The following is a 53,664-nucleotide window of genomic DNA, read 5'->3' as shown; positions in this document are numbered from 1 at the left end:
GGGGGCGACGGCACGGTCATGGCCACCGCCGGCGCCATGGTCGGGCGCGACGTGCCCATGGCCGTCCTGCCTCTGGGCACCTTCAACTTCTTCGCGCGCGGCCTGGGCTTCAGCGAGGATCCCGAGACCGCCGCGCGCCAGATCGTCGACGGCCAGCCCCACGACATCCGCGTCGGCCGGGTGAACGGGCAGACCTTCCTGAACAACGCGTCGCTGGGGATCTATCCCAAGATCCTGCGCGAACGCGAAACCGTCTACCGCCGCTGGGGCCGCCGCCGGATCGCCGCGCACTGGTCGGTCCTGAAGACGATGCTGCGGTTCCGCAAACCGCTGCGGCTGACACTCGACCTCGACGGGCAGCGCAGCGAAGAACGCACGGCCATGATATTCGTCGCGCGCTCGGCCTACCAGCTGGACTTCTTCGGGCTGAACGGGGCCGACCTGATCTCGGACGACCGTTTCGCCGTGCTGGTCGCGCGGGCCCGCAGCCGCCGGCGGTTGATGGCGCTGGCCTGGCGGCTGGCGCGCGGCAAGGCGGTCGAGGGACAGGATTACGAGCTTCTGAGCGCCCGCAGCCTGACGGTGAAGACGGCCCGCAAAAAGGCCACGCTGGCCTTCGACGGCGAGAAGCGCCGCGAGACCAGCCCGTTCGAATTCCGCATGTCGGACGACCCGCTGCGCATCATCCTGCCCGTCGACCGGGAGCCGTCGTCATGACCCGTATCGTGCACCTGTCGGACCTGCATTTCGGCCGCGACCGCGCCGAGGCCGAGCCGCAGCTGGTCGAGATCGTCAACGACCTGGCCCCCGACCTGGTGGCGGTGTCGGGCGATTTCACCCAGCGCGCCCGGCGCGGTCAGTTCGAACGCGCCAGCGCCTTCCTGGAGAAACTGACGCCGCCGATACTGTCGGTGCCGGGCAACCACGACACGCCGCTGGACAATCTCTGGGTCCGCCTGTTGCGGCCCTGGAGCCGTTATCGCCACGCCATCGACCGCAAGCTCGAGCCGATGCAGCGGTTGCCCGGTGCGGTGATCCAGGGCGTGAACACGGTGAACCGGTTCTCGTGGCAGCGGGGCCGGATCTCCGAGCGCACGGTGGCCAAGGTCTGCGACGCGTTCGAGGACGCGGGCGACCGGTTGCGGATCGTGGTGCTGCATCACCCGCTGGAACACGGGCCCGAGGTGGAGAAGCGGCTGATGCGCGGGGCGCGCGCGGCGCTGGGGCGGTTGCAGGAATGCGGGGCGGACGTGGTGCTGTCGGGCCACCTGCATCACACGATCACGGCGCCGTTCCAGACGGCGCAGGGCCTGCTGTTCGTGCAGGCGGGCACGGGGCTGTCGACCCGGCTGCGGGGCGAGCCGAACACGTTCAACCTGGTGCAGGGCGACCGCGACGGGCTGCAGGTCCAGACCTTCGCCGCCACGCCCGGCACCGGCTTCGCGCTGTCGCGCGAGGCCTCGTTCTTCCGGGTGTCAGGCAAGTGGACGGCGCCCGAGGGCGACTAGCCCGCCGGGCCCAGCGTCGCGCAATCCATGTCGCGGGCGGCCAGCCGGCGGCAGGCCAGCGCCGCGCGCTCCTGCGTCATGCCGACGAAGTTCGCCTGGTAGCCAGTTGGTCCCTGCACCACCTTGCGCAGCGCATCATCCAGCGTGCCGATCTCGACCAGCGCGGTCTTCAGCAGGATCCGCTCGGCGTCGTAGCGCGAGCCGAAATTGCCCAGGTTGATGCCCCAGTGACGCCCGCCCGAAGACGACATGCGGGTCACGACCTCGAGCTCGCCCTCGGGGCGCGGCTCGGGGATGGGGGTGGCGGCGATGGTGATGGCCTCGGTGACGGCGCGGGTGACCTCTTCGGCGGCGGGGCCCGCGTCGGCGACCAGCGTCGCGGCGGGCACGGGACGGGGGACCGGGCGCAGCGACCGGGCGACCACGACCGAGGCGGCGCTGGTCGAGCCCAGGTCCGGCTTCACCGGCTTGCGGACCGCCACGCGGCTGGGGGCGCGGGCGAAGCCCAGGTCCAGCAGCTCGGCCACCTTGGCGTTGCGCGTGGCCGAGGACCGGCCGCCGAAGACAGTGGCGATGATGCGCTCGCCCCCACGCTCGGCCGAGGCCACGAGGTTGAAGCCGGCGGCGCGGGTATAGCCCGTCTTGATACCGTCGGCGCCCTTGTAGGCGCCCAGCAGGCGGCGGTTGGTGTTGTTGACGGTCCGCAGCCCGGCATCCGTCGAGGTGCGCGAGAACAGGTTGTAGTACTCGGGGAAGTCGTAGAACAGGTGCCGCCCCAGCAGCGTCATGTCGCGCGCGGTGCTGAGATGGCCCGATTCGGTCAGGCCGTGGGCGTTCTTGAAGGTGGTCCGCGTCATGCCCAGCGCCTTGGCGGTGGCGGTCATGCGGCGTGCGAACGCGGCCTCGGAGCCCGAGATCGCCTCACCCAGCGCGGTTGCGGCATCGTTGGCCGACTTCACCGCCGCCGCGCGCACGAGATACCGCATGGCGATCTTCTGGCCGGAGCGCAGGCCCAGCTTGGACGGCGGTTCGCTGGCCGCGAAGCGCGAGATCCGCACCTCGGTATCCATGCTGATCTCGCCCCGCTTCACCGCGTCGAAGACCACGTAGAGGGTCATCATCTTGGTGAGCGACGCGGGATGCAGCCGCGTATCCGCGTTGCGCGCATGGAGAACCTCGCCCGAGCGGGCGTCGATCACCATCGCGGCATAGGGCGCCGCCTGTGCCGGGTTTGTCCAGGTTGAAATGCCAAGAAGAACGAGCGTCGCAAGGACGCACTGCCACCGTCTAATGTCCACGGGTCACTGCCTTTATCTGCCTCGAAGCCCCGCTCTTTGCGGCGGGATCTGTGGATAGAAGTTAGCACGGAATCTCGGCACGCAAAACCGTTTGTTTTCATGGTTTTTTGGCGCAGCTTTAATGTCCTGCGACCGGCTCGCCGCCGCGCGACAAGATCTAGTGGGGCGCGGCAATACAACCTCTAGATGATCCTAGCCGCCAAGTTGTCGCACCAGGTCGGGCAGCGCGGACAGATTTTCCAGGGCATGGAATCGTGCCTCATCTTTCGGCGGTTCGGCGGCTTCGAGCGCCCATTCCTGACCGTGCGGAACGTGCACACCGATTCCGCCCGCCGCGATCATCGGCAGCACGTCGGACTTCATGGAATTGCCCACCATCAGCCCCGCCCGCGCCCCGCCGTGGGGGGCGAAGGCGCGGGTATAGATGTCGGGCGTCTTGTCCGACACGATCTCGATCCCGTCGAACCAGTCGCCCAGCCCGGACTGCGCCAGCTTGCGTTCCTGGTCCAGCAGGTCGCCCTTGGTGATGAGGATGAGCGTATAGCTTCCGTGCAGGGCCGAGACGGTGTCCTGCACGCCGGGCAGCAGTTCGATCGGATGCTCCAGCATGTCGTGCCCCGCCTCGACGATCCGGCGCAACACGGTCGCGGGCACGCGGTCGTCGGTGACGTCCATGGCCGTTTCGATCATCGACAGCACGAATCCCTTGATCCCGAACCCGTAGCGGCCGAGGTTGCGCCGCTCGGCCGCCAGAAGGCGTTCGGCCAGGTGATCGGGGGCGGCGTAGTCGCGCAGGAGCTCGGCGAACCGGGCCTCGGTCAGCTTGAAGAAACGCTCGTTATGCCAGAGCGTGTCGTCGGCATCGAAGCCGATCGCGCGGATTGGTGCCATTTCGCCCCCTTTTCACGCCGCGTTGCGCCCTTATATGGTGCGGGCATGAATTCCCACCCTTTGGCGAAAGGCGAGACATGATCGCGCAGGCACCGATCCTGTCCAGCGACCCCACGCCCGGCGACGGCGACACGGATGTGGTGCTGGAGACCAAGCCCAAGACCAAGCGGCCGCCGCTCTACAAGGTGATGCTGCTGAACGACGATTATACGCCCATGGAGTTCGTGGTGCATATCCTCGAACGATTCTTCGGGCTGAACCATTCGCAGGCGTTCGAGATCATGCTGACCGTCCACAAGAAGGGTCTGGCCGTCGTCGGCGTGTTCTCCTTCGAGGTGGCCGAGACCAAGGTGACGCAGGTTATGGATTTCGCGCGGCGCCACCAGCACCCGCTCCAATGCACCATGGAAAAGGAATAGGGCCCGCGCCCGTCCCCGCATGGCTGATCCCAGATTGTCGATCGCGTTGGACGATGGCCTGATCGAGGCGCCCCTGGCGATTCTCGGCGCCACCGACGACGCGGATTATTCCGACCTGCCCGCGCCCCTGACACTGGTCTGTGACCGGCAACCGGATTTCGACCGGCTGGGCGCGCGGGGCTTCGACGTGTCGCGCAGCCTGACCGGCACGCCCGCGACGGTCGTCGTGGCCCTGCCGCGGGAACGCGACCTGGCGCGGGACCGCGTCGCGCGGGCCGCCGCGACTGGCGCGCGGGTGCTGGTGGACGGCGCCAAGACTGACGGCGTCGATGCCATGCTGAAGGCCTGCCGCGCGCGCGGCAGCGTGGGGGCAGTGATCTCGAAGTCCCACGGCAAGATCTTCGCCATCGAGGACGGCGATTTCGCCGACTGGCGGGCCGAGCCATCGCGGAACGCCGACGGCTTCTGGACCGCGCCGGGCAGCTTTTCCGCCGACGCGTCGGATCCGGCCTCGGTCGCGCTGGCCGACGCGCTGTGGGGTCTGAAAGGCCGGGTCGTCGACCTGGGCGCGGGCTGGGGATACCTGTCAGCCCGCGCGCTGGAGGCGGACGAGATAAAGGCCATCGACCTGGTCGAGGCGGATCACGCGACGCTGGATTGCGCCCGGCGCAACGTCACGTCGGACCGCGCAGCCTTTCACTGGGCCGACGCGACCACCTTCACCCCGGCCGAGCGGGCCGATCACGTCATCAGCAACCCGCCCTTCCACAAGGGCCGCAAGGGCGCGCCGGACCTGGGACAGGCCTTCATCGTCAACGCGGCGCGCATCCTCGCCCCGCGCGGCAGCTTGTGGCTGGTGGCCAACCGCCATCTGCCCTATGAACGGACCCTCGCCCAACATTTCGCCGACGTGACCGAGCTTCCGGGGACGTCCGCGTTCAAGCTCTATCGCGCGACGCGCCCGCGCCGCGCCCGCTGAAAGGTCGCCCCCCATGTCCTTCTCGATCGCAGGCAAGACCGCCATCGTCACCGGCGCCGCCCATGGCGTTGGCCTGGCCGTGGCCCGCCATTTCCTGGAACGCGGCGCCAACGTGATGATGTGCGACATAGACGAGGACCGGCTGCGCCAGGAGATGGGCGCGCTCGACGACGAGGACACGGGCACCGCCCGCTGCTTCGGCGGCGACCTGCGGGAAAAGCTGACCGTGGCGAACCTGCTGTCGGCGACCATCGACGCCTTCGACCGGATCGACATCCTGGTGAACGCTTCGCGGCAGATGGTGACCTCGGACCCGCTGGACCCAACCGACCGCACCGTGAACGACCTGATCGAGCAGAACCTGATGACGCCCCTGCGCCTGACCCAGCAGGTGGCCAAGCGGATGCGCCAGCAGGCCGAGGACGACGGCAACAGCGACGGCCCCGCCGGATCGATCATCAACCTCAGCTCGATCGCCGCGCGGCGCACGCAGCCGGACCTGCTGGCCTATTCCGTGAGCTCGGCCGCGCTGGACCAGGCGACGCGGTCGCTGGCCGTGGCGCTGGCGCCGCATCGCATCCGGGTGAACGCCGTGGCCTTCGGCAGCGTGATGAGCGCGTCGCTGAAGGGCGCCATCAAGGCCGACCGCGACCTGCGGGACGAGATCATCGACGCCACCCCCCTGAACCGCATCGCGGGCGCCAGCGAGGTGGCCGAGGCGGTGCAGTTCCTGGCCGCCGACGGGTCCGGCTTCATGACCGGGCAGATCCTGACCATCGACGGCGGCCGCACCCTGGTCGACGTGGTGGACACGCCGGCGCACTAGCCGCGCCGTCGCGATGGACCCGGGCTGCCGCGGGTGCTAGTCCGGCGGGCATGGACAACCGGACCGACAGCATGACCACCACCGCCCCGTTCGACGCGGAGAAGGCCGAGGCCGCCGCCTGGTTCCGCACCCTGCGCGACCGCATCGTCGAGGCCTTCGAGGCGCTTGAGGACAGCCACGACCAAGGCCCCTTCGCCGACATGGCCCCCGGCCGGTTCGAGGTGTCCGAAACGCGCCGCGCGTCCGATGACGGAAGCGACGCGGGCGGCGGGCTGATGAGCGTCATGCGCGGCGGCCGCGTGTTCGAGAAGGTGGGCGTCAACGTCTCCGAGGTGTTCGGCACCCTCGCCCCCCGCGCCCAGGCCGCCATGGCCGCGCGCAAGGGCATCCCCGGCATGGCCGAGGATCCGCGTTTCTGGGCCAGCGGCATCAGCCTGGTCGCCCACATGCAGAACCCCCATGTGCCCGCCGTGCACATGAACACGCGGATGTTCTGGACGCCCCATGCCTGGTGGTTCGGTGGCGGCTCGGACCTGAACCCCTGCATCGAATACGACGAGGACACCGCCCATTTCCACGCGACCCAGCAGGCGCATCTGGATCCCCACGGGGCCGGGCACTATCCCCGGCTGAAGGCCTGGGCGGACGAGTATTTCTTCATCCCGCACCGGGGCCGCGCCCGCGGTGTCGGGGGGATCTTCATGGACGACCACTGCACCGGCGACTGGGCCGCCGATTTCGCGCTGACCCGCGATATCGGCCAGGCCTTCCTGCCCGCCTACCTGCCGCTGGTGGAACGGCGCCGCGCCCAGCCCTTCGACGACGCCGACAAGGACGCGCAGCTGGTGCATCGCGGGCTCTATGCCGAGTACAACCTGGTCTACGACCGCGGCACGAAATTCGGGCTGGAAACCGGACACGACGCCAACGCGGTGTTGATGTCTTTGCCACCATTGGCGAAGTGGATCTGACCTTCACGCTACTGTGAGGTGAACCGCGTCAAGTGCGAAGGCTAAAATGGGGTATCGAAAACATTACCCGAAAGGCAATTGTCATGCGTATACTTCTTGCTTCCTCGATGGTGGCGACGCTGGGGCTGGCGGCGGCGCCCGCCTTGGCCGGCGGCACCGTCGCCGCTCCGCCAGCCGAGCCGGTTGTCTTCGCTCCGGCGACGCCGCTCTATGACTGGACCGGCTTTTCCACCGGTGTTCAGCTCGGATATGGCGATGTCGACACGAATGTCGGTGTCGACGGAGACGGCCTGCTCTACGGCCTGCGCGCCTACTACGATTACGATTTCGGCAACTTCATCCTGGGCGGCGGCGTTCAGTATGACTGGGCCGATATCGACCTCGAGACCGGCGCGGGCGTCACGGCCGCCACGACCGAAAACGTCCTGCGCGTGGGCCTGCGCGCCGGTTTCGACAGCGGCCGCAATTTCTTCTACGCCACCGGTGGCTACGCCGAGGTCGATGTCGATCTTGCCGGCGGCGGATCGGATGACAGCGACGGCTATTTCGTGGGCCTGGGCTACGAGGTCTTCCTGACCGACACCGTCACCGCCGGCGCCGAACTCCTCTATCACGAGTTCGATGATTTCAACGGCGCGCTGGCCGGCACCGAGGCAGATGCCACCACCGCCAGCCTGTCCATCAACTACCGCTTCTGACGCTGGAAATCCGTCGCGCGCCTCTGTTCACGGGGCGCGCGACGTGACATCACGGCGGGCATGAGTGACGACCCGTATCTGGGCGATCTCGTCTTCGTCTACGGCACGCTGCGCAGCGGGTTCATCAACAACGAAGCGACGATCGCGTTTCGCAACGGCGCCGAGCTGGTGTCGCCCGGCTGGCTGCCCGGGTTGCTGTATTCCACCGGCTGGTATCCCGCGCTGATCGAGGAAGGCCCGGGAAGCGTCCGGGGCGAGCTGTGGCGCCTGACCCAACCCGGCGTGATGGCCGTGCTGGACGATTACGAGGGCCTGAACGAGTATCCGGCCGAGTACAAGCGCGCGCGCCGGGACGTGCAGACCGACGACGGCGCGCACGAGGCCTGGGTCTATATCTACCTCGAACGCGTGGACCCGGCGCAGCTGATCCCGTCGGGCGACTGGGCCGACGGCTTCTTCGACATGAACGACATGGGTCCCGGCCAGGCCTGAGCGGCCCGCCCTACTCCACTTTCAGGAACTTGGCCCCGCCCGGGCCGCGACGCTGCTGAACGGTGTTGGGCCGGACCTCGGGCGCGGGCGTGATCTCTTTCGCGAGGTCCTCGGGTGATACGCCCATCGCGGCCCGGTCCAGCACGCGGCTGACCTCGGTCCGGGTCAGCGACGGGGCCGCCCGCGACAGCAGGTCCGTCGCGAGCCCCGGCGCCACGTGCAGCACGACGCGCATGAGCCGCATTTCGCGCAGGGGCTGTCGTTCGGACCATGTCAGCGACCGGGGCGGCAGGTCGAGCGCGCGCTGCTCCCACGGCTCGGGCGGGGCCAGCGCCGCCCAGCCCGATACCGTCAGCGACGCGGTGATGCCCGCGATACGGGCCAGCGCCCACAGCGTCTTGAGGATCAGGCGCATCAAAGGCCCCGGCAATCACGTTCGGCGGCATCTTCGCCGCCAAAGTTGCCCAGAATATGACCTAGCCGCGCGTCTCGCGCAGGGTTTCCAGCATCAGCGCCACGTTGTCGGGATCCGCGTCCGGCGTGATCCCGTGGCCCAGGTTGAAGATATGCGGCCCGCCTGAGAACGCGTCGCGGATGCGCCGCACCTCGTCCACCAGGGCCTGCCCGCCCGTCACCATGTGCTCGGGGGCAAGGTTGCCCTGGGTGCACACCTCGGGCTGCACGTTCGCCGCCGCCCACTCGGCGCTGACCGACTGGTCCAGCGCCACGCAATCGGCGCCCGTCGCAGGACCGAAGCCCTTGTAGGCCTGGCCCGCCTCGCGCGGGAAGACGATGACCGGCACGCCGGGGTGCCGCGCCTTCAGCGCCGCGACGATGGCCTTGGCGGGTGTCAGCGCGAAATCGTCGAAATCGGCGCCCTTCAGCGACCCGGCCCAGCTGTCGAAGACCTTCACCACCTCGGCGCCCGCGTCGATCTGGGCCGACAGGTACTCGATCGTGGCGGCGGTGATCCGGTCGATCAGCGCCGTGAACGCTGCCCGGTCGCCATCCTTGAAAGCATGGGCCGGCCCCTGGTCGGGCGTGCCGCGCCCGGCGACCATGTAGGTGGCCACGGTCCAGGGCGCGCCCGCGAAGCCGATCAGTGCGGTCTCGGCGGGCAGTTCGCGCGACAGGATGCGCACTGTCTCGTAGATCGGGTTCAGCGTTTCGTGGATCGCGTCCACGGGCTTCAGCGCGTCGACCTCGGCGCGCGTGGTGATGGTCGACAGGCGCGGCCCCTCGCCGGTGACGAACCACAGGTCGGCGCCCAGCGCCTGCGGCACCAGCAGGATGTCGGCGAACAGGATCGCGGCGTCGAAGCCGAAGCGACGGATCGGCTGGAGCGTGACCTCGGCCGCCAGCTCGGGATTGTAGCACAGCGACAGGAAATCGCCCGCCTGCGCGCGGGTGGCGCGGTATTCGGGCAGGTAGCGGCCCGCCTGCCGCATCATCCACGCGGGCGGCACGTCCAGCGTCTCGCCCCCGAGCGCGCGCATCAGCAATTTTTCGGCCATGCCATCCCCCGTCATCTGCCCCGCTTGGGTCAGGGCGGAGTGTCAGAATGTCAAGACAGTTTCGGTTGTCAGCCCCGCCTGCCACGGCTACGCATGCCCCATGGATTTGCCCACACCCGACACCCCGATGAAGATCGGCACGCGCGGATCGCCCCTGGCGCTGGCCCAGGCGACCGAGACCCGCGCGCGCCTTGCCGACGCCTTCCGCCTGCCGTCGGAGGCGTTCACCATCGTGGTCATCAAGACCACCGGCGACCGCATCATCGACCGGCCCCTGAAGGAAATCGGCGGCAAGGGCCTGTTCACGCGCGAGATCGAGGACGACCTGCTGTCGGGCGCCATCGACATCGCGGTGCATTCCATGAAGGACATGCCGACGGTGCAGCCCGAGGGCCTGACGCTGGACACCTACCTGCCGCGCGAGGATCCGCGAGACGCCTTCATCTCGCTCTCGGGCGGGGCGCTTTCGGACCTGCCCCAGGGCGCGACCGTGGGCAGCTCGTCCCTGCGCCGCCGCGCGCAGCTTCTGAACCGCCGCCCCGACCTCAAGGTGGTCGAGTTCCGCGGCAACGTGCAGACCCGCCTGCGCAAGCTCGAGGACAAGGTCGCCGACGCCACCTTCCTGGCCATGGCCGGCCTGAACCGCCTGGGCATGGAGGACGTGCCCCGCGCGCCCGTCCCCGAGGCCGAGATGCTGCCCGCCGTGGCCCAGGGCGCCATCGGGATCGAGCGGCGCGTCGACGACACCCGCGCGGCCGAGATGCTGGCCGCGATCCACCATATCGAGACCGGCCAGCGTCTGGCGGCCGAGCGCGCCTTCCTCGCCACGCTGGACGGGTCCTGCGAGACGCCCATCGCCGGGCTGGCCGAGCTCGACGGCGACCGCCTGACGCTCAGAGGCGAGATCCTGCGCACCGACGGGTCCGAGGCGCTGTCGGACAGCATCGAGGGCCCCATCGCCGAAGGCCCCGCCCTGGGCGACACGCTGGCCCGCCGCCTGCTGGAGCGCGCCGGCGACGGTTTCTTCGACTGGAAAACCGCCTGACCGCGCGCCAGCGCCCATCACTGGTCTTCAAATACCTCCGGGGGAGTCCGCGCCAGCGGACGGGGGTGGAACCCCCGCGCGCCCGACCGCTAGTGCAGCCGTGATCCGCATGGGATAGAAGCGGGCCGCGAAAGGACCGCCATGCCCGACACGCCGCTCATCGATATCGCCGACCTGGGCTACCGCATCGACGGTCGCGCCATCCTCGACGGCGTGTCGCTGACCGGGTCCGAGCGGCGGATCGGTATCGTGGGGCGCAACGGGTCGGGCAAGTCGACCCTGGGCCGCGCCATCTGCGGGCTGATCCCGGTGACGGGACGGGTCCGCATCGCGGGGGTCGACGTGGCGCGCGACCGGCGCGGCGCGCTGGGGGCCGTGGGCCTTCTGTTCCAGAACCCCGAGCACCAGATCATCTTTCCCACCGTGGCGGAAGAACTCGATTTCGGCCTGGGCCAGATGGGGCAGCGCAAGCCCGATCGCGCGCGTGCCGTGGCCGACATGCTGGCCCGCTTCGGCCGCGAAGACTGGGCCGACCGTGCCACGCAGGACCTGTCGCACGGGCAGAAGCAGCTGGTGTGCCTCATGGCGATTCTGCTCATGGCGCCCCGGTTGATCGTGCTGGACGAGCCCTTCGCGGGCCTCGACATTCCCACCGCGATGCAGCTGTCGCGGGTGCTGGACGGGCTGGATTGCGCGCTGGTCCAGATCAGTCACGCGCCAGCGGACCTGCAAGCCTACGACCGGGTCGTGTGGCTTGAACAGGGGCGCGTGGCCGAGGACGGCGCGCCCGACCGCGTGCTGGCCGCCTACGAGGCGCGGATGCGCGCGCTCGGCGCAGGGGACGCCGCCTGATGCTGAGCCTGACGGCCCCGCACCGCACCCGCGCCCATGGCTGGCCCGCCGGGGCCAAGCTGGGGGCGCTGGCCTGCGCGACGATCCTTCTCTTCGCGCTGGACAGCCCGGCCGCGATGGCGGGGGCCTTCGCCGCCACGCTGGCGCTTTATCTCGCCGGGGGAGGCACTTTCGCACGGGCCGGGCTGCGACGGCTCTGGCCGCTCTGGCCCTTCGTGGCGATCCTGCTGGCCTGGCACGGGATCGAGGACAACCTCGCCCTGGGCACATTGCTGGCGTTGCGGCTGGTAACGGCGGTGGCGCTGGCGACGCTGGTCACCATGACCACGCCCCTGTCGGACATGATTGCGCTGGTGCAGTGGCTAGCGACGCCGCTGCGCCGGCTGGGGCTGAACACCCGCCCGGCGGCGCTGGCGCTTGCGCTGGTCTTGCGTTTCGTGCCGTCATTGACCATGGCTGCGGGGCGGCTGCGCCAAAGCTGGCGCGCCCGCTCCGCGCGCAAGGGCCCGTCCTGGCGCATCCTCGGCCCGCTGGCCGTGCACGCGCTGGACGATGCGGAGCAGGTGGCCCTGGCGCTGCGCGCGCGGGGCGGATTGATCGAAGGAACGACGAGCGATGGAACGTAACCTGACCATGGTGGCGATGTTCGCGGCGCTGATCGCCGTGCTGGGGCTGATCCCGCCGATCACGCTGGCCTTCGGCGTGCCGATCACCGCGCAGTCGCTGGGCGTGATGCTGGCCGGCACCGTGCTGGGCGCAAAGCGCGGCGGGCTGGCGGCACTGCTGTTTCTTGGCCTGACGCTGCTGGGCCTGCCGCTTCTGTCGGGCGGGCGCGGCGGGCTGGGCGTGCTGGCCTCGCCCACCGTGGGCTTCGCGCTGGGCTTCCCCGCGGCGGCCTTCGCCACCGGGTTCATCACCGAGCGCCTGTCGCGCCTGCCCGTGGGCCTGGCCGCCGGTGCGGGCGCCATCGTGGGCGGCATCGGCGTGCTCTACCTGTGCGGGATCACTGGCATGTCGCTGGTGCTGGGACGCAGCTGGGGCGAAGCCGCGCTGCTGGTCACGGCCTTCATCCCGGGCGACCTGATCAAGGCGGTGCTGGCCGGAATGCTGACGCTGATGCTGTATCGCGCGCGGCCCCGGTCGGTGCTGTCGCGGGCCTGAGCCGCCCGTGACGCGCGTGGCCGAGCTTCTGGCGCGGCGCCGGTCGGTCCGCGCCTTCCGCGACACCCCCGTGCCGCGCGCCGAGATCGAGGCCATCCTCACCGCGGCGCGGCAAGCGCCCTCGGGCGCCAACCTGCAGCCGGGGCGCTTCATCGCGCTGACCGGCGCCCCGCTGGCCGCCCTGACCGACGCGCTGACCGGCGCCGCCGCCGAGGGCCGGCCGCACGTGTCGCAATACAGCTATTTCCCAGATGACATGACGCCCGACCTGAAGGAACGCCAGCGCGCGGCGGGCTACGCCCTTTACCAGGCGCTGGGCATCGCCCGGCGGGACGTGGCGGGCCGCCGGGCGCAGTTCGCCCGCAACTACCGCTTCTTCGACGCGCCGGTGGGCATCGTCGTCACCATCCGCGCCGACATGGGCAAGGGATGCTTCATGGACCTGGGCCTGTCGATGATGGCGCTGATGCTGGCGGCCGAGGACAGGGGGCTGGGCACGTCGGGCATCGGCGCGCTGGCCAATCACGGGGACGTGGCGGCGGAACAGCTGGGCCTGCCCGGGGGCGAGATCGTGGTCTGCGGTATCGCGCTGGGCCATGCCGACCCGGACGCCCCGGTCAACGCGGTCCGGACCGAGCGCCTGCCGCTGGCGGAATACGCCGACCTGCGCGGCTTCGACGAAAGCTAGTAGAACGCCAGTCGCGCCACGGCGAGGTCCACCTGCATGCGCCGACCGATGGCCACGATGCCGATGCGCCGGAGCGTGGCCGCATCGAAAGGCGCGTCGATCCGGTGGGCGGTGACATCGGCGAATGGCAGCCTGTGGGTGGCCCAGTCGGGGCCCGCGTGGAAGGTCAGGCGATAGCTTTGCCACGGCCGCGCGACCGCCTCGGTGCGCAGGTGGATGTTGTAATCGCTGCCGGTGCCGCGTGCGGTCACCTCGATCCCTTCGAGCCCCGAGGCGTCAATCGCGCCGCCATCGGGCGACAGGTCCAGTGCCATCTGCAGGAAGCCGCCGTCATTCTCGAGGCTGACCTGTCCGGTCATGTGCCGCGCGCGGCGGCCCGCGACCTCGTGCGTGGTCAGCGCGCCCTCGGACACCCCGCCCATGACCCGGTCCGAGATCAGCTCCCACTCGGTATCGGTCTCGGCGGCGGGGCCGCTTGCGTCGTCGATCAGCTTGCCGTGCAGCGCCATGGTCACTCCTTTCGCCCTGCCCCTCAGATGGCCGCGCGGCGGGGATGGTCAAGCGCCGGGGCTTGCGCCAGAAAGGGCGCGGATCAGGGAGGACGAACCATGGATGTGATCGCCGAGCTGCGCGACATCGTTGGCGACGCGCACGTGCTGACCGGCGCCGACGCGGCGCCCTTCGCCCGCGACTGGACCGGTGCCTACGAGGGCGAGCCGCTGGCCGCCGTGCGCCCGGGCTCGACCGACGAGGTCGCGGCGGTGGTGAAGCTCGCGGGTCGGGCGGGCGTGCCGGTGGTGCCCGTTGCGGGCAATACCGGCCTGATGGGGGGCACCCACGCGCCGGGCCGCATCGCGCTGAGCCTGGAACGGATGAACCGCATCCGCGAGGTGCGCGCCCCGTCGCGGCTGGCCGTGGTCGAGGCGGGCGTGGTTCTGAGCCAGCTGCACGAGGCGGTCGAAGCCGAGGACCTTGTGTTCCCGCTGACCTTCGGCGCGCGCGGATCGGCGCGGATCGGCGGCGTGCTGGGCACCAACGCAGGCGGGTCGAACGTGCTGCGATACGGCAACACCCGCGCGCTGTGCCTGGGGCTGGAGGTCGTCCTGCCCTCGGGCGAGGTGATGGACCTGATGACCGAGCTGGTAAAGGACAACTCGGGCTACGACCTGCGCGACCTGTTCATCGGCGCCGAGGGCACGCTGGGCATCATCACAGCCGCCGTGGTGCGGCTGTTTCCGAAGCCCGCCGCCTATGCCACCGCCATGGTCTCGGTGCCCGATCTCGACGCGGGGCTTCAGCTGCTGAACGAACTGCAGACCGCCACCGGCGGCGCGGTCGAGGCGTTCGAGTACATGCCGAAGACCTACATCGACGCCCATATCGCGCATGATCCGAAGGCCAAGCGGCCCTTCGACGACGACTACGAGCACAACATCATGGTCGAGATCGGCGCCACCGCCCCGCGCGACGCCGAGGTCGCGGCGGACGGCACGGTGCCGGTACAGTCCTACCTGGAGGAGGTCCTGGCCGAGCGCATCGAGAGCGGCCAGGTGCTGGACGCCATGGTGGCGCGGTCCGAGGCGCAGCGGCGCGAGATCTGGGCCCGGCGCGAGATCGCGGGCGAGCTGACCGTCGCGGGCGGCCCGGGCGTCATCACCGACGTGTCGGTGCCGCTGGACGCCGTGGCGCGGTTCCTCGAGCGCGCGGACGACGCCATCGCCAAGGCCGACCCGGGCGCCCGCAGCATGGTCGTATCGCACCTGGGCGACGGCAACATCCACCTGACGATCTGGCCGTCGGACCATTCCGAGGCGGCCCACGACGCGATGATGGAGCTGGTCGAGGATATCGTCGCCGAGCTGGGCGGCTCGTTCTCGGCCGAGCACGGCATCGGCCTGGGCAAGCAGGGCTCCATGCGGCGGCGCAAGGACCCCGCCGCGCTGGCCGTGATGCGACAGATCAAGGCGGTGCTGGACCCCGGCGGGATCATGAACCCGGGCAAGGTGCTTCCGGCCTGAGGGGCGCTGCCCCCGTCCGCTGCGCGGACTCTCCCGGAGGTATTTGACGACCAGTGATGGGGTGCGAGGTCGAGAGTGGGGCGGGATCCAGTGGGTCCAACACGCCGATGGTCTAGGATGAAGCCGCATTGGACCAGGCGGCGCGCAGATCGGGTGTCCGGTCACCATCGCCCTGAGGTCGGGACGGTCGGATCGGAAGGCCGGACCTTGCCGATCAAACCCGCGGATCCACTTTGCGAAATCGACGAGCGCACGGATCGGACAAAGAACCATGGTCAATCGCAGGGAGTTGCTGATCGCCGGCCTGCTGCATGCCGGGACGTTCGTCGCGGCCAAGCGTGCCGCGGCGTCCGAGTCCGCCTGGCATTCCTGGAAAGCGCGATATCTCGACCCATCCGGCCGCGTCATGGACCGGGACCAGCAGATCAGCCATTCCGAGGGGCAAGCCTATGGTCTGCTGCTGGCCCAGGCCTTCGGTGACCGCGATGCGTTCTCGAAGATCGAGGCTTGGACCGTGGCGACCCTGGTCAGGCCGGATGCCCCTTTCATGGGATGGCGCTTCGACCCGGGTTCCGGATCGGTCGACAACGTCACGGCAACCGATGGTGACCTGCTGCGGGCGTGGGCGCTTTTGCGGGCGATGCGCGATTCAGGCTGGCAGGAATTCGCCGGGCGGGCCGACGCCGTTGCGCACGCGATCGCGGCACGATGCCTCGCGCCGGATCCGCGGGCGCCGGCTGAGCGCTTGCTGCTGCCACAGGCGGACGCGGCCGCAGGGGGCCGGGGCAGGATCACGATCAACCCGTCATACTTCGTGAGCGTCGCGCTGCGCGAGCTTGGCGCCGCCTTCGATCTGCCGGACCTCGTCCGCGCCGCCGATCATGGTGAAACGGTCCTGGCCGAACTCGCCGCGCGCGGCGCGATACCGGACTGGATCGACGTGGCCCCCGAAGGCTTCCGGGCGCCGGCCAACCACGCCGCGCGCTCTGGCTATGACGCCTTGCGCATCCCGCTTTACCTGTGCTGGTCGGGGCGCCGGGACCATCCGGCCGTGGGCGTGATGGCAGCAGCGCTGGCACGGGCCCCGACAGCAGGACATGTCGCGGTCGTGACCGATCCCGGCGGCACCGTGGTCAGCGAAAGCGATGCGGCGGGGTATCGCGCGATCCAGGCGCTGTCGGTCTGCGACCCGCTGCCTGCGGCCGGTGCCCAACGGTTTTACTACCCGGCGACGCTATGGCTGCTTGCATTGGTGGCGCAGCGAGAAGGCGACGATTGCGGATAATCGTGATCGACCAACCGCAGGAAGGTTTATTGCCCAGGGCAATTTGCACAGTATGTGCTGGATTCGCCCCAGAGGAGAGTTAAGGATATGAAATTCACCCGTTTGATCGTCGGCCTTGTCGTGATCCTGTTCGCGCTCTGGGTGATCGTCGGCGAACAGATGGCGCGGACCAGCGCCAACGCGTTCGTGAACGCCCCCGTCGTGACCGTCCGTTCGGATGTCGCGGGCACGCTGACGCTGGTCGACCGGCCGCCGGGAGCGCGGGTCAACGAAGGCGAGGTCGTCGCCTCGATCACTGATCCGCTCGTCGACAGGATACGGCTGAACGACCTTCTGATGGAGCGCGCGTTCGAGGGCGCCGCGCGGGCCCGTATCGCCGCGCAGCGCGAGGCACAGCGCGGCATCCAGGGCGACCTGGACGCGCGCGGCGAGTCCTTCCGCGAAAACCGACTGGACGAGCTGCGCACGCGGCTCGAACACGCCCGCGCGCGGCTGGCGCTGCTTGAAGACGGGACCGATCCCGAGACGCGCCGGCTGGGCGACGCGCTGGACAGCGACGGCGGGCGCCTGCCGACCGAACCGAACCTCGAGTCGCTGGCGCTCGACTACGCTCGGGAACGGGTCGAGGTGCTGGAGATCGAGCTCAGGGCTGCCGAGGCGGGCGTCTTCCTTGGTGACGGCTACAACGATTCGCCCAATGCCACGCAAAGGGCCACCGAGCTCGACTCCGTCATCGCCGCGCTCGACGCGGAACACGCCGAGGCCGAGGCGCGCGTCGCCGCCGTGGCCGAACGGATCGACCGCGAGCGGGTGCGCGTGAACGCGCTGACCGGCGGCGACCTGGCGTCCCCCGTGGACGGGCTGCTGTGGGAGGTTCTGGAGGCCGACGGGGTCGTGGTGCAACGGGGCGACCCGCTGCTGCGTCTCGTCGACTGCGCGTCGCTGGTCGTTTCGCTGTCGGTGCCCGAGGGCACCTATAACGGCTTGCGCCTGGGGGATGCGGCGCGCTTCCGCTTCGAGAACGAGACACGGCTGTTCGATGCGACCGTTACGCGGCTGGCAGGCTCCGGTGCCGCGACCGTCTACGAGCATCTTGCCGTGGCCCCCAGCCAGCGGCACCTGGAACGCTATGACGTGACCCTCCTGGTGCCGGAACTGTCGCAGGATCCCGAGCTGGGCTGCCCCGTCGGGCGCACCGGACGCGTCTTCTTCGAGGACCGTCCGCTCGACGGGCTGCGCGGTCTTTTCGGCGGATGATGCCGTTCTTTCCGCATTTCGGCGAACTGGGATCGGCCGGCATCCACCTGTTGCTGGTCATAGGGCTGGCCTGCCTTCTGCCGTCGGTCGTCGATCCGACGCGGGTCTGGCACCGCGCCGTGCTGATGGCGATCTCGGCCGTGCTGGCCCTGCGCTATGCCTGGTGGCGGGCGACCGAGACGCTGGCCCCCGCCGGGCTGACGGTCGACATGGCCGCCAGCTGGTCGCTGTTCGCGCTGGAAATGCTGGTGCTCGCGGGTTCGCTGAGCTCGTTCCTCATCATGGCGCGGTTCAGGGACCGGCGCGCCGAGGCCGATGCCCATTGGGGCTGGTGGGGCGATGCGACGCCGCCGCGGCTGGCCATCCTCATCGCGACCTACAACGAAGAGCTTGCCGTGCTGGAACGCACGATCGTGGGCGCGCGGTCGCTGCGCCACCCGAACAAGGTGGTGATGGTGCTGGACGACGGGCGACGCGACTGGCTGCGCGATTTCTGCGCGAAGCAGGGCGTCGAATACCTGAGGCGCCCCGACAACAAGGGATCGAAGGCGGGCAACATCAACCACGCGCTGGAGCGGTTGGCGGAAAGCGACATGCCGCCCGACTTCGTGGCGGTGCTGGACGCCGACTTCGTTCCGCACCTGGGGTTCGCCTCGCGCTGCCTGGCGCTGTTCCATGACCCGGAGGTGGGCCTGGTCCAGACGCCACAACATTTCTTCAATGCCGATCCGATCCAGCACAACCTGGGGCTGACGCGGTCCTATCCGGACGAGCAGCGCTTCTTCTTCGACCACATGCAACCCGCCCGCGACGGCTGGGGCATCGCCTTTTGCTGCGGCACGTCGTCGGTCGTGCGGTGGAAGGCCCTGCAGGAGATCGGCGGCTTGCCCACGGAGAGCGTCACCGAGGATTTCATGCTGACGCTCGCGCTGCAGGAGAAGGGCTGGAAGACGGCCTACCTCGCCGAGCCGCTGACCGAGGGTCTCGCGCCCGAGGGCCTGAAGGAATACGTGACCCAGCGCGCCCGCTGGTGCCTTGGACTGATGCAGATCGCACGTTCCTCGCTGGGGCCCTTCGCCCGTAGTGGCCTGCGGCTGCGAGACCGATGGAGCGTGGCGGACTCGGTCTTCTACTGGACAACCACGTTTCCCTTCCGGCTGGCGGCCATCGTCTACCCGCTGCTTTACTGGTTCTTCAACGTGACCGTTGTCGACGCCGCCCTGCCCGACGTCATCAGCTATTTCGGCACGTATTTCCTGTGGATCATCGTGGCGCTGAACGTGCTGAGCCGGGGCATGATCGTGCCGGTCCTGTCGGATGTCAGCCAACTTTTGGGGGCCGCCGCGATCAGCCGGGCGGCCTTCACCGGGTTGCTGCGGCCGAAAGGGCACCCGTTCTCGGTCACCGCGAAGGGCGGCGACCGATCGCGCATCGTCATCCAGTGGCGGCTTATGGCGCCCTTCATCTTCCTGCTGGCGCTGACCCTGGCCGGGCTGCTGGTCGGCATCTTCAGCGACCGCTTCGCCTTTTCCGATGCGGGTGACGGCAAGTGGGTGATCCTGTTCTGGACCCTCTACAATCTGATCGTGCTGTCGATCACGATCCTGGCCTGTATCGAGCTGCCCCGGCGCGAGCGCCACGTGGCGGACGCGCCTGAACGCGCGACCTTCCGCACGGGCGGATCCGAGAGCCGCCCATGGATCACCTCCTTGACCGCGGACACGGTGCGCCTGCGCGGGCGGGGGATGCCACTGGGGACCCGGGGCACCTTGGCGATCGACGGGGTAGGAGAAATCCCCGCCCGGGTCATTGCCCGGTACGAGGACGGCGTGCGGCTGCACCTGTCTCCAGACGAGCAGCAGCACGAGGCGCTGATGCTGCGTTTCTATACCCAGGACGACCTTGCACCCGGTGTGGCGCGGGTGCGTGGTCCGGCCCTGATCGCCGATCTTGCGCGGCGCCTCAGTTTCAGTTCCGGCGGTCGCTGAGCCCGTCCTGCAACCGCGCCAGAACGCCCGAGATGCGCTGCGCTTCGCGCGGGGCGCGTGGTTCGGGCGGATAGACATCCTGGCCCTCGGCGATGCGCTCGGCCGCGTCGACAACCCTTTCCAGGGGCCGCACGAAGGCGATCACGAAGGCCGATGTCATGATGATGATCAGAAGCACCCCGCCCACGAGGATCAGTGTGAGACCGCGACCCGCGCTATCCAGTGCGGGCCGGAATTGATCCGGGTCGAGCCGGCCGACCAGCGACCATCCGAAATCGGGCAGATCCGCGTATCCGACCCGCGGCACGAGGCTGGCGAAATAGGTCTCGCCATCGGACCAGGTCTCGCGCAGCGCGGTGGTGTTGCCGGTCCGCGCGGTCCGCAGGATCTCGAGCGATTGCGGGTCGGGCACGGTATCGGCGCTGGACAGGACCACGTCGCCCTGCGCGCCGACCAGATACAGCTCCAGCCCCAGGCTTTGCGCCAGTTCCTCGATCTCGTTCTCGACCCAGTCGGCATCGATATGCATCCCCAGAGTACCCGTTACAGTCCCGGTATCGTCCCTCACGGGCAGCGCGAGATCGACGAAGCGAGGGACCTCGCCCGTACCAGGGGAAAGCAGCCGCGCCAGCAGAACGGCATCGTGCACGTCCGAGGCAAACTGCCCGCGCAGGCCGTTCCGGAACCACGGCCGTTCCGCGACACTTTCGCCAACCAGGAGACTACCGGTCGCCTGCGCCACGATTCCGTCCGGACGCGCGTAGCCGATCCAGGAGATCCGCCCGCCATCGCCCCGCAAGCCTTCCAGCATGCCCTGCCGCCGGTCGCGCGCGCCTGAAAATTGGGAAGCGAGGAACGTCAGGTCCCGCCAGTCCGAGTAGATGGTCCGCGCCAGGGCCGCACCAGCCGCCTGGGTGCGGACGCGAACCGCGCCGTCGAGCTCGGCGTCGATCGTGGAGTCGGCGCGCGACTGGTAGATCCATGCCGAGAAGACGACCAGCGCGCTGCAGACGAGCGCCATGAAGCCGTAAATGGCGGCGGCCAGCGTGACTGTTATTGGAGCGGAGGAGTGCGAAACCATGAGCGTTCCTTCGAGTCTCGGAGGGTCGTTGGCGAGCATTGCCTCAGACTGTGGCGCTCTTTCGTCGGGTCGCAACCGTTGTCGCATCATTCATGCCGGATCTGGCCGATCTGCCCGAATAAGCGGCCTTCACCCCCGGCCTGCCGGTTCGTTCTGGTTGGCCGGGGCCAGCGCCACGCCAGACCGGGGTGACCAACCATCGGCGCAAGGAAGGGAAGATCTGTGTCTTGTTGCGCGAACGGCCCGACAGGCTTCCCGGAACCGGTGACGCGGGCTCGATAACGTCATCAGCTCAAAGTCCAGCCCGCGTCCTCTCCCACGCGCGCGTCACGCGCTGGCGGCGATCCGCATGGCGTCGCGCAGAAGGGTCATCAGCTCGCCGAAATAGCCTTGGGAGCGGGCGGGCTGGTTCGGATCGGACGTGATCGCCACCACGAGGTCCAGCGAGGGCGCGACGCAAATGACCTGTCCGCCATAGCCGCGCGCGAGGGCGAAATCGGCGCCCGCTTCCTGCCCCAGGAACCACCCGAGGCCGTAGCCGAGGCCGGACCAGGGCGAGCGCGTGCGCGGCCGGTGGGACTGGGCCACGTAGTCGGCGCCGATGACCTGCTCCCCGTCCCACATGCCGTCGCGGGCGTAGAGCTGCCCGAAGCGGATCATTCCGCGCAGGCTGAGCGCCATCTGGTTGCCGCCCATGTAGCGGCCTTGGGGATCGCGGGTCCAGGGCGGAATCTGGATGTTCAGCGGGTCGCCCAGCCGCTGCCGCGCCTGGTCGAGGAGCGAGAGGCCCGTGACCTCGGACAGCACCGCACCGAGAACGTGGGTCGAGCCGGTGGAATAGAGCATCCGCCCGCCGGAATCAGCCACGAATTCACGGGACAGCGCGTCGGAAACCCAGTTGGACGACGCGATCCAGCCGCCGTAATTGCCGCCCGATGTCCGCTCCAGCCCCGCTTGCATCGAGAGCAGGTTCTCGACCGTGATCTCGCGGACGCGCGGATCGGCTCCGTTCGGGATCAGCCGTGGCGCCACGTCGCCGAGCGTGGCGTCGAGCGCCGGAAGCTCCCCCCGGTCGAGCGCCACGCCGGCCAGCGCCGACACGATGGTCTTGGACACCGATTTCACGTTCACCGGCGTGTCGAGCGACGGGCCGGCGAAGACCCGTTCGACCAGCGGCGTGCCGCCGCGCGAGACGATCATCGACCGGATCTGCGGAAATTCCGCGGCGCGGTCCGACAGTTCGGACCAGCGCGCCTCGGCGGTCCAGCCGGGACGGGCGGCGCCCATCGCGGCGAGGCCGCCCAGAACGGTGCGGCGGGACAGGGACATGCTCATTGGCCTGCGACTTCCAGGACGATCTTGCCCATGTGTTCCGAGCTTTCCATGAGCGCGTGCGCCGCCGCCGCCTCGGCCAGCGGATAGGTGCTGTGGATCACCGGGCCGACCTTGCCGGACGAAAGCAGCGGCCAGACATGCTGGCGCAGCGCGTCGGCGATGGCCGCCTTGGCCGCGTCGCTTTGCGGTCGCAGGGTCGAGCCCGTGATGGTCAGCCGCCGCACCATCAGGGGGGCGAAGTTGATCTCGGCCTTGGGGCCGCCCAGGAAGGCGATCTGCACCACCCGCCCGTCCTCGGCCAATGCCTTGAGGTTGCGCGCGATGTAGTCGCCGCCCACCATGTCTAGGATCACGTCGGCCCCGCCCGCGTCGCGCAGGACGGCGACGAAATCCTCGTCGCGGTAATTGATCGCGCGGTCGGCGCCCAGGTCGGAGCAGAAGGCGCATTTCTCGTCCGAGCCGGCGGTGGTGAAGACCCGCGCGCCGAAGGCCTTGGCCAGCTGGATCGCGACGCTGCCGATGCCGGACGAGCCGCCATGAACCAGCAGCCGCTCGCCCCCTTGCAGGCGCCCGCGGTCGAAGACGTTGGTCCAGACGGTGAAGAAGGTTTCGGGCAGGCAGGCGGCCTGTTTCAGGTCCATTCCGTCTGGGACGGGCAGGCAATGCGCGCCGGGGGTGGTGACGTATTCTGCATAGCCGCCGCCGGGCAGCAGCGCGCAGACCCGGTCGCCCACGTTCCAATCCGCGCCCTCGCCCACCGCGACGATCTCGCCCGCGCACTCGAGCCCCGGAAGGTCGCTGGCGCCGGGCGGCGGGTCATAGGCGCCCGCCCGTTGCAGCGCGTCGGGGCGGTTCACCCCGGCAAAGGCCACGCGGATCAGAACTTCGCCCGCCTTTGGCTCGGGCATCGCACGGAGCGCCTCTGTCAGCACCTCGGGGCCGCCGGGTTGTGAAATCTCGATCACCCGCATCTGGTCGGTCATGGACAGTCCTCGTTCGTGTTCAGGTGGAGCCGCGCGCGGTTCAGCCGTCGGTCCAGCGGCCGGGATAGCCCGACATGTCGCCCGGCGCGCGGACCTTGGAGGCCAGCCAGTTGGGGCCGGCAAAAAGCATGCGCGTCAGCGGGTTGGCGTTCACGGCCGATTTCACCTTCTCGATGCGCATCACGTCGTCGATGCGGCGCTCGAGGAAGGCCCAGGTATCCTGCGCGCCGAGCGAATCGTCGCCCAGCCAGTAGAGCACCGTGCTGCCGTAGACCCCCGACAGCGTTGCGCGTTTGGTGTACCAGTTGATGTCGTCCGAGCTGTCGCCGAGTTCCCGCCAGATCCGGTCGGCGGTGCCCCAGAGTGCCTTCGTGCCGTCCGCGGCGTGCTGCGGCAGGGCGAAGAGCGTGGTGCCGCGGCGCACGGCCTCCTTGTCGTCGATCACCTCGATCCTGAGCCGCACGGCGCGGGCGACCCGGTCGCGAAAGCGCATGTCCTCGAGCGCCTCGTCCCGCAGAGCGGCGGCCATCTGGTCGTCGCCGCGCTTGTGAAAGGCCAGCGCCATGTCGACCGCACCGCGCGGAAACAGCGCCCGCGCCTGTTCCAGCGGCAGCTCGGCGTCGCGGGCGGCGGCGCGCAGCGTGGTCTCGGACCAGCCGTCGAAAGGCACGTGCATCATGGCGGCGTCGAGCAGGGCGTCCTTGGTATCGGTCATGCGGGGTCCTTTGGTCACGGGTCGGCGCGCGGCGGCGCGTGTTGTTGCTGGACAATCTAAGCTTTGCCTGCTAAATCGCCAGCCTCCTGCAATTGTTCGAAACTCTAGCTAGAAAGGTGGTGAAAACCACATGCAGGTCAGCGTTCGTGACAACAACGTCGATCAGGCGTTGCGTGCCCTGAAGAAGAAGCTCCAGCGTGAGGGTGTCTTTCGCGAGATGAAGCTCAAGCAGCATTTCGAGAAGCCCTCGGAGAAGAAGGCGCGCGAGAAGGCCGAGGCCATCCGCCGTCAGCGCAAGCTGGCGCGTAAGAAGGCCCAGCGCGAGGGGCTGCTGTAAGCACCCGTCGTCGCCTGACAAACGCTCGAACCCCCGAATTCGCGTTCGGGGGTTTTTTATTGCGTGTGACTCAGTTGCGCGCTTGAGGGCTTCGGTCAGGCCTCCCAGGGCAGCGCGCGAGAGGGGATCACGTAGTGCTTCGCCCGGTGGTCGGGTGCCAATTGGACGTACCCCTTTTCGAGCAACGACCGAAGCGAGCGGTGGAATGTTGCGTGGGACACAGAGGACAGCAGGTCCGAGGATTTGGCGGACTCGCTCGAAACCGGGCCATCTTCGGCTCCGGCGTACTGAAATGCGCACAGAACGTCGCGTTCGTTGCGGGTCATATCGTTCAGCCCGAGCGTGGCCTCCATCTGGTGCAGTGCGACCCGAAGTTCAGCCAGTTCCGACAATGCGGCGGTATTCGTCATCTTTGAATCCTCGTCGTATAAAATAAAAAAGTCGCATCCAGACCAGAAAGTTCCCCCGTTCCGGTCTTCACTTTTAGGTATGGTCCCTTCGCGGCGAATTGAGAATCCAGTTTTCTCGCTCCGCGCAAAACTGTGATTGGACCCTCGGCACACGGATGCCTTGCGCACGGGGCGCAAAGTGTCGCCCGCGCGGCGCCCCGCTGCTTCACCTCGCCCCGCGATCCTGTGGGCGGGGCTTGTGCCGTCGCGTCGCGCGGCTTACTGGCTCCTTCGCACCCAGGAACACACCAGCAGCGCGGGGATCGGCCCCATGGACCATTTTCTGTATCGTGACGGACGCCTCATGGCCGAAGACGTCGATCTGGCCCAGATCGCGTCCGAGGTCGGCACGCCGTTCTACTGCTATTCGGCCGCGACCCTGTCCCGCCATTTCCGCCTGTTCGACGAGGCGCTGGCGGGCATGGATCACCTGGTGTGCTTCGCCATGAAGTCCCTGTCGAACGTGGCCGTGCTGAAGCTTCTGGGCGATCTGGGCGCGGGCGTCGACGTGGTGTCGGGCGGGGAATACGCCCGCGCCCGCGCCGCGGGCATCCCGGGCGAGCGCATCGTGTTCTCGGGCGTGGGCAAGACCCGCGAGGAGATGGCGCAGGCGCTGGAGGGCGGCATCCGCCAATTCAACGTGGAATCCGAGCCCGAGTTGCTGGCCCTGTCCGAGGTCGCCGCCGGTATGGGCGCCACCGCCCCGATCACCCTGCGCGTGAACCCCGACGTGGACGCGCAGACGCACGAGAAGATCGCCACCGGCCGGAAAGAGGACAAGTTCGGCATCCCCATCGCCCGCGCGCGCGAGATTTACGCCGAGGCGGCACGCCTGCCCGGCATCAAGGTCATCGGCATCGACGTGCATATCGGCAGCCAGCTGACCTCACTCGCGCCGTTCGAGGCCGCCTATGGCAAGGTGGCCGACCTGACGCGGCAATTGCGCGCGGACGGGCACGAGATCTCGCGCCTCGACCTCGGCGGCGGGCTGGGCATCCCCTATACGCGCGACAACCTCGCCCCGCCCCTGCCCAGCGATTACGGCGACCTGATCCGCCGCACCGTGGGCGACCTGGGCTGCGAGATCGAGATCGAGCCGGGGCGCCTGATCTCGGGCAACGCGGGGATCCTCGTGTCGCGGGTGATCTACGTGAAGGAGGGCGAGGATCGCACCTTCCTGATTCTCGACGCAGCGATGAACGACCTGCTGCGCCCGGCCATGTACGGCGCGCATCACGATATCGTGCCCCTGGTCGAGCCCGCGCCGGGCGTCGAATACGCGCCGATGGATATCGTCGGGCCGGTCTGCGAAAGCGGCGACACCTTCGCCAAGACGCGGTCGATGCCGCCGCTCAAGGCCGGGGACCTGGTCGCTTTTCGCAGCGCGGGCGCCTATGGCGCGGTCATGGCGTCGGAATACAACTCGCGCCCGCTGGTGCCCGAGGTGCTGGTTCACGGCGATCACAGCGCCGTCATTCGCCCCCGCCCGACGTTTGACGATATGATCGCACGGGATATCATTCCTCAATGGCTCTGACGGTGGCATCCTCCGCCGTCGGCGCCGCCTGCCGTCGCGGAGTTTCATGCAACCTTCGACACGCCTGCCCGAGATCGCCCGCCGCGGATTGCGGCGACCGCTGACCCTCACCCGCGCCGGCCTTCTGGCCGAGCGGATGACCCGCGCCTTCTGGCCGTTGTGGTCCATCTGCCTTGCCGTTCTGGCCGCGCTGATGCTGGGGGTGCAGGATGCCCTGCCGCTGGAGCTGGTCTGGGGCCTTGCGCTCGTCGCCGGGCTGGCGGCGCTGGTCGCGCTTGTCCTCGGCATCCGCCGCTTCCGCTGGCCCAGCGAGACCGATGCCCTGGTGCGGTTGGACGAATCGCTGCCCGGCCGGCCGATCACCGCGCTGTCGGACGCGCAGGCCATCGGCGGAACCGATGCCGCCTCGCGCGCCATATGGGAGGCGCACCTGGCCCGCATGGCCGACCGCATCCGCGCCGCCCGCGCGGTGGAGCCCGACCTGCGCATCGCCGCGCGCGACCCTTTCGCGCTGCGATACGTCGCGCTTCTGGCCTTCGCCGTGGCGCTGCTGTTCGGATCCTTCCTGCGGGTGGGCAGCGTGGCGCAGATGGGGCCGGGCGGCCCCGCCATGGCCTCGGGCCCGAGCTGGGAGGGCTGGATCGAGCCGCCGGCCTATACCGGCCTGCCGTCGCTTTACCTGGCCGACATGCCCGACGGGCCGATCACGGTGCCCGAGGGCGCGGATGTCACGCTGCGCCTTTACGGCGCGGCGGGCGATCTGACGGTGTCGGAAACCGTGTCGGCGGCCATCGGCGACCCGGGCAGCGCCGCCGCCCCGGTCCAGAGTTTCCGTGTCATGCAACCGGGCGAGATCGCCATCGACGGCCCGGGCGGGCGCAGCTTCGACGTGGACCTGTCCCCCGACGCCCCCCCGGCGATCGAGGTCACCGGCACGCCTGAGCGCGGCGAATCGGGTGAATTCCGCCAGCCCTTCGCGGCCAGCGACGATTACGGCGTGACCGGCGGCCAGGTCGAGATCACGCTGGACATGGATGCGATCGACCGCCGCTACGGCCTTGCCGCCGACCCCGACCCGCGCGACCCGCTGGTCGTGGACCTGCCCCTGCCCATCAGCGGCGACCGGTCCGAGTTCACGGGCACCCTGATCGAGAATTTCAGCGAACACCCCTGGGCGAACCTGCCCGTGACGCTGCGCTATGTCGTGTCGGACGAACTGGGACAGGAAGGCGGCACCGGTGCGGTCTCGGCCGATCTTGCCGGCCTGCGTTATTTCGACCCGATGGCCAAGGCCGTGATCGAACAGCGCCGCGACCTTCTGTGGGCGCGCGACAACGCCCGCCGGGTGGCCCAGATCCTGCGCGCCGTGTCGTGGCGCCCCGAAGAGGCGTTCCGCGACCAGAGCCTTTACCTGCGGCTGCGGGTGGTGATCCGGCGCCTCGAATCCGGCATCGCCGACGGCCCCCTGTCGGTCGAGCGGCAGGAGGAGATCGCGGCCGAGCTTTGGGACATCGCGCAGGAGCTGGAATACGGCGACCTGGCCGACGCGCTGGAACGCCTGCGCCGCGCCCAGGAGCGCCTGTCCGAAGCCATCGAGAACGGCGCGGACGAGGCCGAGATCGCCGAGCTGATGCAGGAACTGCGCGAGGCGACGCAGGACTACATCCGCCAGCTGGCCGAGCAGAGCCAGGGTCAGGAACAGCAGCAGGCCCAGGGCGAGAGCCAGCAGATCACCGGCAACCAGATCCAGGAGATGATGGACCGCATCCAGGAGCTGATGGAGCAGGGTCGCATGGCCGAGGCGCAGCAGCTTCTGGAACAGCTGAACCGCATGATGGAGAACATGCAGGTGACCCAGGGCGGCCAGGGCGAACCCAGCCCCGGCGAGCAGGCCATGCAGGACATGCAGCAGGCCCTGCGCGACCAGCAGGAGCTGAGCGACGAAGCCTTCCGCGACCTGCAGGAGCAGTTCGGCCAGCAGGGCCAACAGGGCCAGCAGCAGGGTCAACAGGGTCAGCAGCCGGGCCAGCAACAGGGGCAGCAAGGTCAGGGCCAGCAAGGCCAGCAGGGCCAGCAGCCCGGCCAGGGTCAGCAGCAAGGCCAGCAACAGGGCCAGGGCGGCCAGCAGGGTCAGAACGGCCAGCAGGGGATGGGCGACTCGCTTGCCCAGCGCCAGCAGGCCCTGCGCGACGAACTGCGACGTCAGGAGGGCAACCTGCCCGGCGCAGGCACCGAGGCCGGCGACGCCGCGCGCGACGCGCTGGACCGCGCGGGCCGCGCCATGGACGGCGCCGAGGAAGCCCTGCGCGAGCGCGACTATTCCCGCGCGCTGGACGACCAGTCCGAAGCCATGGAAGCCCTGCGCGAAGGGATGCGGTCGCTGGGCGAAGCCCTGGCCGAGAACCAGCAGCAACAGCAGCAAGGCCAGGGACAGGGTCAGGCCACCGCCGAGGGCGACCCAAACGGCCGGTCACGCGACCCGCTGGGCCGCGAGGCGGGGCAGAACGGTCAGATGGGCTCGGAAGAGCAGATGCTGGGCCAGGAAGATGTCTATCGCCGCGCCGAAGAACTGCTGGACGAGATCCGCCGCCGCTCGGGCGAGCAGGCCCGGCCCGAGGCCGAACGCGACTACCTGCGCCGCCTGCTGGACCGGTTCTGAGGCCGCGCGTTTCGCCTCGTGGCAAGGCCAAGTGTCGGCTTTGCCCTCTTGTCGCTAAGTGCTGAAGAACAGCGAAACGGTCACCTCGCGGATCGCCGCAAGGTGATCCACGTGACGTTTATTTCCCGCCGAGCGCGGACGTCCTGATCGCGCCCCGCGGGTCAGGCACGCCAGCGCCGCTGCGGGAGATCACAGCCGGTCCGAGGAACGCCGTCCGCGAACCGGTCGCGGCCAAGCCCTCAGGCCGCGTCACCGGCCGGTCGTTCAGATAGTAGGGGTGCGGTGAGAGCCCTTCAGCCCTGGAAGATGCCCGTCGCGCGGCCGAGCAGCATGAAGGCGCGAGCCGAGCGGGTGTCGGTCAGCGCGGCGATCTGCGCGTCGCTGGCCTCGGGCGCGATCTCGGCGAAGCGATGGTCGAACAGCCGCAGGAAATGGTGCATCGCGTCGCGATAGATCGTGTCGCTGCGCATCCGCGAGATGCAGATGGCCAGCGCCTCTTCGTCGCGGATGCCGCCCAGGGGGGCGACTTCGCCGCCCCGCAGGCCGTCGGCGAAGGCGCGCCACAGCTCGACCCGCGCGCGGTCGGGTGGCATGTCGTCCATGTAGAGGCCGTCCTGGCTGAGCAGGGTCAGAACGTCCTGCGCCGCCGTCACCAGCTGGGCCGCGCGGTGGTCCTGCAACGCGGCGCGCATGGCGTCGAAGCCGGCCTGGTCATTGGCGTCCGACGGGAATTCCAGTGCGCGGATCAGGGTGTCGAGAGAGAGCGGCCCGGAGCCTGGCTCGGGCGCGGGCGACAGGCCAAGGTCGGGCGCGTCGGGATCGCTCTCCTCCGGCGCAGGACCGGGCACCGTCACGGCAGCATCCTCGGATGGCACCGGCGGGGGGGTGGGGGCAGCCGCCTGCTGTGCCATCGTGTCGATGGCACCGGCCCGGTCGCTGAGCCAGATTTCCACGTCCTCAATCCGGCTGGACAGCTCGGCCAGTTGAGCCTCGATGGGCGACAGGTCGACGCTCGGCGGCTCGGGCAGGGCCTGCCGACGCCCGGCGGAAATGGCGTGGCGCAGCGCCAGCGCGCGTCCGTCGCTGCGCGCGCTTTGGACTGCCAGGGCGGTCGCCACGAGGATCAGGGCCAGCGGCAGCACCAGCGCCATGACCACGAGGATCGCGGCCAGCATCCCCGAGGTTTCACCGTCACTGCGGCCGATCAGCACGAAGAAGATCGCGCACAGGATCGACCAGCCCAGCGCAGCGCCGCCGCCGATCTTCTGCACGCGACCGATGCGGTCGGCGGCATCCTGCGGGAAGTTCAGGCCCGAATCGTCGGACATGGCACCGCGCCCCTTTCGCGAAAGCGTCGGCTCAGCGGTAGACCACGCTGAGGATTTCGTAGGATTTCTCGCCGCCGGGCGTGCGCACCTCGACGCTGTCGCCCTCTTCCTTGCCGATCAGGGCACGGGCCAGCGGCGACTTGATGTTCAGCTTGCCGGCTTCGAGATTGGCCTCGGGTTCGCCCACGATCTGATAGGTCTTCTCATCGTCGGTATCCTCGTCCACCAGGGTGACGTGGGCGCCGAACTTGATCGAGCCCGACAGCTTCGACGTGTCGATGACGTCGGCCAGCGACAGGATGCCCTCGATCTCCTTGATGCGGCCCTCGATGAACGACTGTTTTTCCTTGGCCGAGTGGTATTCGGCGTTCTCGGACAGGTCGCCATGTTCGCGCGCCTCGGAGATCGCGCGGATGATGGCCGGGCGTTCTTCGCTTTTCAGATGCTTCAGTTCGGCGTTCAGGGCCGCTTGGCCATCGCGGGTCAGTGCAATCTTTTCCATCGGGATCGCTCGTCTTTGGGTATCGATGTGACGTGGGGGTCTTCCCCCTGTTAATTCAAGCGGGCCGGGCAAAGTCAAGCAACGGGGCCGGAATGCGCGTTCCAGCGGGCCATCGCCGGCCTTTCGACGCCACGTCGCGGGGCAGGCGCAACGCAGTGTCACAATTGACCCCCGGTCGCCCCCCCTTATACCAAGCCAAGAACCGGAATTTCCGTGAGGAGCCCCCATGTCCGAGATCACGCGCGAAGCGATGGAATACGATGTCGTCATCGTCGGCGCCGGCCCCGCCGGCCTGTCGGCGGCGATCCGCCTGAAACAGCTCGACCCCGAACGGTCGGTCGTGGTGCTGGAAAAAGGCTCCGAGGTCGGCGCGCATATCCTGTCGGGGGCCGTGCTGGACCCCGTGGGCCTGGACGCGCTGATCCCCGACTGGAAGGACAAGGGCGCGCCGCTGAAGACGCCGGTGAAGTCCGACAAGTTCTTCTACATGGGCGAGTCGGGCAAGGTGGGCATCCCCACCGGCCTGATGCCGCCGCTGATGAACAACCACGGCAACTACATCGTCTCGATGGGCAATGTCTGCCGCTGGATGGCCGAACAGGCCGAGGAGTTGGGCGTCGAGATCTTCCCGGGCATGGCCTGCTCCGAGCTGGTTTATGCCGAGGACGGATCGGTGAAGGGCGTCGTGGCCGGCGAATTCGGCATCTCGCCCGACGGCACCAAGGGCGACGGGTACGAGCCGGGGATGGAGCTGCACGGCAAGTACGTGCTGCTGGGCGAAGGCGTGCGCGGGTCGCTGTCGAAGCAGGTGATCGAGAAGTTCGCGCTCGATTCCGGCTCGGACGTGCAGAAATACGGGCTCGGTATGAAAGAGCTGTGGGAGATCGACCCCGAGAAGCACAAGGAAGGCTCGGTCGTGCACACCATGGGCTGGCCGCTGGGCAAGACCGCGGGCGGCGGGTCCTTCATCTATCACCTGGACAACAACCAGGTCTACGTGGGCTTCGTCGTGCACCTGGGCTACGAGAACCCGCACGTGAACCCCTACCTGGCGTTCCAGCAGTTCAAACACCATCCCTACGTGAAAGAGCTGCTGACCGGCGGCAAACGCATCAGCTACGGCGCGCGGGCGATCACCGAGGGCGGATACCAGTCGCTGCCCAAGACGGCCTTCCCGGGCGGCGCCCTGCTGGGCTGCGCGGCGGGGATGGTCAACGTCCCGCGCATCAAGGGCAACCACAACGCCATGCTGTCGGGCAAGGCGGCGGCCGAGGCGGCGCATGCCGCGCTCGAAGCGGGCCGGGCGTCCGACACGCTGGAGACCTACGACACCGAGGTGCGCGAGGGCGCGATCGGCCAGGACCTGAAAAAGGTGCGCAACGTCAAGCCGCTGTGGTCGAAATACGGCCTGACCGCGTCGCTGGCCGTGGGCGGCTTCGACATGTGGTGCAACACGGCCGGGTTCTCGCTGCTGGGCACGCTGAAGCACGGCAAGACCGACGCGGCGGCCACCCAGCCCGCGTCCAGGCACAAGCCGATCGAGTATCCCAAGCCCGACGGCAAGATCAGCTTCGACCGGCTGACCAATGTGAGCTTCGCCAACACCAACCACGACGAGAACCAGCCCGCGCACCTGAAGCTGAAGGACGCGGCGGTGCCCGTCGAGGTGAACCTGCCCAAGTATGCGGGCCCCTCGCAGCGGTATTGCCCGGCGGGCGTGTACGAGTTCGTGAAGGACGACAAGACCGGCGAGGACCGGTTCGTCATCAACTTCCAGAACTGCGTCCACTGCAAGACCTGCGACATCAAGGATCCGCACCAGAACATCGTCTGGACCACGCCGCAGGGCGGCGACGGGCCGAATTACCCGAACATGTGAGCGGGCATCGCCGCCCGGGCAGCACCGAAGACAAGTGTGGGGCGTGGCGTGGTGCCGCGCCCCACGTTCTTTTCACCGGGCCCTTCATTGCCGTCGGGTCGGGTCGTGGCTACCTTGTCGCGCAAGGCACCATGCTGAAAGGACCGCCATGTTTCGCCCGCTTCTCCTGGCCGCAGCGCTGAGCCTGCCCGCCCCCGCCGTCCTGGCCGACGTGAACCCGGGCGCCTACCTGGCCGCGCGCCAGGCGCAGATGGACAACGACTATCGCGAGGCGACGCGCTACCTGACCCAGGCCATGCTGCAGGATCCCAACAACCTGGCGATCCTCGAGCAATTGACCGGCGCGTTCATGTCGCTGGGCGAGATCGACCGCGCCGACACCATCGCCCTGCGGCTGGCGCAGGAAGGCGGCACGTCGCAACTGGCCAACCTTGCGCTGCTGACCGAGCGGGCCAAGCAGGGCGACTGGGCCGACATCCTGGCCGACATGGATGCGGGCATGACCGTGGGCCCCCTGTTCGACGGGCTGGCCAAGGCCTGGGCGCTGATCGGCGACCGGCAGGTCGACGCCGCGCTCGCCGCCTTCGACGCCGTGGCCGAGGAAGACGGGCTGGCGGCCTACGGCACCTACCACAAGGGCCTGGCGCTGGCCTCGCTCGGGCGGTTCGACGAGGCCGAGGCGCTGTTTTCCACCGACGACCTGCAACTGACCCGCCGCGGGCTGATGGCCCATGCGCAGGTGCTGACGCAGGTGGGCCGCTTCGACGAGGCGGCGGCGGTCCTGGACGCGGGCTTCGGGGGCGGCACGCTGGATGCGCCGCTGACAGCGATGAAGGAGGCCATCGCCGAAGGCCAGACGCTGGACTTCACCATCGCGCCCGACGCCACCGCCGGCACGGCCGAACTGGCCTTCGACATCGCCAATGTCCTGCTGTCCGAGGCCGCGCCGGCCTACACGCTGCTTTACGGTCGCGTGGTCGAGTATCTGCGCCCCGACCATGTCGAGGCGCTGCTGATGAACACGTCGCTGCTGGAACAGCTGGAGCAGTACGACCTGGCCATCGAGGCGCTGGCCGCCGTGCCCGAGGACGACCCGGCCTTCACCGCGGCCGAGGTCGGGCGCGCCGAGATCCTGGCGACGGCGGGGCGCCCCGAGGAAGGCATCGCCGTCCTGCGGCAGATGGCCGAGGAACATCCCGACGTGGCCATGGTGCACATGACGCTGGGCGACGCCCTGCGCAACGAGGAGATGTATGCCGAGGCGCAGGAGGCCTATACCGACGCCATCGACCTGTTCTCGGGCGACGAGCCGGATTTCTGGGTCGCCTTCTTCGCCCGCGCCGTGACCCATGAACGGCTGGACGACTGGCCAGCGGCCAAGTCCGATTTCCGCCGGGCGCTGGACCTGAACCCCGACAGCCCCGCCGTGCTGAACTATCTCGGCTATTCCATGCTGGAGCGGGGCGAGGATTTCGAAGAGGCCCTGTCGATGATCGAACGCGCCGTCGAGGCGCGCCCGCAATCGGGCGCCATCGTCGATTCGCTCGGCTGGGGGCTTTATCGCCTGGGCCGCTTCGACGAGGCGGTGGAACCCATGGAACGCGCCGTGGCGCTGATGCCCGTGGACCCGGTGGTGAACGACCACCTGGGCGACGTCTACTGGATGGTGGGCCGCAAGCTCGAGGCGCGGTTCCAGTGGCAGCGCGCGCTGAGCTTCGTCGAGAACGATCAGAACGACGAGGTCGATCCCGACCGCATCCGCCGCAAGCTGGAAGTCGGGCTGGACGTGGTTCTGGAAGAGGAAGACGGCACCCCGCTCGTGGCCGAAGACGGTGGCTGACGGCCGGTTCTTCGCCCCCGCGAAGATCAACCTGGCCCTGCACGTCACGGGCCGCCGCGATGACGGCTATCACATGCTGTCGTCGCTGGTGGCCTTCGCCGATGTGGGCGACTGGGTGACGGCATCCCCCGCCGACGACTGGTCGCTGACCGTCGATGGCCCCTTCGCCGAAGGGGTTCCGACCGACGATTCGAACCTCGTGCTGAAGGCCGCCATGGCCACGGACGGCCCGCCCGCCGCGTTCACCTTGGAAAAGAACCTGCCCCCGGCCTCGGGCATCGGCGGCGGTACGGCCGACGCGGCGGCAGCCCTGCGCGCGCTGTGGGCGATGGACGGGCGCGCCTTTCCGGGGGCGCCGGAGCGCATCGGTGCCGACCTGCCCGTGTGCCTGCTGGGCCGCGCCGGCCTGATGGAAGGGATCGGAGAGCGGGTGGAGCCGTTGCCGGCGCTGCCGCCGCTGCACGCCGTGCTGGTGAACCCCGGCGTGGCGGTCGGCACCGGCGACGTGTTCCGGGGGCTGACGACGACCGACAACGCGCCCCTGCCCCGCCCCGCGCCGTGGTCCGACGCCCGCGCGCTGGCTGAATGGCTGTCGGCGCAGCGTAACGACCTTGAGGACCCCGCCCGCTCCGCCTGCCCCGCCATTGGGGTCGTTCTGGCGCGGCTTCAGGCGACCGAGCCGCTGATCGCGCGCATGTCGGGTAGCGGGGCGACCTGCTTCGCGCTTTACACCGCCGCGCCGCAAGCCCGCGTGGCCGCCGAGACGCTGGCGGCGGCGCATCCGGGCTGGTGGGTGCGGGCCACGGCGCTGGCCTAGCGGATGCGCGCCACCACGTAGTCGGCCAGGTCGCGCAGCATGTCCCGAAGCTCGTTATCGGGAAGCGGCGACAGCGCCTCTTTCGCGTCCTCGGCCCAGGCGATCGCCGTTTCGCGGGTGCCGTCCAGCGCACCGTGGCGGTGCAGCAGTTCCTCGGCCCGCTCGAGATCGCCGTCCTCCTGCTTGCCGCGCCCGATCGTGCGGACCCAGAAGGTCCATTCCTCGCCCTCGGCGGCGGCCACGGCGCGGATGATCGGCAGGGTCATCTTCCGTTCGCGGAAATCGTCGCCCACGTTCTTGCCGATATCGTCGCCGCGCTGCCAGTCCAGCAGGTCGTCGACCATCTGGAACGCGATGCCCAACGCGTCGCCGTAGCGCTCCAGCGCCTGCACCAGGTCCAGCCGCGCGCCCGCGATGACGCCCCCGACCTCGGTCGCGGCCGAGAACAGCGCCGCCGTCTTGCCGCGCACGATCTTCAGGTAGGTCTCTTCCCCGGTCGAAAGGTCCGACATCGCGGTGAGTTGCAGCACCTCGCCCTCGGCAATGGTGGCGGCGGCATTCGCGAGGATGTCGAGCACCCGCATCGAGCCCGTCTCGACCATGAGCTGGAACGACCGGGCAAACAGGTAGTCGCCCACCAGCACGCTGGACTTGTTGTCCCACAGCAGGTTCGCCGTGGGCCGCCCGCGCCGCTGGCCGGATTCGTCCACCACGTCGTCGTGCAGCAGGGTCGCGGTGTGAATGAACTCCACCGTCGCCGCCAGATGCACGTCGTAGGGGCCGAGATATCCGTTCATCCGCGCGGCGGCGAGCGTCAGCATGGGCCGGATACGCTTGCCGCCCGCCCCGATCAGGTGGTCGGTCACCTCGGGGATGCGCGGCGCGTTCTCGCTGGCCATGCGGGCGCGGATCATCGCGTCGACCTCGGCCAGCGGCTCGGCCAGCGCGTGGGCCAGGCGTTCGTGGGGTTTGACCTGTGCGTCCATGTGGTCTCCGCTTCTCGACAAGGCAATGGCGCCTTTGTATCGCTCGCCCCATGAAGGAACTCATGCGCAGCAGCGACCCGACCAGCATCGCCTTCGCCAAGGCACTTCTTCAGGGCGAGGGGATAGAATGCTTTGAACTCGACGTCCATATGAGCGTGCTGGAAGGCAGCCTCGGCATATTGCCGCGCCGGTTGATGGTGGCCGATCGGGACCACTTCCGCGCCACCGCCGTGCTGCAGGACAACGATGTCGACTTCGGACGCTGAGACCAGCTGCGACGCGTTCCTGGGCGGGCGGTTGGTGCTGGAACAGCCGCGCAGGGGATACCGTGCGGGCGTCGACCCGGTGCTTCTGGCCGCAGCCGTGCCGGCGCGCGCGGGGCAATCGGTGCTCGAGCTGGGATGCGGGGTCGGCTGCGCGCTGTTCGCGCTGGCCACCCGGGTGGACGGGCTGGACCTGACGGGGGTCGAGGTGCAGGACGGGTATGCCGCACTGGCCCGCGCCAATGCCGTGCGAAACGGGTTGACGGCGCGGATCCACACGGCCGACCTGGCCGACCTGCCCGAACCGGTGCGGCAGCGGCGATTCGACCACGTCGTCGCCAACCCGCCCTACTACGCCCCGCGGTCGGGCACGCCGCCCCGGGGCGCCGACCGCGCCACCGCCCATCGCGAGGACCTGCCGCTAGCGCGCTGGATCGAAACAGGCGCCCGCAGGCTGGCCCCCAAGGGGCTGATGACGGTGATCCAGCGGGCCGACCGGCTGGCCGATCTGCTGGGCGCGATGGCGGCGAATCTGGGTAGCCTCGCGATCCGCCCCCTGCAGCCCCGGACGGGGCGGGCCGCCTCGCTGGTCATCGTGAGCGGACGGAAGGGCGGAAAAACGCCTTTGGTGCTGCACCCGCCCGTCGTCATGCACGACGGTGCAAGTCACGGAAAAGACGGCGAGGATTACGCGCCCGCCATTCGTGCGGTGCTGCGAGACGGCGCGCCCTTGCCGTAAATTGCGTAAAACCGCGTCGCATTGTAACGATCAGGCGACAGCCGCGTGACTTTTTTCCGATTTTGTGGCTCAATACGAGTCTCAGCAAAAAAGGAGGATCTCGATGGCTTTGAGTTCGCATGTGCAGGAACTTCGGAAGAAACATCAACACCTCTCGGAGCTGGTCGAGTCCGAGCAACGGAGCCCCGGAAGCGACACCATCCGCATTGCAGATCTCAAGAAGCAGAAGCTTCGCCTGAAAGAGCAGATCGAACGTCTGACCCACTGATCGGACAAACTTGGCGCTGGCGACATCGCCAGCGCTCTTGGTGACCGGATCCGCCTTCCCGGCGTCGATCTCGTCTTAAATTCTTTGCGAAAATCCGCGCCTTGCCGCCGCCTGAGTGGAATTAGGCGGGTCCATCGGCGTTACGGTGGGAACGGGCCACGTGGTGCACGTCCCCCGGAAAATCTGCGGGGCAGATTTCCGGATGAGGGCGGACGGGACGGCAACGCGCCCCGCCCTGGGACCCGGATCAGGTCATGTACTGGCCGCCATTGGCGGAAATCGTGGACCCGGTGATGAACCCGGCGTCGTCACCGCACAGGAAGCTCACGCAGCGCGCGATTTCTTCCGGCTCGCCCAGGCGCCCCACCGGGATGCCGCCGACGATGGACTCCATCACCTTGTCCGGGATCGTGCTCATCATGTCGGTGTTGATGTAGCCGGGCGCGACCACGTTCACGGTGATGCCCTTCTTCGCGCCTTCCTGGGCCAGGGACTTGGTGAAGCCGATATCCCCCGCCTTGGCCGCGGCATAGTTGGCCTGGGCGAACTGGCCCTTCTGCCCGTTGATCGAGCTGATGGTCACGATCCGGCCGAAGCCGCGGTCGCGCATGCCGTTCCAGACATTGTGCGTCATGTTGAACACGCCGGTCAGGTTGGTGCCGATGACCTGGTTCCACTGGTCGGGCGTCATCTTGTGGAACGGGGCATCGCGGGTGATGCCGGCATTGTTGATCAGGATCTCGACGGGCCCATGCTCGGATTCGACCTTTTCGATCCCCGCCTTGCAGGCGTCGTAGTCGCCCGTGTCCCACTTGTAGGTCGGGATGCCCGTCTCGTCGGTGAAGGCCTTCGCGGCCTCGTCGTTGCCGCCATAGGTGGCGGCGACGGTGTGCCCCTCGGCCTTCAGCGCCTTGGCGATGGCCGCCCCGATGCCCCGGGTGCCGCCGGTCACGATTGCTACGCGTCCCATGTCTTTCTCCTCCTCGTTGGTTTCAGTTTCTTATCAACGTGCCGTCGGCCAACAGCCGCCGGGCGTCTTCCTCCCCCTGCTCCCAGGTCAGGGCCAGCTTGTCCGGATCGGTGAAATCGATCTTGTCGGCCGCCACTTCCCGGGACGGCATCACGTAGATCCGGTCGTCGTGTTGAGGTATGTCGCGGAACTCTTTTGTCAGCAGGATCAGCGTTCTTCCGCGATCGGGACGGGGCAGCGGCGCCTGGTCGATCATCCCCGCGTCGATGGCCGGACGACCGTCCCACAGCGGCGGCTCGAACGCCGGGGGGATGGTCGCGGCAGCGCAGACGAGATCCACGAGCTTGCCGTCCCGCGCGGCGGCGTTAGCGTCAACAAGGTCAGATCCCATGCCGGTCATTTCCGCCCAGGCGAGGTGAGGGTTCGACCGGATAACGGTGTCGGCCTCGTAAACCATGGTCATCATGGCGCCAGACAGCTTGGCCCAGCCATCCTTCGGGGGCCGCCCGAGCAGAATCTGGACCGAGACCCCGTCGGCGATCTGCCGAGCGGCCTGCGGATCGCCCACGGCGCGGCTGACCACCTCTTGATACATGCGCTGGTGCGGGGAATGCCCGTCGACCTCGTCGAACGGTTCGTGCAGCGGCACGTTGCGGTCATGCGCCGCGAAGGTCTCCATCATCAGGTCGCGGATTTCGGGACCGCGCGAGGTGAGGAAGCCGCAGCAGGTCAACGCACCGCCCGACACGCCCGTGATGCGCTCGGGCGTGATCGGGATTTCCTGCTTCAGCACGTCCATGAAGCCACCCTGCCACAGACAGCGCGTCCCGCCCCCGGAAAAGACGACCTGATCGAACCATGTCGCTTGGTCAGCCATCGACGGTCTCCGGCTCGGGGCCGCGCGGCGGGCGCGCGGCGGCCTGGGTCAGGGACGTTCGACGCACATGGCCACGCCCATGCCGCCGCCGATGCACAGGGTGGCAAGGCCCTTCTTGGCGCCACGGCGCTGCATCTCGAACAGCAGGGTATTGAAGATCCGGGCGCCCGAGGCACCGATGGGGTGGCCGATGGCGATGGCGCCGCCGTTCACGTTCACGATCTCGGGGTCCCAGCCCATGTCCTTGTTCACGGCGCAGGCCTGCGCGGCGAAAGCCTCGTTCGCCTCGACCAGGTCCAGGTCGCCCGGCTTCCAGCCCGCCTTTTCCAGCGCCTTGCGCGACGCGCCGATGGGGCCGGTGCCCATGATCGACGGGTCGAGCCCGACGGTGGCATAGCTGACGATGCGCGCCAGCGGCTCGACCCCGCGACGCTCGGCCTCGTCGGCGGACATCAGCAGAACGGCGGCGGCGCCGTCATTGATGCCGCTGGCGTTGCCGGCGGTGACGCTTCCGTCCTTGGTGAAGGCCGGGCGCAGCTTGGCCATCCCCTCGGGCGTGGCGCCCTCGCGGATGTATTCGTCCGCGTCGACCACCGTGTCGCCCTTGCGGGTCGAGACGGTGAAGGGAACGATCTCGTCCTTGAACTTGCCCTCGGCGCGGGCACGCTCGGCCTTGTTCTGGCTCATCGCGGCGAACTTGTCCTGCTCCTCGCGGCTGATCTGCCATTTCTCGGCGACGTTCTCGGCCGTCTGGCCCATGTGATAGCCGTTGAAGGCGTCCCACAGGCCGTCGCGGATCATCGAGTCGATGAACTTCATGTCGCCCATCTTCTGGCCCTGGCGCAGGTTGGCGACATGGGGGCTCATGGACATGTTTTCCTGGCCGCCGGCGGCGACGACCTGGGCATCGCCCAACTGGATGTGCTGGGCGCCGAGCGCGATGGCGCGCAGGCCGGAGCCGCAGACCTGGTTGATGCCCCAGGCGGCGGATTCGATGGGCAGGCCGGCGTTCACGTGGGCCTGGCGCGCCGGGTTCTGGCCCTGGCCGCCGGTCAGTACCTGGCCGAGGATGGTTTCGGACACGTCGGCCTTGTCGATGCCGGCCCGCGCAACGATTTCTTCCAACACCTTGGCCCCGAGATCGTGGGCGGGCGTGTTGGCGAAGGATCCGTTGAAGCTGCCCACGGCAGTGCGGGCTGCGGACGCGATAACGACATTGGTCATGGGATTACCCTTTTGCTGCGTGCGGTTCGTTGGTCGCCCGGGCGGGCCGCCGCGGTACAACGTAGCAGCGCCGCCGGGATCGTCACGCAGACCCTATGCCAGTGTCATAAAGGACACAACCGATGCTTTCCGCCACTGAGACGAACGCAGAAGTTCTGGTTATGGCCAACCCCGAATGCTGGCTTCATCCCTGACTATAGCGCGATCGCGATCATCTCGATCAGGCCCAGCGCTGAAGCAATAATCATACACGCGAGCGCCAAGGGAAGCAGAACCGTTGAGGCCAGAACGATTGGCTTGATCGGGTCATGCCACGTTTTTTCGGCCGGCACCTTCCAGTGCATCGGATAAACAGTCGAACATTTGAGGTGAGCCCCCGTGCTGAACGCACCGCCTGCTTCGTCAAGCTTCTGAATGGCGGACCTCAAAGCCATCATCTGACGCATGATTGTCTTGGTTACCACTCCGCCAGCAACCGCAATCATGATAAGCATAAAGCTGACGGTCAGCGCTCTTTCGCTGGCCAAATTCGAGTTGGACAAGGCTACAGCGGTGAGCGTAAGGCTCGCGGTTGCAAAAAATAACGAAGCGTCGAGCGAAAGGCGGTGCCAATGCATGAGGTACCCGACGAGAACGCTGTGAAAATGCTCGATTGGCATCACTTCATCGCGTTCCCTGCTCATCCCGGGATGGTCCTGTGAGTAGTCAGGCATCTCCCACCCCTTTGAATTATTGGATAGCTTGGTCGAAGATGACCGCCGGTATTTCAGCGCTGCCGGGACTGGGCGCTTCAAGAGCTACCCTGCCACACCACTAGGCGAGAACCGATCCATTGTTTACGGGTCCGACCCCTTTCTAGGCGGCGCCCCAGCAGGTTCCCAGCGGGGGCGGATCGTGGGTGCGCCGAAATAGTAGCCCTGCAGGCAATCGACCCCCAGCTTGGCCAAAGCGGCGGCGTCGGCCCGGGTTTCGACCTGTTCGGCGATGGTCACCATGTCGAAATGGCGCCCGATCGAGACGATGGCCTTGATCAGCGCGCGGTTGTCGGGGTTCCCGGCGATGCCGCGCACGAACTGGCCGTCGATCTTGACGATGTCGAAATAGAGATCCTTGAGATATTTCAGCGAGGTATACCCCTCGCCGAAATCATCGAGCGCGAAGCTCAGCCCGCGCAGCTGCATCGCCTGCATGAAATCGCCGACCATCTGGGGCAGTTCGATCGTCGAGCGCTCGGATATCTCGAGGATCAGCCGCTCGGCCACCGTGGGATCGCGCGTGATCCCCCGCTCCAGCGCTTCGAGCCACGGGGAATGGCCGATGGAGCGGGCCGACACGTTGATCGCCAGCCGCAGCCGGGGGCGGTGATGCAGCACCTCGAGCCCGTGGGTGATCGACAGGGTGTCGATGCGGCGTCCGAGCTCGGTCGGCTCGACCGTGGACATGAAATCGCGCGCGGGGATGATCCGGCCCGAGGCGTCGAGCAGGCGGATTAGCCCCTCGTAGAAGGCCGGCCGGTCGTCGCGCAGCGCGGGCACCACGGGCTGGAAGGCCAGCATGACGTTGTCTTCGTCCACCGCGCGCGTCACCATGGCGACGGTGTCGCGATCCCGCGCGGCCACGGCAAAGCTCAGCGGGTCCGGCGATGCCGTCGTCGCGCCGGGCTTCGGGGAAAATGGGTGGATCATGGCCTGCCTCATCTGACTGCGCGCAGAATGACCGACGGCGGCTAACGCAGGGTAAAACGGACAATTTTCGCCGATAAGGGGGCGCGGTATGGGGGAACGGTGCGATTGGTGCGGCGACGATCCGCTTTACGTGGCCTACCACGACAAGGAATGGGGCGTGCCCGAGTATGACGGTCGCGCGCTATACGAGAAGCTGGTGCTGGACGGATTCCAGGCGGGGCTGTCCTGGATCACCATCCTGCGCAAGCGCGACAATTTCCGCGCGGCGTTCAACGGGTTCGACCCAAACGAGATCGCCACCTGGGGCACGGCCGAGGTCGACCGGCTGGCGCAGGACCCGGGCATCGTGCGCCACCGCGGCAAGATCGAGGCGGCGATCAAGAATGCCCGCTCCTGGCAGCAGATCGAAGCCGAGCGGGGGTTCTCGAACTACCTCTGGGATTTCGTGGATGGCAGCCCGGTGCAGAACCGGTTCCACAGCATGGCCGAGGTTCCGGCGCAGACGCCGCTGTCGCAACGCATCTCGAAGGACCTGAAGGCGCGGGGCTTCGGCTTTTGCGGGCCGACCATCGTCTATGCCTTCATGCAGGCCTCGGGCTTTTTCAACGACCACCTTGTCCCGTGCCCACGGCACGATGCGGTCGCGGCCATGGGCTAGCCGCCGTTCATCACACCCTGCAGAAGCGTCCGCGCGTCGTCGCCCGCCCAGTCGGCGTCGCCCGTCATGCGCGCGACTTCCTGCCCCTCGGGGTTCAGCAGGACGGTGATCGGCATGGCCAGCACGCCCATGGCCGAAGACACTCTACGGTCGGGGTCCAGCAGGATCGGCAGCGTCCCGATCTCGTGCTCGGCGAAGAAATCCTCGATCGCGGGCAGCGCGTTGCGCCAGACCGCGATGGTCACGACCTCGAAATCCTCGCCGCCCATCTCGGCGTTGAGGGTATCCAGCGCCGGCATCTCCTCGCGGCAGGGGGCGCACCACAATGCCCAGAAGTTCACCAGCGCCCACTTGCCCGCGTAGTCCGACAGCCGGCGCTCCGCGCCGTCGGGGGTCGTGAAGGTCGCGTCGGTGACCGCGCGGGGCGTGTCGTGGAACACCAGCTTGCGCATGTCCCCCTGGCGCAGGTCCGACCAGGCGGCGGGCTCGGCATTTGCGATCGTGGCGAGGCCCAGATAAAGGGCGAGGGTCAGAAATTTCACAACGTCCTCCGGGGGCTTCTCAACATGGCCGACAAGACTTCCAACGCGATGTGGGGCGGACGCTTCAGCACCGGTCCCGACGCGATCATGGAGGCGATCAACGCCTCGATCGCCTATGACCGGCGCCTGGCCCCGCAGGATATCGCGGGGTCGCGCGCCCACGCCGCCATGCTGGCCGCCCAAGGCATCATCAGCAGTAAGGATGCCGAGGCGATCCGGGAAGGCCTTCTCACCGTTTTGTCAGAGATCGAGTCCGGCGACTTCCCGTTCTCGGCCGCGCTGGAAGACATCCACATGAATGTCGAGGCCCGCCTGAAGGAGATGATCGGCGAGCCTGCCGGGCGCCTGCACACGGGCCGGTCGCGCAACGACCAGGTGGCCACCGATTTCCGGCTCTGGGTCCGCGACCAGTGCGACGCGGCCATGGAAGGACTGCGCGCGTTGCAGACGGCGCTGGTCGACCAGGCCGAGGCGGGCGCCGACTGGGTCATGCCCGGCTTCACCCACCTGCAGACCGCGCAGCCGGTGACCTGGGGCCACCACATGCTGGCCTATGCCGAGATGTTCGACCGCGATATCGGCCGCCTGCGCGACGCGCGCGCGCGGATGAACGAAAGCCCCCTGGGCGCCGCCGCGCTGGCCGGCACGTCCTACCCGCTGGACCGCGACGCCACGGCCCACGCGCTGGGCTTCGACCGGCCCTGCGCCAATTCGCTGGATGCCGTCAGCGACCGCGATTTCGCGCTGGAGTTCCTGTCGGCCACCTCGATCACCGCCATGCACCTGAGCCGCCTGGCCGAAGAGCTGGTGATCTGGTCCTCGGCCCAGTTCCGGTTCGTGTCGCTGTCCGACCGCTGGTCCACCGGGTCGTCGATCATGCCGCAGAAACGCAACCCCGACGCGGCCGAGCTGCTGCGCGCCAAGCTGGGGCGGATCTTCGGCGCGCAGGTGGCGCTGATGACTGTGATGAAGGGGCTGCCGCTGGCCTATTCAAAGGACATGCAGGAGGACAAGGAACAGACCTTCGACGCCGCCGACTCGCTCATGCTGGCACTGGCGGCGATGACGGGGATGGTGGGCGACATGACCGCCAACCGCGAGGCGCTGCGCGCCGCCGCGTCGCACGGGTTCTCGACCGCCACGGACCTGGCCGACTGGCTGACGCGCGAGGCGGGCCTGCCGTTCCGCGACGCGCACCACGTGACTGGCGCGCTGGTGGCCCTGGCCGAACGCCGTGGTTGCGACCTGCCGGACCTCACGCTGGAGGACATGCAGAACGCGCACCCGGCCATCACCGAGGCCGTCTTCGACGTGCTGGGCGTGGACAATTCGGTGGCCTCGCGCACGTCCTACGGTGGCACGGCGCCCGCCAACGTGCGCGCGCAGGTGACCCGCTGGCGCAAGACACTGGCCGAAGCCTCGCCCCACGCCTAGTTTGAGGGCATCGCACCTGACCGAAGGCCCGCCATGACCCGCATCGCCGCGCTGATCGCCCTTGCCACCCTTGCCGCCTGCGGGGCCGACGCGCCGCCCGAACCGGTGGTGGACGACCCCGCGCGGCGCGGCGGCATCGCCGTATCGGGCACCGCCGAGATCGGCATCAGCGGCGGCAGCTTCTGATGCGCTGGATTTTCCTGGCCCTGGCCGTCTGGGGTGCGATCCACCCGATGTACTGGTTCCTGGGCTACATGGCCGACGGCAATTCGCTGGGTCAGCTGATCGACGCCTGGTACGTGAACAAATCGACCACCGGGCTGGTCTGGGACCTGACCATCGCCGCCATCACCCTGACCGTCTGGATCCTGATCGAGGCGATCGGCCGCCGCCGCTGGCTGGACCTGGTCGCCATCCCGGCGACCTTCTGCATCGGGGTCAGCTGCGGCCTGCCGCTCTACCTGTTCCTGCGGATGCGCAAGGCCTAGACCGGGATCGCCGTCGTCTCGCGCACGCGGCGCAGGGCAAAGCTCGACTGCATCTGCGCCACCCCCGGCAGCCGTGCCAGGTGGCGGCGGTGCAGCTGGGCGAAATCCTCGGTATCCGAGACCACGACCTTCAGCAGGTAATCGGCCGTGCCCGCCATGAGGTGGCATTCCAGCACCTCGGGGATCTGCGCCACCGCCGCTTCGAACGCGTCCAGCACCTCGTCCGCCTGCCCCGACAGCGTGATCTCAACGAAGACCGTGGTGCGCCGCCCCAGCACGGCGCGGTCCAGCAGCGCGACGTAGCCGCGAATGACCCCCGCCTGTTCCAGGCGCGCCACGCGCCGGTGGCAGGCCGAGGGCGACAGCGCCACCCGCTCGCTCAGCTCGGCATTGGTGAGCCGCCCCTCGCGCTGCAGCAACGCGAGGATTCGGCGATCCATCTGGTCGAGGCCGATCATGCGATCATTTCTCCTGCGATTATCCGTGATAGCGCACGGATCTTGCCGGAATGATGCCATCGCACGCAGGGAATTCAAAGCACTCCCGTCCCGACGGCGTTAATCTCCGCGCAACCCAGGACACGAGGAGAAGATTATGCGCATTGGCTGTCCCACCGAGATCAAGGCCCAGGAATTCCGCGTCGGCATCACGCCCAACGCCGCGCGCGAGGCGGTGAGCCACGGCCACGAGGTGCTGATCCAGTCGGGTGCCGGCCTGGGCGCGGGCTTCCCGGACGAGGACTACGCCGACGCGGGCGCCAGCATCGTCGCGACCGCCGACGAGATCTTCGAGCGCGCCGAGATGGTGGTGAAGGTGAAGGAGCCGCAGGCCGCCGAGCGCGCCATGCTGCGCGAGGGCCAGCTGCTGTTCACCTACCTGCACCTGGCCCCCGATCCGGCGCAGACCGACGACCTGCTGAAATCGGGCGCCACCTGCATCGCCTATGAAACGGTGACCGACGCGCGTGGCGGCCTGCCGCTGCTCGCCCCCATGTCCGAGGTCGCGGGCCGCCTGGCGCCGCAGATGGGTGCCTGGACCCTGCAGAAGGCCAATGGCGGGCGCGGCGTGCTGATGGGCGGGATTCCCGGCGTCACGCCGGCCAGCGTCGTGGTGATCGGCGGCGGCGTCGTCGGCACCCACGCGGCGCGCATCGCCGCCGGGATGGGCGCGGACGTCACCGTGCTCGACAAGTCGCTGCCCCGGTTGCGCCAGCTCGATGAGCTCTTTAGCCGCGACATGAACACCCGCTATGCCTCGGGCGGCAACATCGCCGAGGCGGTGGCCGAGGCCGACATGGTCATCGGCGCGGTGCTGATCCCCGGCGCCGCCGCGCCCAAGCTCGTCACCCGCGACATGCTGTCCACGATGAAGCCCGGCGCGGTGCTGGTGGACGTGGCGATCGACCAAGGCGGCTGCTTCGAGACGTCGAAGGCGACCACCCACCAGGACCCGATCTTCGAGGTCGACGGCATCCTGCATTACTGCGTGGCGAACATGCCCGGCGCGGTCGCGCGGTCGTCGACCATCGGGCTCGGCAACGCGACCATGCCGTTCATGCTGGCGCTGGCCGACAAGGGCTGGAAACAGGCCTGCCGCGACGACGCGCACCTGGCGCAAGGCCTGAACGTGCACGCGGGCCAGATCACCAACGCCCCGGTGGCCGAGGCGCTGGGCCGCGATCACGTGGCGCTCGACACCGTTCTCGCCTGAGCCGGAGGGCGCGGCACCGTCCCGGTCGCCCCGCCGCTTCATCTTTCCCAAAATACCTCGGGGGGAGTCCGCGCAGCGGACGGGGGGCGGCGCCCCCTCAGCGCAGGCTGTCCTCCAGGCGAAAGCCCTCGGGGATTCCGTCCCGCCCGTCCAGCACGAGCGCGGCCATGACCCCGGCCACGCCCGGCGCCATGCCGAAGCCGATCTTGAACCCGCCATTGGCGACGAAATGGCCGGGCCGTCCCGGCCACGCCCCCAGCATCGGCGCACGCGACCGGGCGCGGGGGCGCAGCCCGGCCCAGCGCGCGATCACGGGCGCCCCGGCCAGCCTTGGCACCGTCGCGCGGGCGCGCGCCACCACGTCGTCCAGCAAGGCGTCGCAACCCGAAGGATCGTCGTAGTCCCGCTCGGTCGTGGAGCCGATGGCCACCGTGCCGTCGGCATGGGGCACCACGTGCAGACCGTCCACGAACAGTTGCGGCGCATCGCCCATGTCCAGCTTGAGCAGCGCCGCCTGCCCCTTGATCGGGCGGCCGACCTCCTGCCCAAGCTCCCGGGACAGGTCCTGAAGGCCCGCGGCACCGGTGGCCCAGACGACGGCGCCCCGCGCGCGCCCCTCGCCCAGCACCGCGCCCCCGCGCGCGCGGATGGCGGCAACCAGCGCGTCGCAGGCCCGGCGCGGGTGAATGCGCGCGGTCAAGCTGTCGTGGATGACGACGCCCAAGGGCGCCGCGACGCCCCACGGGTCGCTTGCGGCATCGGTGACCGACCACGCGGCCTGCCCCCGCCACAGGTCGCGCGCCCCCGCGCCGCGCGCGTCGGCCCGGTCATGCGCCTGCGGGTCCGCGACGGGCTGGATACGGCCGGTGCGCCCGTATCCGGACGCCACGCCGCCCGCATTCTCGACCGCCGCCCAGAAGCCTTCGGCCGCCAGCAGGCTGTCGAGCTGGAAGGCCTTCTTCGGGTTCCAGTTCTCGGGGACATGGGGTGCCAGCGCGCCGACGATCCCGCCCGACGCGCCCGCGCCGGGGCCGTGGGGGTCGATCACCTGCACCCGCGCGCCGCGGGTCAGGCACGCCCAGGCCACCGACAGCCCGAAGATGCCCGCGCCGTAGACGGTAACGTCCTGCATGTCGCATCCCCTTTCCGCGCGTGGTCCCGTCAGGTAATCGGGTCGACGCGAAGCGGCAAGGGATGGCCCATGACCCAGTGGCAGGACGGCGTGCCCGTCAGCGAGATCTACGACGATCCCTACTATTCCTTCGCGCACGGGCTGGATGAAACGCATCACGTGTTCCTGCGTGGCAACGACCTGCCCGCGCGCTTCGCCCCGGGCTTTCACATCGGCGAGCTTGGCTTCGGCACCGGCCTGAACGCGCTGGCCGCCTGGGTGGCGTGGCAGGAGAGCGGGCAATCGGGCGACCTGCGGTTCACCAGCTTCGAGGCGCACCCGATCGCAGCCGACGACATGGCGCGCGCCTTGGGGGCCTTCCCGGTTCTGGCGGACCGGGCCGAGGCGTTGGTCGACGCATGGAGGGCGGGCGCGCGGCGGATCAGCCTGCCGGGGCTGGACCTGCACGTGGTCGAGGGATTCGCCGAGACGACCCTGCCCGCATGGACCGAGCGCGCGGATGCGTGGTTTCTCGACGGCTTCTCGCCCGCCAAGAACCCGGCGCTGTGGACGCCCGAGATCCTGGCCGAGGTCGCCGCGCACACGACGCCGGGCGGGACGGCGGCCACCTATTCGGCGGCGGGACACGTGCGCCGGGCGCTTCAGTCGGCAGGGTTCGACGTCACGCGCACGCCCGGCTTCGGTCGCAAGCGGCACATGACCCGCGCGACGCTGGCAGGCTGATCACACTCCCCACCGGGGACGCGTTCGGCCCCGGACTACGGCTTGTAGCGGCGCAGCGTGTCGCCCAGCGTTACCTTCGGCTCGATCTCGATCCGTTCGCCACCGCCGGGCGCCCCGCCGGCGCGCGCCGCGACGATGCGCGCGGCCTCGCGGCCGATGGCCTGTCGTTCGGTGTCCATCGTGGCCAGCTTGCGCGGCAGGCCCTGCAACAGCTCGACCCCGTTGAATCCGGCAAGGCCCAGCCGGCCGGGAATGTCGAAGCCCTGCTCGGTGCAGTAGAGCAGGCCGCCCGCCCCGATCAGGTCGTTGGAATAGTAGAGGAAATCGATGTCGGGCGAGCGATCCAGGATCGCCTTCGTCATCTCGCGGCCCTTCAGCAAGGCCGATCCGCCCGAGTAGAATTCCTGGTCCATGACCTCGAGCCCGGCCTTGGCCAGCGTCTCGGTGAACCCCTCGAACCGCTTGCGGGCGCGGTGGTCCAGCGGCATCTGCGTCCCGAGGAAGCCGATATTCTCGAAGCCCTGCTTCAGGATCGCCTCGGCCATCTTGCGGCCGGCGCGGCGGTGCGAGATGCCGACCACCGCGTCCACCGGATCGCCGTCCACGTCCATGATCTCGACCACCGGCACATCCGTGGCGCGCATCATCTGGCGGCTCTGCTCGGAATGCTCGATGCCCGCGATGATGACCCCCGAGGGCCGCCAGGACAGCATCTCGTAAAGGACCTTCTCTTCCTGCTCGGGGCTGTAATGGGTCACGCCCACCACCGGCTGAAGCTCGGTCCCGTCCAGGGCCTCGGCGACGCCGGCCAGCACCTCGGGGAAGACCATGTTCGACAGCGACGGAATGATGACCGCCACCAGGTTCACCCGCGACGAGGCCAGCGCGCCCGCGATCTTGTTGGGCACGTAGCCAAGCTGTTTGGCCGCATCCAGCACCTTGTCGCGGGTGGCCGCGCTGACGTCGCCGCGGTTGCGCAGGACGCGGCTGACGGTCATTTCGCTGACGCCCGACGCCTCGGACACGTCGCGCAGCGTCAGGGGGCGGCGGGGCGGGATCGTGGGAGTATCGTTCATGGCGGTCTCGCGGTTTGTTCGCTAACATACTATCGCAAAGCGCGCCGAGGCCAAGATCCCAACGGCTTGGGCCCCAGGCGCGCGATGGGCTCTGTCACCAAGCGGCCCCGGTGATTAAATGCACGCCATGCCGAGTCTCTGCCGCGATTGCCTGACGCCGTTCGATGCCGGCGGGCGCTGCCCCGCCTGCCGCAGTCCGCGCGTGCTGACGCACCCCGAGCTCAATGACCTGTCCATCGCCCACATGGATTGCGACGCGTTCTACGCCAGCGTCGAGAAGCGCGATAACCCCGAGCTGCGCGACAAGCCGGTGATCGTCGGCGGCGGGTCACGCGGGGTGGTGACCACCGCCTGCTACATCGCGCGGATCAAGGGCGTCCGGTCGGCCATGCCCATGTTCCAGGCGCTGAAGCTCTGCCCCGAGGCGGTAATCGTCCGGCCCCGCTTCGACGTCTATTCGGCCGTCTCGCGGCAGGTCCGCGCCATGATGGACGACCTGACGCCCGTGGTCGAACCGCTGAGCCTGGACGAGGCGTTCATGGACCTCACGGGGACGGCGCGACTGCACGGCGCGCCGCCCGCGGTCATGCTGGCGCGGCTGGTGAAGCGCATGCAGGACGAGCTGGGGATCACCGGGTCCATCGGGCTGTCGCACAACAAGTTCCTGGCCAAGATCGCGTCGGATCTCGACAAGCCGCGCGGCTTTTCGATCATCGGCGCGGCCGAGACGGTGGATTTCCTGCACGACAAGCCCGTGGGCCTGATCTGGGGCGTGGGCGCCGTAACGCGCGAGGCGCTGGAGCGTGCGGGCATCCGGACCTTCGCCGATCTCAAGCGCTGGGACGAGCGTGACCTGACCGCCCGCTTCGGCGGCATGGGCACGCGCCTGTGGCACCTGGCCCGCGGGCAGGACCGGCGCCGCGTGTCGGCCAACGCGCCGGTGAAGGGCATCAGCAACGAAACCACCTTCCACGCCGATACCGCCGACCCTGACGTGCTGGACGGGCATATCTGGCGGCTGGCCGAGAAGGTCGCCGGCCGCGCCAAGGCCAAGGACATCGCGGGCCGAGTCGTCACGCTGAAGCTGAAGCGCGCGAATCACGCGATCCTGACGCGGCGGCTGACGCTGACCGATCCCACGCAGATCGCCGACCGCATCTATCGCACCGCGCGCGCCCTGTTCGACCCGGTCGCGGGCGAAGGCCCGTTCCGCCTGCTGGGCGTCGGACTGTCGGATTTGACGGGGGCCGAGGGCGCGGACCGCGTGGGCGACCTGCTGGATCCGCAGGCGCAGGCCCGCGCGCGCGCCGAGCGCGCCACCGACGCGATTCGCGCGCGCTGGGGCGACGGCGCGATCCTGAAGGGCCGGTCGCTGCGCTAGGCCGCGTGCCTACTCGGCAGCCAGCGACCCGCCGTCGCGCCGCCCGGCCCCGATCTTGACCATGTGGGCCACGGCCCGGTCCATCAGCGCCTTGAAATCGTCGAAGCCGTCGTTGGGCTCGACCTTGCGCTCGTCCATGTAAAGCGCGCGGTCGATCTCGATCTGGACCACGTGCTGGGCGCGTGCGGGCCGCCCGTAATGTTGCGCCATGTAGGCCCCGGCAAAGGGCGTGTTGCGGGCGCAGCGCAGCCCCAGCGCGGTGAAAACGCTTTCGATACTGTCGACGATGCCGGGCGCCGCCGCCGCCCCGAACCGGTCACCCAGGACGATCTGCGGGCGTTTGCCGGGGGCGCCGGCGGTTTCCAGCGCCTCGTGCGGCATCGAATGGCAGTCGATCAGGATGGCGTGGCCGAAGGCGGTGCGCGCCTCGTCGATGAGCGACCGAAGCCGCGCGTGGTACGGGGTCCAGACCCCTTCGAGCCGGGCCTTGGCGGCGGGCAGCGGTATTTTACCGTCATAGATGGCGCGTCCGCCGGCCACGACGCGGGGAATCACCCCCAGCCCCGAGGTCACGCGCGGATTGTGCGGGCCGCGCGGCAGATCCTCGATCAGGGCTGGATCCAGCTCGGTCACGGCGCGGTTCAGATCCACCCAGGCGCGGGGGTGATGCGCGCACAGCAGGGGGGCCCCGTGCGCGGGCGCGGCCGAGAACAGGCGGTCGACGAACGCGTCCTCGGACGATCGCAGGACGGCCGGGTCCAGCCGGCTGGCGGCGAGGAATTCATCGCTGTAATGGCGCCCGGAATGGGGCGACGCGAAGATCAGCCCGGTCTCGAGCCGCTCGGGACGAAAAAGGTCGTAGGCTGGCAGCTCCACGCGGATCACCGTCCCCTGTTACCGTTCGTGACATGTCTCTTACGCCAAACAAGATGGTTCAGCAAAAGCGCTTGAACAGGGGCGGACGAGCTTTTATAGACCGCGCACCGGCGTGACACCCCCCGGCCTTCGGGGCGATGTCATATGCGTCGGTAACGGACATGGGGCGATTAGCTCAGCGGTAGAGCACTTCGTTGACATCGAAGGGGTCACTGGTTCGATCCCAGTATCGCCCACCATGTTCCACGGGATTTTCGCCGTCGGGCCCGCCCCCGGCATCTTGCAACCAAGGCGCGTGCCCCGCGCCGCGACATCGATGGGAGAGGACTGATGAAAGTTCGCAACTCGCTTCGTTCGCTGAAGAACCGCCACCGCGACTGCCGCGTGGTGCGCCGCAAGGGCCGCGTCTACGTGATCAACAAGACGCAGCGTCGCTTCAAGGCCCGCCAGGGCTAAGCCGCAGGTCCGCTTCAGGTACCGAAAAGGCCGCCCCCGCCGGGGCGGTCTTTTATTTTGCGCGCCCGTCCCCATCTGCCTCCAATGCCATGGAACAGGAGGCCCCCATGTCCGATCTCGCCCTCGTCACCGGCGCATCCTCGGGAATCGGCGCCGCGCTGGCGCGTGAACACGCCGCGCGCGGCGGCGACCTGATCGTCACCGCCCGCCGCGCCGACGCGCTGGACCAGCTGAAATCCGATCTCGAATCACGCCACGGCGTCACGGTGCACGTGATGGCCTGCGACCTGGGGGCCGAGGGCGGCGCGCAGGACCTTGTCCGCCGGATCGAAGACGCGGGCCTGGCGCCCGATATCCTCGTCAACAACGCGGGCTTCGGCGGGCGCGGCAAGCACCTGGATCGCCCGGCGGAGGACGAGCTCGGGATGATCGACCTGAACGTGAAGGCGCTGGTCGCGCTGACCCGCGCCCTCGCGCCCGGCATGGTCGCGCGCGGCGGTGGTCGCATCCTCAACGTGGGCTCCACCGCGGGGTTCATGCCCGGCCCCGAGCAGGCCGTCTATTTCGCCACCAAGGCCTTCGTGAACTCCTACACCCAGGCCCTGGCGCACGAACTGCGCGGCACGGGCGTCACCGCCACCGTCCTCGTCCCCGGCTATGTCGAGACCGAGTTCGCCCAGCGCAGCGATCTCACCGGAACCAGGCTGACGCAAAGCGGCATGACCGCCGGGGCCGTGGCCAAGATCGGCTACGACGCCATGCGCCGGGGTGATCTCGTGGCGTTCGACAGGACGTCGCTGTCGCTGGCCTGCCAATGGGTGATC

General features: G+C 68.8%; 58 protein-coding genes and 1 tRNA gene (2 of these 59 cut by a window edge). 36 read left to right on the top strand and 23 right to left on the bottom strand.

Features of this window, described 5'->3' with window-relative positions; genetic code table 11:
- Both BMX96_RS13510 and BMX96_RS13505 read left to right on the top strand, forming a co-directional pair.
- Positions 1 to 717, top strand: the 3' portion of a protein-coding gene (locus tag BMX96_RS13510) for a diacylglycerol/lipid kinase family protein (RefSeq protein ID WP_091845976.1). The gene continues 189 nt to the left of window position 1, outside the view; only the last 717 of its 906 coding nucleotides appear in the window; the start codon falls outside the window, past its left edge; the stop codon is at positions 715 to 717.
- A complete protein-coding gene (locus BMX96_RS13505; RefSeq protein WP_091845975.1) occupies positions 714 to 1,508 on the top strand; it encodes a metallophosphoesterase family protein in 795 nt (264 codons plus the stop codon). The genes BMX96_RS13510 and BMX96_RS13505 overlap by 4 nt, the downstream gene beginning before the upstream one ends.
- Here the strand turns inward: BMX96_RS13505 and BMX96_RS13500 are convergent.
- A complete protein-coding gene (locus BMX96_RS13500) occupies positions 1,505 to 2,755 on the bottom strand; it encodes a D-alanyl-D-alanine carboxypeptidase family protein (RefSeq protein ID WP_269085889.1) in 1,251 nt (416 codons plus the stop codon). The two genes, BMX96_RS13505 and BMX96_RS13500, sit on opposite strands and share 4 nt — an antisense overlap.
- Before the next feature lie 243 nt (positions 2,756 to 2,998).
- On the bottom strand, positions 2,999 to 3,697 hold the full coding sequence (locus BMX96_RS13495; RefSeq protein WP_091845973.1) for an HAD family hydrolase: 699 nt from the start codon (positions 3,695 to 3,697) through the stop codon (positions 2,999 to 3,001).
- A gap of 77 nt (positions 3,698 to 3,774) precedes the next feature.
- Between BMX96_RS13495 and clpS the strand changes: the two genes are divergently transcribed.
- The 6 genes from clpS to BMX96_RS13465 all read left to right on the top strand — a co-directional run bounded on the left by clpS (position 3,775) and on the right by BMX96_RS13465 (position 8,082).
- Positions 3,775 to 4,116, top strand: coding sequence for an ATP-dependent Clp protease adapter ClpS (clpS, locus tag BMX96_RS13490; RefSeq protein WP_073127892.1), 342 nt, complete (start codon positions 3,775 to 3,777; stop codon positions 4,114 to 4,116).
- 19 nt (positions 4,117 to 4,135) lie between these two features.
- Positions 4,136 to 5,095, top strand: coding sequence for a class I SAM-dependent methyltransferase (locus BMX96_RS13485; protein WP_091845972.1), 960 nt, complete (start codon positions 4,136 to 4,138; stop codon positions 5,093 to 5,095).
- Between the two features lie 13 nt (positions 5,096 to 5,108).
- Positions 5,109 to 5,921, top strand: coding sequence for an SDR family NAD(P)-dependent oxidoreductase (locus tag BMX96_RS13480; protein ID WP_073127890.1), 813 nt, complete (start codon positions 5,109 to 5,111; stop codon positions 5,919 to 5,921).
- A gap of 50 nt (positions 5,922 to 5,971) precedes the next feature.
- Positions 5,972 to 6,892 carry an oxygen-dependent coproporphyrinogen oxidase gene (hemF, locus tag BMX96_RS13475; RefSeq protein WP_236737073.1) on the top strand — a complete coding sequence of 307 codons (921 nt, stop codon included), beginning with the start codon at positions 5,972 to 5,974 and terminating at the stop codon, positions 6,890 to 6,892.
- Positions 6,893 to 6,975: 83 nt separating this feature from the next.
- Positions 6,976 to 7,590: an outer membrane protein gene (locus BMX96_RS13470; RefSeq protein ID WP_091845971.1), complete on the top strand. Its 615-nt coding sequence runs from the start codon at positions 6,976 to 6,978 to the stop codon at positions 7,588 to 7,590.
- A 60-nt stretch (positions 7,591 to 7,650) separates the two neighbouring features.
- Positions 7,651 to 8,082, top strand: a complete 432-nt coding sequence (locus BMX96_RS13465) for a gamma-glutamylcyclotransferase family protein (RefSeq protein ID WP_091845970.1) — start codon at positions 7,651 to 7,653, stop codon at positions 8,080 to 8,082.
- 10 nt (positions 8,083 to 8,092) lie between these two features.
- On the opposite strand, the gene BMX96_RS13460 is transcribed toward BMX96_RS13465, so the two are convergent.
- Both BMX96_RS13460 and hemE read right to left on the bottom strand, forming a co-directional pair.
- A complete protein-coding gene (locus BMX96_RS13460) occupies positions 8,093 to 8,497 on the bottom strand; it encodes a hypothetical protein (RefSeq protein ID WP_091845969.1) in 405 nt (134 codons plus the stop codon).
- A 61-nt stretch (positions 8,498 to 8,558) separates the two neighbouring features.
- Complete coding sequence (gene hemE / locus BMX96_RS13455) at positions 8,559 to 9,596, bottom strand: uroporphyrinogen decarboxylase (protein WP_091845968.1); 1,038 nt, start codon at positions 9,594 to 9,596, stop codon at positions 8,559 to 8,561.
- A 100-nt stretch (positions 9,597 to 9,696) separates the two neighbouring features.
- Here hemE and hemC point away from each other — a divergent pair, with 100 nt between their 5' ends.
- From hemC to BMX96_RS13430, 5 genes are all read left to right on the top strand, one after another.
- Positions 9,697 to 10,641, top strand: coding sequence for a hydroxymethylbilane synthase (gene hemC, locus BMX96_RS13450; RefSeq protein WP_091845967.1), 945 nt, complete (start codon positions 9,697 to 9,699; stop codon positions 10,639 to 10,641).
- Positions 10,642 to 10,782: 141 nt separating this feature from the next.
- On the top strand, positions 10,783 to 11,493 hold the full coding sequence (locus BMX96_RS13445; RefSeq protein WP_091845966.1) for an energy-coupling factor ABC transporter ATP-binding protein: 711 nt from the start codon (positions 10,783 to 10,785) through the stop codon (positions 11,491 to 11,493).
- On the top strand, positions 11,493 to 12,119 hold the full coding sequence (locus tag BMX96_RS13440; protein WP_091845965.1) for an energy-coupling factor transporter transmembrane component T family protein: 627 nt from the start codon (positions 11,493 to 11,495) through the stop codon (positions 12,117 to 12,119). Before BMX96_RS13445 ends, BMX96_RS13440 begins: the two co-directional genes overlap by 1 nt.
- Positions 12,109 to 12,654: a biotin transporter BioY gene (locus BMX96_RS13435; RefSeq protein WP_091845964.1), complete on the top strand. Its 546-nt coding sequence runs from the start codon at positions 12,109 to 12,111 to the stop codon at positions 12,652 to 12,654. Before BMX96_RS13440 ends, BMX96_RS13435 begins: the two co-directional genes overlap by 11 nt.
- A 7-nt stretch (positions 12,655 to 12,661) precedes the next feature.
- The gene (locus tag BMX96_RS13430) at positions 12,662 to 13,342 is read left to right on the top strand and encodes a nitroreductase (RefSeq protein ID WP_236737072.1); all 681 of its coding nucleotides are present in this window, start codon (positions 12,662 to 12,664) and stop codon (positions 13,340 to 13,342) included.
- Here the strand turns inward: BMX96_RS13430 and BMX96_RS13425 are convergent.
- Positions 13,339 to 13,851, bottom strand: coding sequence for a CIA30 family protein (locus tag BMX96_RS13425; RefSeq protein ID WP_091845963.1), 513 nt, complete (start codon positions 13,849 to 13,851; stop codon positions 13,339 to 13,341). The genes BMX96_RS13430 and BMX96_RS13425 overlap by 4 nt on opposite strands.
- Positions 13,852 to 13,950: 99 nt before the next feature.
- Between BMX96_RS13425 and BMX96_RS13420 the strand changes: the two genes are divergently transcribed.
- From BMX96_RS13420 to BMX96_RS13405, 4 genes are all read left to right on the top strand, one after another.
- The gene (locus BMX96_RS13420; protein ID WP_091845962.1) at positions 13,951 to 15,360 is read left to right on the top strand and encodes an FAD-binding oxidoreductase; all 1,410 of its coding nucleotides are present in this window, start codon (positions 13,951 to 13,953) and stop codon (positions 15,358 to 15,360) included.
- A gap of 289 nt (positions 15,361 to 15,649) precedes the next feature.
- Entirely contained in the window at positions 15,650 to 16,645 is a 996-nt protein-coding gene (locus BMX96_RS13415) for a glycosyl hydrolase family 8 (RefSeq protein WP_236737071.1), read from the top strand.
- A gap of 87 nt (positions 16,646 to 16,732) precedes the next feature.
- On the top strand, positions 16,733 to 17,902 hold the full coding sequence (locus BMX96_RS13410) for an HlyD family secretion protein (protein WP_091845960.1): 1,170 nt from the start codon (positions 16,733 to 16,735) through the stop codon (positions 17,900 to 17,902).
- Positions 17,902 to 19,890 carry a glycosyltransferase family 2 protein gene (locus BMX96_RS13405; protein WP_236737070.1) on the top strand — a complete coding sequence of 663 codons (1,989 nt, stop codon included), beginning with the start codon at positions 17,902 to 17,904 and terminating at the stop codon, positions 19,888 to 19,890. The genes BMX96_RS13410 and BMX96_RS13405 overlap by 1 nt, the downstream gene beginning before the upstream one ends.
- Here the strand turns inward: BMX96_RS13405 and BMX96_RS13400 are convergent.
- The 4 genes from BMX96_RS13400 to BMX96_RS13385 all read right to left on the bottom strand — a co-directional run bounded on the left by BMX96_RS13400 (position 19,871) and on the right by BMX96_RS13385 (position 24,004).
- Positions 19,871 to 20,911, bottom strand: a complete 1,041-nt coding sequence (locus BMX96_RS13400; protein WP_214606852.1) for a cache domain-containing protein — start codon at positions 20,909 to 20,911, stop codon at positions 19,871 to 19,873. The two genes, BMX96_RS13405 and BMX96_RS13400, sit on opposite strands and share 20 nt — an antisense overlap.
- A 387-nt stretch (positions 20,912 to 21,298) precedes the next feature.
- Positions 21,299 to 22,300, bottom strand: a complete 1,002-nt coding sequence (locus BMX96_RS13395) for a serine hydrolase domain-containing protein (protein ID WP_091845957.1) — start codon at positions 22,298 to 22,300, stop codon at positions 21,299 to 21,301.
- A gap of 2 nt (positions 22,301 to 22,302) precedes the next feature.
- The gene (locus BMX96_RS13390; protein ID WP_091845956.1) at positions 22,303 to 23,289 is read right to left on the bottom strand and encodes an NAD(P)H-quinone oxidoreductase; all 987 of its coding nucleotides are present in this window, start codon (positions 23,287 to 23,289) and stop codon (positions 22,303 to 22,305) included.
- Positions 23,290 to 23,329: 40 nt separating this feature from the next.
- A complete protein-coding gene (locus BMX96_RS13385) occupies positions 23,330 to 24,004 on the bottom strand; it encodes a COQ9 family protein (RefSeq protein ID WP_091845955.1) in 675 nt (224 codons plus the stop codon).
- Positions 24,005 to 24,134: 130 nt separating this feature from the next.
- Between BMX96_RS13385 and rpsU the strand changes: the two genes are divergently transcribed.
- Complete coding sequence (gene rpsU, locus BMX96_RS13380; RefSeq protein ID WP_007255353.1) at positions 24,135 to 24,341, top strand: 30S ribosomal protein S21; 207 nt, start codon at positions 24,135 to 24,137, stop codon at positions 24,339 to 24,341.
- Between the two features lie 95 nt (positions 24,342 to 24,436).
- Here the strand turns inward: rpsU and BMX96_RS13375 are convergent, their stop codons facing one another.
- Positions 24,437 to 24,751 carry a hypothetical protein gene (locus BMX96_RS13375; protein ID WP_091845954.1) on the bottom strand — a complete coding sequence of 105 codons (315 nt, stop codon included), beginning with the start codon at positions 24,749 to 24,751 and terminating at the stop codon, positions 24,437 to 24,439.
- A gap of 310 nt (positions 24,752 to 25,061) precedes the next feature.
- On the opposite strand from BMX96_RS13375, the gene lysA reads away from it, so the two are divergent.
- Together lysA and BMX96_RS13365 are read left to right on the top strand one after the other, a co-directional pair.
- Positions 25,062 to 26,327 (top strand): diaminopimelate decarboxylase, encoded by a 1,266-nt coding sequence (gene lysA, locus BMX96_RS13370; protein ID WP_091845953.1) that lies wholly within the window; start codon positions 25,062 to 25,064, stop codon positions 26,325 to 26,327.
- 46 nt (positions 26,328 to 26,373) lie between these two features.
- Complete coding sequence (locus tag BMX96_RS13365; RefSeq protein ID WP_091845952.1) at positions 26,374 to 28,986, top strand: TIGR02302 family protein; 2,613 nt, start codon at positions 26,374 to 26,376, stop codon at positions 28,984 to 28,986.
- A gap of 293 nt (positions 28,987 to 29,279) precedes the next feature.
- On the opposite strand, the gene BMX96_RS13360 is transcribed toward BMX96_RS13365, so the two are convergent.
- The gene (locus BMX96_RS13360) at positions 29,280 to 30,314 is read right to left on the bottom strand and encodes a hypothetical protein (protein ID WP_091845951.1); all 1,035 of its coding nucleotides are present in this window, start codon (positions 30,312 to 30,314) and stop codon (positions 29,280 to 29,282) included.
- Positions 30,315 to 30,345: 31 nt separating this feature from the next.
- The gene (gene greA, locus BMX96_RS13355) at positions 30,346 to 30,816 is read right to left on the bottom strand and encodes a transcription elongation factor GreA (protein WP_091845950.1); all 471 of its coding nucleotides are present in this window, start codon (positions 30,814 to 30,816) and stop codon (positions 30,346 to 30,348) included.
- Between the two features lie 226 nt (positions 30,817 to 31,042).
- On the opposite strand from greA, the gene BMX96_RS13350 reads away from it, so the two are divergent.
- From BMX96_RS13350 to BMX96_RS13340, 3 genes are all read left to right on the top strand, one after another.
- A complete protein-coding gene (locus BMX96_RS13350) occupies positions 31,043 to 32,695 on the top strand; it encodes an electron transfer flavoprotein-ubiquinone oxidoreductase (protein WP_091845949.1) in 1,653 nt (550 codons plus the stop codon).
- 148 nt (positions 32,696 to 32,843) lie between these two features.
- Positions 32,844 to 34,535, top strand: a complete 1,692-nt coding sequence (locus tag BMX96_RS13345) for a tetratricopeptide repeat protein (protein WP_091845948.1) — start codon at positions 32,844 to 32,846, stop codon at positions 34,533 to 34,535.
- On the top strand, positions 34,528 to 35,352 hold the full coding sequence (locus BMX96_RS13340) for a 4-(cytidine 5'-diphospho)-2-C-methyl-D-erythritol kinase (RefSeq protein WP_091845947.1): 825 nt from the start codon (positions 34,528 to 34,530) through the stop codon (positions 35,350 to 35,352). The genes BMX96_RS13345 and BMX96_RS13340 overlap by 8 nt, the downstream gene beginning before the upstream one ends.
- On the opposite strand, the gene BMX96_RS13335 is transcribed toward BMX96_RS13340, so the two are convergent.
- The gene (locus tag BMX96_RS13335; protein WP_091845946.1) at positions 35,349 to 36,338 is read right to left on the bottom strand and encodes a polyprenyl synthetase family protein; all 990 of its coding nucleotides are present in this window, start codon (positions 36,336 to 36,338) and stop codon (positions 35,349 to 35,351) included. The two genes, BMX96_RS13340 and BMX96_RS13335, sit on opposite strands and share 4 nt — an antisense overlap.
- A gap of 50 nt (positions 36,339 to 36,388) precedes the next feature.
- Between BMX96_RS13335 and BMX96_RS13330 the strand changes: the two genes are divergently transcribed.
- The 3 genes from BMX96_RS13330 (at position 36,389) to BMX96_RS13320 (ending at position 37,608) form a co-directional block, all read left to right on the top strand.
- The gene (locus tag BMX96_RS13330) at positions 36,389 to 36,604 is read left to right on the top strand and encodes a putative signal transducing protein (protein ID WP_091845945.1); all 216 of its coding nucleotides are present in this window, start codon (positions 36,389 to 36,391) and stop codon (positions 36,602 to 36,604) included.
- Positions 36,585 to 37,340, top strand: coding sequence for a tRNA1(Val) (adenine(37)-N6)-methyltransferase (locus tag BMX96_RS13325; RefSeq protein WP_091845944.1), 756 nt, complete (start codon positions 36,585 to 36,587; stop codon positions 37,338 to 37,340). Before BMX96_RS13330 ends, BMX96_RS13325 begins: the two co-directional genes overlap by 20 nt.
- 103 nt (positions 37,341 to 37,443) lie before the next feature.
- Positions 37,444 to 37,608, top strand: a complete 165-nt coding sequence (locus tag BMX96_RS13320) for a YdcH family protein (RefSeq protein WP_073127845.1) — start codon at positions 37,444 to 37,446, stop codon at positions 37,606 to 37,608.
- 247 nt (positions 37,609 to 37,855) lie between these two features.
- On the opposite strand, the gene phbB is transcribed toward BMX96_RS13320, so the two are convergent.
- The 5 genes from phbB to BMX96_RS13295 all read right to left on the bottom strand — a co-directional run bounded on the left by phbB (position 37,856) and on the right by BMX96_RS13295 (position 42,364).
- Positions 37,856 to 38,578: an acetoacetyl-CoA reductase gene (gene phbB / locus BMX96_RS13315; protein WP_091845943.1), complete on the bottom strand. Its 723-nt coding sequence runs from the start codon at positions 38,576 to 38,578 to the stop codon at positions 37,856 to 37,858.
- Between the two features lie 22 nt (positions 38,579 to 38,600).
- Positions 38,601 to 39,455, bottom strand: coding sequence for a patatin-like phospholipase family protein (locus BMX96_RS13310; protein ID WP_091845942.1), 855 nt, complete (start codon positions 39,453 to 39,455; stop codon positions 38,601 to 38,603).
- A 48-nt stretch (positions 39,456 to 39,503) separates the two neighbouring features.
- Positions 39,504 to 40,679, bottom strand: a complete 1,176-nt coding sequence (locus BMX96_RS13305) for an acetyl-CoA C-acetyltransferase (protein WP_091845941.1) — start codon at positions 40,677 to 40,679, stop codon at positions 39,504 to 39,506.
- A gap of 194 nt (positions 40,680 to 40,873) precedes the next feature.
- The gene (locus tag BMX96_RS13300; protein WP_091845940.1) at positions 40,874 to 41,392 is read right to left on the bottom strand and encodes a hypothetical protein; all 519 of its coding nucleotides are present in this window, start codon (positions 41,390 to 41,392) and stop codon (positions 40,874 to 40,876) included.
- 123 nt (positions 41,393 to 41,515) lie between these two features.
- Complete coding sequence (locus tag BMX96_RS13295; protein WP_236737069.1) at positions 41,516 to 42,364, bottom strand: EAL domain-containing protein; 849 nt, start codon at positions 42,362 to 42,364, stop codon at positions 41,516 to 41,518.
- An 88-nt stretch (positions 42,365 to 42,452) separates the two neighbouring features.
- Here BMX96_RS13295 and BMX96_RS13290 point away from each other — a divergent pair, with 88 nt between their 5' ends.
- Positions 42,453 to 43,022 carry a DNA-3-methyladenine glycosylase I gene (locus tag BMX96_RS13290; RefSeq protein ID WP_091845938.1) on the top strand — a complete coding sequence of 190 codons (570 nt, stop codon included), beginning with the start codon at positions 42,453 to 42,455 and terminating at the stop codon, positions 43,020 to 43,022.
- Here BMX96_RS13290 and BMX96_RS13285 read toward each other — a convergent pair.
- A complete protein-coding gene (locus BMX96_RS13285) occupies positions 43,019 to 43,564 on the bottom strand; it encodes a TlpA disulfide reductase family protein (RefSeq protein WP_236737068.1) in 546 nt (181 codons plus the stop codon). The two genes, BMX96_RS13290 and BMX96_RS13285, sit on opposite strands and share 4 nt — an antisense overlap.
- Positions 43,565 to 43,588: 24 nt before the next feature.
- On the opposite strand from BMX96_RS13285, the gene argH reads away from it, so the two are divergent.
- Genes argH through BMX96_RS13275 form a run of 3 tightly spaced genes read left to right on the top strand, consistent with a single transcriptional unit; the run spans position 43,589 to position 45,486 of the window.
- Entirely contained in the window at positions 43,589 to 44,998 is a 1,410-nt protein-coding gene (argH, locus tag BMX96_RS13280; RefSeq protein WP_091845937.1) for an argininosuccinate lyase, read from the top strand.
- Positions 44,999 to 45,031: 33 nt separating this feature from the next.
- Entirely contained in the window at positions 45,032 to 45,184 is a 153-nt protein-coding gene (locus BMX96_RS19665) for a hypothetical protein (RefSeq protein WP_175481747.1), read from the top strand.
- Positions 45,184 to 45,486, top strand: a complete 303-nt coding sequence (locus BMX96_RS13275; RefSeq protein WP_073127831.1) for a DUF2834 domain-containing protein — start codon at positions 45,184 to 45,186, stop codon at positions 45,484 to 45,486. The genes BMX96_RS19665 and BMX96_RS13275 overlap by 1 nt, the downstream gene beginning before the upstream one ends.
- Here BMX96_RS13275 and BMX96_RS13270 read toward each other — a convergent pair.
- A complete protein-coding gene (locus BMX96_RS13270) occupies positions 45,483 to 45,944 on the bottom strand; it encodes an Lrp/AsnC family transcriptional regulator (RefSeq protein ID WP_091845936.1) in 462 nt (153 codons plus the stop codon). The genes BMX96_RS13275 and BMX96_RS13270 overlap by 4 nt on opposite strands.
- A gap of 136 nt (positions 45,945 to 46,080) precedes the next feature.
- On the opposite strand from BMX96_RS13270, the gene ald reads away from it, so the two are divergent.
- Entirely contained in the window at positions 46,081 to 47,196 is a 1,116-nt protein-coding gene (gene ald / locus BMX96_RS13265; RefSeq protein ID WP_091845935.1) for an alanine dehydrogenase, read from the top strand.
- A gap of 97 nt (positions 47,197 to 47,293) precedes the next feature.
- Here the strand turns inward: ald and BMX96_RS13260 are convergent, their stop codons facing one another.
- Complete coding sequence (locus BMX96_RS13260; protein ID WP_091845934.1) at positions 47,294 to 48,328, bottom strand: NAD(P)/FAD-dependent oxidoreductase; 1,035 nt, start codon at positions 48,326 to 48,328, stop codon at positions 47,294 to 47,296.
- 69 nt (positions 48,329 to 48,397) lie between these two features.
- Here BMX96_RS13260 and mnmD point away from each other — a divergent pair, with 69 nt between their 5' ends.
- Positions 48,398 to 49,051 carry a tRNA (5-methylaminomethyl-2-thiouridine)(34)-methyltransferase MnmC2 gene (mnmD, locus tag BMX96_RS13255; RefSeq protein ID WP_091845933.1) on the top strand — a complete coding sequence of 218 codons (654 nt, stop codon included), beginning with the start codon at positions 48,398 to 48,400 and terminating at the stop codon, positions 49,049 to 49,051.
- Positions 49,052 to 49,086: 35 nt separating this feature from the next.
- Here mnmD and BMX96_RS13250 read toward each other — a convergent pair whose 3' ends face one another.
- Positions 49,087 to 50,127: a LacI family DNA-binding transcriptional regulator gene (locus tag BMX96_RS13250; protein WP_073127816.1), complete on the bottom strand. Its 1,041-nt coding sequence runs from the start codon at positions 50,125 to 50,127 to the stop codon at positions 49,087 to 49,089.
- 127 nt (positions 50,128 to 50,254) lie between these two features.
- Between BMX96_RS13250 and BMX96_RS13245 the strand changes: the two genes are divergently transcribed.
- A complete protein-coding gene (locus tag BMX96_RS13245; RefSeq protein ID WP_091846129.1) occupies positions 50,255 to 51,508 on the top strand; it encodes a DNA polymerase IV in 1,254 nt (417 codons plus the stop codon).
- Positions 51,509 to 51,517: 9 nt separating this feature from the next.
- Here BMX96_RS13245 and BMX96_RS13240 read toward each other — a convergent pair whose 3' ends face one another.
- Positions 51,518 to 52,384, bottom strand: a complete 867-nt coding sequence (locus tag BMX96_RS13240) for an N-formylglutamate amidohydrolase (RefSeq protein WP_091846128.1) — start codon at positions 52,382 to 52,384, stop codon at positions 51,518 to 51,520.
- A 164-nt stretch (positions 52,385 to 52,548) separates the two neighbouring features.
- Between BMX96_RS13240 and BMX96_RS13235 the strand changes: the two genes are divergently transcribed.
- The 3 genes from BMX96_RS13235 to BMX96_RS13225 all read left to right on the top strand — a co-directional run.
- Positions 52,549 to 52,623 (top strand) — tRNA-Val (locus tag BMX96_RS13235).
- A gap of 91 nt (positions 52,624 to 52,714) precedes the next feature.
- Complete coding sequence (gene ykgO, locus BMX96_RS13230) at positions 52,715 to 52,840, top strand: type B 50S ribosomal protein L36 (RefSeq protein WP_005850168.1); 126 nt, start codon at positions 52,715 to 52,717, stop codon at positions 52,838 to 52,840.
- Between the two features lie 107 nt (positions 52,841 to 52,947).
- A protein-coding gene (locus BMX96_RS13225; RefSeq protein ID WP_091845932.1) for an SDR family NAD(P)-dependent oxidoreductase crosses the window boundary here: on the top strand, positions 52,948 to 53,664 show its 5' portion. Its footprint extends 63 nt past the window's final position; only the first 717 of its 780 coding nucleotides appear in the window; the start codon lies at positions 52,948 to 52,950; its stop codon lies off the right edge, out of view.

The sequence above is a fragment of the Palleronia pelagia genome, from assembly GCF_900110115.1.
Classification (GTDB): domain Bacteria; phylum Pseudomonadota; class Alphaproteobacteria; order Rhodobacterales; family Rhodobacteraceae; genus Palleronia; species Palleronia pelagia.
This window is presented reverse-complemented; position numbering and strand designations above follow the sequence as displayed.

What these genes read in the sequence shown, in the direction of transcription:
- hemE (WP_091845968.1), bottom strand. Translation starts at nt 9,596, where the DNA reads ATGGCCGAAAAATTGCTGATGCGCGCGCTCGGGGGCGAGACGCTGGAC.
- BMX96_RS13310 (WP_091845942.1), bottom strand. Translation starts at nt 39,455, where the DNA reads ATGGCTGACCAAGCGACATGGTTCGATCAGGTCGTCTTTTCCGGGGGC.
- BMX96_RS13425 (WP_091845963.1), bottom strand. Translation starts at nt 13,851, where the DNA reads ATGGCGCTGCACGGCAAGCTGATCGACGACGCAAGCGGCCCCGCCGCC.
- BMX96_RS19665 (WP_175481747.1), top strand. Translation starts at nt 45,032, where the DNA reads ATGACCCGCATCGCCGCGCTGATCGCCCTTGCCACCCTTGCCGCCTGC.
- BMX96_RS13320 (WP_073127845.1), top strand. Translation starts at nt 37,444, where the DNA reads ATGGCTTTGAGTTCGCATGTGCAGGAACTTCGGAAGAAACATCAACAC.
- BMX96_RS13385 (WP_091845955.1), bottom strand. Translation starts at nt 24,004, where the DNA reads ATGACCGATACCAAGGACGCCCTGCTCGACGCCGCCATGATGCACGTG.
- BMX96_RS13305 (WP_091845941.1), bottom strand. Translation starts at nt 40,679, where the DNA reads ATGACCAATGTCGTTATCGCGTCCGCAGCCCGCACTGCCGTGGGCAGC.
- BMX96_RS13460 (WP_091845969.1), bottom strand. Translation starts at nt 8,497, where the DNA reads ATGCGCCTGATCCTCAAGACGCTGTGGGCGCTGGCCCGTATCGCGGGC.
- BMX96_RS13270 (WP_091845936.1), bottom strand. Translation starts at nt 45,944, where the DNA reads ATGATCGGCCTCGACCAGATGGATCGCCGAATCCTCGCGTTGCTGCAG.
- ykgO (WP_005850168.1), top strand. Translation starts at nt 52,715, where the DNA reads ATGAAAGTTCGCAACTCGCTTCGTTCGCTGAAGAACCGCCACCGCGAC.
- mnmD (WP_091845933.1), top strand. Translation starts at nt 48,398, where the DNA reads ATGACCCAGTGGCAGGACGGCGTGCCCGTCAGCGAGATCTACGACGAT.
- BMX96_RS13330 (WP_091845945.1), top strand. Translation starts at nt 36,389, where the DNA reads ATGAAGGAACTCATGCGCAGCAGCGACCCGACCAGCATCGCCTTCGCC.
- clpS (WP_073127892.1), top strand. Translation starts at nt 3,775, where the DNA reads ATGATCGCGCAGGCACCGATCCTGTCCAGCGACCCCACGCCCGGCGAC.
- BMX96_RS13440 (WP_091845965.1), top strand. Translation starts at nt 11,493, where the DNA reads ATGCTGAGCCTGACGGCCCCGCACCGCACCCGCGCCCATGGCTGGCCC.
- BMX96_RS13395 (WP_091845957.1), bottom strand. Translation starts at nt 22,300, where the DNA reads ATGTCCCTGTCCCGCCGCACCGTTCTGGGCGGCCTCGCCGCGATGGGC.
- phbB (WP_091845943.1), bottom strand. Translation starts at nt 38,578, where the DNA reads ATGGGACGCGTAGCAATCGTGACCGGCGGCACCCGGGGCATCGGGGCG.
- ald (WP_091845935.1), top strand. Translation starts at nt 46,081, where the DNA reads ATGCGCATTGGCTGTCCCACCGAGATCAAGGCCCAGGAATTCCGCGTC.
- BMX96_RS13345 (WP_091845948.1), top strand. Translation starts at nt 32,844, where the DNA reads ATGTTTCGCCCGCTTCTCCTGGCCGCAGCGCTGAGCCTGCCCGCCCCC.
- BMX96_RS13505 (WP_091845975.1), top strand. Translation starts at nt 714, where the DNA reads ATGACCCGTATCGTGCACCTGTCGGACCTGCATTTCGGCCGCGACCGC.
- BMX96_RS13250 (WP_073127816.1), bottom strand. Translation starts at nt 50,127, where the DNA reads ATGAACGATACTCCCACGATCCCGCCCCGCCGCCCCCTGACGCTGCGC.
- BMX96_RS13410 (WP_091845960.1), top strand. Translation starts at nt 16,733, where the DNA reads ATGAAATTCACCCGTTTGATCGTCGGCCTTGTCGTGATCCTGTTCGCG.
- BMX96_RS13480 (WP_073127890.1), top strand. Translation starts at nt 5,109, where the DNA reads ATGTCCTTCTCGATCGCAGGCAAGACCGCCATCGTCACCGGCGCCGCC.
- hemF (WP_236737073.1), top strand. Translation starts at nt 5,972, where the DNA reads ATGGACAACCGGACCGACAGCATGACCACCACCGCCCCGTTCGACGCG.
- BMX96_RS13295 (WP_236737069.1), bottom strand. Translation starts at nt 42,364, where the DNA reads ATGATCCACCCATTTTCCCCGAAGCCCGGCGCGACGACGGCATCGCCG.
- BMX96_RS13470 (WP_091845971.1), top strand. Translation starts at nt 6,976, where the DNA reads ATGCGTATACTTCTTGCTTCCTCGATGGTGGCGACGCTGGGGCTGGCG.
- BMX96_RS13465 (WP_091845970.1), top strand. Translation starts at nt 7,651, where the DNA reads ATGAGTGACGACCCGTATCTGGGCGATCTCGTCTTCGTCTACGGCACG.
- lysA (WP_091845953.1), top strand. Translation starts at nt 25,062, where the DNA reads ATGGACCATTTTCTGTATCGTGACGGACGCCTCATGGCCGAAGACGTC.
- BMX96_RS13260 (WP_091845934.1), bottom strand. Translation starts at nt 48,328, where the DNA reads ATGCAGGACGTTACCGTCTACGGCGCGGGCATCTTCGGGCTGTCGGTG.
- greA (WP_091845950.1), bottom strand. Translation starts at nt 30,816, where the DNA reads ATGGAAAAGATTGCACTGACCCGCGATGGCCAAGCGGCCCTGAACGCC.
- argH (WP_091845937.1), top strand. Translation starts at nt 43,589, where the DNA reads ATGGCCGACAAGACTTCCAACGCGATGTGGGGCGGACGCTTCAGCACC.
- BMX96_RS13400 (WP_214606852.1), bottom strand. Translation starts at nt 20,911, where the DNA reads ATGGCGCTCGTCTGCAGCGCGCTGGTCGTCTTCTCGGCATGGATCTAC.
- BMX96_RS13290 (WP_091845938.1), top strand. Translation starts at nt 42,453, where the DNA reads ATGGGGGAACGGTGCGATTGGTGCGGCGACGATCCGCTTTACGTGGCC.
- BMX96_RS13325 (WP_091845944.1), top strand. Translation starts at nt 36,585, where the DNA reads ATGTCGACTTCGGACGCTGAGACCAGCTGCGACGCGTTCCTGGGCGGG.
- BMX96_RS13435 (WP_091845964.1), top strand. Translation starts at nt 12,109, where the DNA reads ATGGAACGTAACCTGACCATGGTGGCGATGTTCGCGGCGCTGATCGCC.
- BMX96_RS13365 (WP_091845952.1), top strand. Translation starts at nt 26,374, where the DNA reads ATGCAACCTTCGACACGCCTGCCCGAGATCGCCCGCCGCGGATTGCGG.
- hemC (WP_091845967.1), top strand. Translation starts at nt 9,697, where the DNA reads ATGGATTTGCCCACACCCGACACCCCGATGAAGATCGGCACGCGCGGA.
- rpsU (WP_007255353.1), top strand. Translation starts at nt 24,135, where the DNA reads ATGCAGGTCAGCGTTCGTGACAACAACGTCGATCAGGCGTTGCGTGCC.
- BMX96_RS13420 (WP_091845962.1), top strand. Translation starts at nt 13,951, where the DNA reads ATGGATGTGATCGCCGAGCTGCGCGACATCGTTGGCGACGCGCACGTG.
- BMX96_RS13405 (WP_236737070.1), top strand. Translation starts at nt 17,902, where the DNA reads ATGCCGTTCTTTCCGCATTTCGGCGAACTGGGATCGGCCGGCATCCAC.
- BMX96_RS13245 (WP_091846129.1), top strand. Translation starts at nt 50,255, where the DNA reads ATGCCGAGTCTCTGCCGCGATTGCCTGACGCCGTTCGATGCCGGCGGG.
- BMX96_RS13485 (WP_091845972.1), top strand. Translation starts at nt 4,136, where the DNA reads ATGGCTGATCCCAGATTGTCGATCGCGTTGGACGATGGCCTGATCGAG.
- BMX96_RS13300 (WP_091845940.1), bottom strand. Translation starts at nt 41,392, where the DNA reads ATGCCTGACTACTCACAGGACCATCCCGGGATGAGCAGGGAACGCGAT.
- BMX96_RS13350 (WP_091845949.1), top strand. Translation starts at nt 31,043, where the DNA reads ATGTCCGAGATCACGCGCGAAGCGATGGAATACGATGTCGTCATCGTC.
- BMX96_RS13390 (WP_091845956.1), bottom strand. Translation starts at nt 23,289, where the DNA reads ATGACCGACCAGATGCGGGTGATCGAGATTTCACAACCCGGCGGCCCC.
- BMX96_RS13375 (WP_091845954.1), bottom strand. Translation starts at nt 24,751, where the DNA reads ATGACGAATACCGCCGCATTGTCGGAACTGGCTGAACTTCGGGTCGCA.
- BMX96_RS13360 (WP_091845951.1), bottom strand. Translation starts at nt 30,314, where the DNA reads ATGTCCGACGATTCGGGCCTGAACTTCCCGCAGGATGCCGCCGACCGC.
- BMX96_RS13275 (WP_073127831.1), top strand. Translation starts at nt 45,184, where the DNA reads ATGCGCTGGATTTTCCTGGCCCTGGCCGTCTGGGGTGCGATCCACCCG.
- BMX96_RS13335 (WP_091845946.1), bottom strand. Translation starts at nt 36,338, where the DNA reads ATGGACGCACAGGTCAAACCCCACGAACGCCTGGCCCACGCGCTGGCC.
- BMX96_RS13495 (WP_091845973.1), bottom strand. Translation starts at nt 3,697, where the DNA reads ATGGCACCAATCCGCGCGATCGGCTTCGATGCCGACGACACGCTCTGG.
- BMX96_RS13445 (WP_091845966.1), top strand. Translation starts at nt 10,783, where the DNA reads ATGCCCGACACGCCGCTCATCGATATCGCCGACCTGGGCTACCGCATC.